At 61.2% G+C, this 54,799-nt stretch carries 61 protein-coding genes, 1 tRNA gene and 5 pseudogenes (2 of these 67 only partly in view); 20 read left to right on the plus strand and 47 right to left on the minus strand.

The features are described from left to right. The 6 genes and pseudogenes from ccoO to BMY38_RS18425 all read left to right on the plus strand — a co-directional run. Positions 1–429 carry the 3' portion of a cytochrome-c oxidase, cbb3-type subunit II gene (ccoO, locus tag BMY38_RS11985; protein ID WP_092763084.1) on the plus strand. 351 nt of this gene lie to the left of the window's left edge, so the window shows 429 of its 780 coding nt (coding positions 352–780); its start codon lies beyond the left edge, outside the window; its stop codon occupies positions 427–429. Next, positions 429–599 (plus strand): cbb3-type cytochrome c oxidase subunit 3, encoded by a 171-nt coding sequence (locus BMY38_RS11990; protein WP_092763086.1) that lies wholly within the window; start codon positions 429–431, stop codon positions 597–599. The genes ccoO and BMY38_RS11990 overlap by 1 nt, the downstream gene beginning before the upstream one ends. After that, entirely contained in the window at positions 590–1,468 is an 879-nt protein-coding gene (gene ccoP / locus BMY38_RS11995) for a cytochrome-c oxidase, cbb3-type subunit III (RefSeq protein WP_092763088.1), read from the plus strand. Before BMY38_RS11990 ends, ccoP begins: the two co-directional genes overlap by 10 nt. Next, on the plus strand, positions 1,465–1,635 hold the full coding sequence (locus tag BMY38_RS18135; protein WP_175495857.1) for a hypothetical protein: 171 nt from the start codon (positions 1,465–1,467) through the stop codon (positions 1,633–1,635). The genes ccoP and BMY38_RS18135 overlap by 4 nt, the downstream gene beginning before the upstream one ends. Next, on the plus strand, positions 1,629–2,513 hold the full coding sequence (locus tag BMY38_RS12000) for a DUF2189 domain-containing protein (protein ID WP_092763090.1): 885 nt from the start codon (positions 1,629–1,631) through the stop codon (positions 2,511–2,513). The genes BMY38_RS18135 and BMY38_RS12000 overlap by 7 nt, the downstream gene beginning before the upstream one ends. Positions 2,514–2,593: 80 nt before the next feature. Next, positions 2,594–2,800: pseudogene (locus BMY38_RS18425) on the plus strand (transposase); the annotation flags it as partial. A 240-nt stretch (positions 2,801–3,040) separates the two neighbouring features. Here the strand turns inward: BMY38_RS18425 and BMY38_RS12010 are convergent. From BMY38_RS12010 to BMY38_RS18140, 11 genes are all read right to left on the minus strand, one after another. Further along, positions 3,041–4,150 carry an alpha-hydroxy acid oxidase gene (locus BMY38_RS12010; protein ID WP_092763092.1) on the minus strand — a complete coding sequence of 370 codons (1,110 nt, stop codon included), beginning with the start codon at positions 4,148–4,150 and terminating at the stop codon, positions 3,041–3,043. 4 nt (positions 4,151–4,154) lie between these two features. Next, complete coding sequence (gene comE / locus BMY38_RS12015) at positions 4,155–4,709, minus strand: sulfopyruvate decarboxylase subunit beta (protein ID WP_092763094.1); 555 nt, start codon at positions 4,707–4,709, stop codon at positions 4,155–4,157. Beyond that, a complete protein-coding gene (locus BMY38_RS12020) occupies positions 4,706–5,212 on the minus strand; it encodes a decarboxylase (protein WP_092763096.1) in 507 nt (168 codons plus the stop codon). Before BMY38_RS12020 ends, comE begins: the two co-directional genes overlap by 4 nt. Before the next feature lie 31 nt (positions 5,213–5,243). Further along, positions 5,244–5,657, minus strand: coding sequence for a universal stress protein (locus BMY38_RS12025; RefSeq protein ID WP_092763098.1), 414 nt, complete (start codon positions 5,655–5,657; stop codon positions 5,244–5,246). After that, the gene (locus tag BMY38_RS12030) at positions 5,650–6,639 is read right to left on the minus strand and encodes an alcohol dehydrogenase catalytic domain-containing protein (RefSeq protein ID WP_092763100.1); all 990 of its coding nucleotides are present in this window, start codon (positions 6,637–6,639) and stop codon (positions 5,650–5,652) included. Before BMY38_RS12030 ends, BMY38_RS12025 begins: the two co-directional genes overlap by 8 nt. Next, the gene (locus BMY38_RS12035) at positions 6,636–7,397 is read right to left on the minus strand and encodes an SDR family NAD(P)-dependent oxidoreductase (protein WP_092763102.1); all 762 of its coding nucleotides are present in this window, start codon (positions 7,395–7,397) and stop codon (positions 6,636–6,638) included. The genes BMY38_RS12030 and BMY38_RS12035 overlap by 4 nt, the downstream gene beginning before the upstream one ends. Continuing rightward, entirely contained in the window at positions 7,390–8,697 is a 1,308-nt protein-coding gene (gene hisD / locus BMY38_RS12040; protein ID WP_092763104.1) for a histidinol dehydrogenase, read from the minus strand. Before hisD ends, BMY38_RS12035 begins: the two co-directional genes overlap by 8 nt. 12 nt (positions 8,698–8,709) lie before the next feature. Continuing rightward, entirely contained in the window at positions 8,710–10,038 is a 1,329-nt protein-coding gene (locus tag BMY38_RS12045) for a TRAP transporter large permease (RefSeq protein WP_092763106.1), read from the minus strand. Between the two features lie 11 nt (positions 10,039–10,049). Next, entirely contained in the window at positions 10,050–10,562 is a 513-nt protein-coding gene (locus BMY38_RS12050) for a TRAP transporter small permease (RefSeq protein ID WP_092763108.1), read from the minus strand. A 114-nt stretch (positions 10,563–10,676) separates the two neighbouring features. After that, positions 10,677–11,825 carry a TRAP transporter substrate-binding protein gene (locus tag BMY38_RS12055; RefSeq protein WP_092763110.1) on the minus strand — a complete coding sequence of 383 codons (1,149 nt, stop codon included), beginning with the start codon at positions 11,823–11,825 and terminating at the stop codon, positions 10,677–10,679. A gap of 33 nt (positions 11,826–11,858) precedes the next feature. Then, the gene (locus BMY38_RS18140; RefSeq protein ID WP_175495858.1) at positions 11,859–12,032 is read right to left on the minus strand and encodes a hypothetical protein; all 174 of its coding nucleotides are present in this window, start codon (positions 12,030–12,032) and stop codon (positions 11,859–11,861) included. Between the two features lie 155 nt (positions 12,033–12,187). On the opposite strand from BMY38_RS18140, the gene BMY38_RS12060 reads away from it, so the two are divergent. The 6 genes and pseudogenes from BMY38_RS12060 to BMY38_RS12080 all read left to right on the plus strand — a co-directional run bounded on the left by BMY38_RS12060 (position 12,188) and on the right by BMY38_RS12080 (position 15,981). Further along, positions 12,188–13,213: a LacI family DNA-binding transcriptional regulator gene (locus BMY38_RS12060; RefSeq protein ID WP_092763112.1), complete on the plus strand. Its 1,026-nt coding sequence runs from the start codon at positions 12,188–12,190 to the stop codon at positions 13,211–13,213. A gap of 106 nt (positions 13,214–13,319) precedes the next feature. Further along, the gene (locus tag BMY38_RS18710) at positions 13,320–13,739 is read left to right on the plus strand and encodes a transposase (protein ID WP_424338003.1); all 420 of its coding nucleotides are present in this window, start codon (positions 13,320–13,322) and stop codon (positions 13,737–13,739) included. Between the two features lie 132 nt (positions 13,740–13,871). Then, positions 13,872–14,186: a hypothetical protein gene (locus BMY38_RS12070; protein WP_139204711.1), complete on the plus strand. Its 315-nt coding sequence runs from the start codon at positions 13,872–13,874 to the stop codon at positions 14,184–14,186. A 62-nt stretch (positions 14,187–14,248) separates the two neighbouring features. After that, positions 14,249–14,920 (plus strand): annotated as a pseudogene (locus tag BMY38_RS18715) (tripartite tricarboxylate transporter permease); the annotation flags it as partial. A gap of 166 nt (positions 14,921–15,086) precedes the next feature. Next, positions 15,087–15,440, plus strand: coding sequence for a hypothetical protein (locus BMY38_RS18720; RefSeq protein ID WP_425431633.1), 354 nt, complete (start codon positions 15,087–15,089; stop codon positions 15,438–15,440). Positions 15,441–15,453: 13 nt separating this feature from the next. After that, positions 15,454–15,981, plus strand: a complete 528-nt coding sequence (locus BMY38_RS12080; protein WP_175495859.1) for an OsmC family protein — start codon at positions 15,454–15,456, stop codon at positions 15,979–15,981. Positions 15,982–16,099: 118 nt separating this feature from the next. Here the strand turns inward: BMY38_RS12080 and BMY38_RS12085 are convergent, their stop codons facing one another. The 9 genes and pseudogenes from BMY38_RS12085 to BMY38_RS18430 all read right to left on the minus strand — a co-directional run. Continuing rightward, on the minus strand, positions 16,100–17,881 hold the full coding sequence (locus BMY38_RS12085) for an ABC transporter ATP-binding protein (RefSeq protein ID WP_092763114.1): 1,782 nt from the start codon (positions 17,879–17,881) through the stop codon (positions 16,100–16,102). Beyond that, positions 17,878–18,825 (minus strand): acetamidase/formamidase family protein, encoded by a 948-nt coding sequence (locus BMY38_RS12090; RefSeq protein ID WP_092763116.1) that lies wholly within the window; start codon positions 18,823–18,825, stop codon positions 17,878–17,880. The genes BMY38_RS12085 and BMY38_RS12090 overlap by 4 nt, the downstream gene beginning before the upstream one ends. Further along, positions 18,815–20,455 (minus strand): ABC transporter substrate-binding protein, encoded by a 1,641-nt coding sequence (locus BMY38_RS12095; protein WP_092763118.1) that lies wholly within the window; start codon positions 20,453–20,455, stop codon positions 18,815–18,817. Before BMY38_RS12095 ends, BMY38_RS12090 begins: the two co-directional genes overlap by 11 nt. Positions 20,456–20,491: 36 nt before the next feature. Next, the gene (locus tag BMY38_RS12100; protein WP_092763120.1) at positions 20,492–21,412 is read right to left on the minus strand and encodes an ABC transporter permease; all 921 of its coding nucleotides are present in this window, start codon (positions 21,410–21,412) and stop codon (positions 20,492–20,494) included. After that, positions 21,412–22,305: an ABC transporter permease gene (locus BMY38_RS12105; protein WP_092763122.1), complete on the minus strand. Its 894-nt coding sequence runs from the start codon at positions 22,303–22,305 to the stop codon at positions 21,412–21,414. The genes BMY38_RS12100 and BMY38_RS12105 overlap by 1 nt, the downstream gene beginning before the upstream one ends. After that, complete coding sequence (locus BMY38_RS12110; protein WP_092763124.1) at positions 22,292–22,891, minus strand: ANTAR domain-containing response regulator; 600 nt, start codon at positions 22,889–22,891, stop codon at positions 22,292–22,294. The genes BMY38_RS12105 and BMY38_RS12110 overlap by 14 nt, the downstream gene beginning before the upstream one ends. After that, positions 22,888–23,979, minus strand: a complete 1,092-nt coding sequence (locus tag BMY38_RS12115; RefSeq protein WP_092763126.1) for a transporter substrate-binding protein — start codon at positions 23,977–23,979, stop codon at positions 22,888–22,890. The genes BMY38_RS12110 and BMY38_RS12115 overlap by 4 nt, the downstream gene beginning before the upstream one ends. A 218-nt stretch (positions 23,980–24,197) precedes the next feature. Then, positions 24,198–24,403: pseudogene (locus BMY38_RS12120) on the minus strand (MYG1 family protein); the annotation flags it as partial. Next, positions 24,398–24,591: pseudogene (locus BMY38_RS18430) on the minus strand (transposase); the annotation flags it as partial. The pseudogenes BMY38_RS18430 and BMY38_RS12120, both read right to left, overlap by 6 nt. 218 nt (positions 24,592–24,809) lie before the next feature. On the opposite strand from BMY38_RS18430, the gene ku reads away from it, so the two are divergent. Both ku and ligD read left to right on the plus strand, forming a co-directional pair. Next, positions 24,810–25,667: a non-homologous end joining protein Ku gene (gene ku, locus BMY38_RS12125; protein ID WP_092763364.1), complete on the plus strand. Its 858-nt coding sequence runs from the start codon at positions 24,810–24,812 to the stop codon at positions 25,665–25,667. Continuing rightward, positions 25,668–28,118: a DNA ligase D gene (gene ligD / locus BMY38_RS12130; RefSeq protein ID WP_092763129.1), complete on the plus strand. Its 2,451-nt coding sequence runs from the start codon at positions 25,668–25,670 to the stop codon at positions 28,116–28,118. A gap of 239 nt (positions 28,119–28,357) precedes the next feature. Here the strand turns inward: ligD and BMY38_RS18150 are convergent, their stop codons facing one another. The 10 genes from BMY38_RS18150 to BMY38_RS12165 all read right to left on the minus strand — a co-directional run bounded on the left by BMY38_RS18150 (position 28,358) and on the right by BMY38_RS12165 (position 35,257). Continuing rightward, on the minus strand, positions 28,358–28,498 hold the full coding sequence (locus tag BMY38_RS18150) for a YetF domain-containing protein (RefSeq protein ID WP_175495860.1): 141 nt from the start codon (positions 28,496–28,498) through the stop codon (positions 28,358–28,360). Continuing rightward, positions 28,495–28,662, minus strand: coding sequence for a DUF421 domain-containing protein (locus BMY38_RS18155; protein WP_175495861.1), 168 nt, complete (start codon positions 28,660–28,662; stop codon positions 28,495–28,497). Before BMY38_RS18155 ends, BMY38_RS18150 begins: the two co-directional genes overlap by 4 nt. A gap of 113 nt (positions 28,663–28,775) precedes the next feature. Beyond that, entirely contained in the window at positions 28,776–29,648 is an 873-nt protein-coding gene (locus BMY38_RS12135; protein WP_092763131.1) for a c-type cytochrome, read from the minus strand. Between the two features lie 15 nt (positions 29,649–29,663). After that, the gene (locus BMY38_RS18160; RefSeq protein WP_175495862.1) at positions 29,664–29,801 is read right to left on the minus strand and encodes a hypothetical protein; all 138 of its coding nucleotides are present in this window, start codon (positions 29,799–29,801) and stop codon (positions 29,664–29,666) included. Between the two features lie 158 nt (positions 29,802–29,959). Continuing rightward, positions 29,960–30,619, minus strand: a complete 660-nt coding sequence (locus BMY38_RS12140) for a cytochrome c oxidase assembly protein (RefSeq protein WP_342707770.1) — start codon at positions 30,617–30,619, stop codon at positions 29,960–29,962. Between the two features lie 266 nt (positions 30,620–30,885). After that, a complete protein-coding gene (locus BMY38_RS12145; protein WP_092763366.1) occupies positions 30,886–32,763 on the minus strand; it encodes a pyrroloquinoline quinone-dependent dehydrogenase in 1,878 nt (625 codons plus the stop codon). A 5-nt stretch (positions 32,764–32,768) separates the two neighbouring features. Beyond that, the gene (locus tag BMY38_RS12150; RefSeq protein WP_092763135.1) at positions 32,769–33,137 is read right to left on the minus strand and encodes a hypothetical protein; all 369 of its coding nucleotides are present in this window, start codon (positions 33,135–33,137) and stop codon (positions 32,769–32,771) included. Positions 33,138–33,801: 664 nt separating this feature from the next. Beyond that, a complete protein-coding gene (locus BMY38_RS18725) occupies positions 33,802–33,945 on the minus strand; it encodes a hypothetical protein (RefSeq protein WP_424338072.1) in 144 nt (47 codons plus the stop codon). Positions 33,946–34,228: 283 nt separating this feature from the next. Beyond that, on the minus strand, positions 34,229–34,459 hold the full coding sequence (locus BMY38_RS12160) for a hypothetical protein (protein WP_092763137.1): 231 nt from the start codon (positions 34,457–34,459) through the stop codon (positions 34,229–34,231). A gap of 69 nt (positions 34,460–34,528) precedes the next feature. After that, positions 34,529–35,257, minus strand: a complete 729-nt coding sequence (locus BMY38_RS12165) for a PRC-barrel domain-containing protein (RefSeq protein WP_245737586.1) — start codon at positions 35,255–35,257, stop codon at positions 34,529–34,531. A gap of 341 nt (positions 35,258–35,598) precedes the next feature. On the opposite strand from BMY38_RS12165, the gene BMY38_RS12170 reads away from it, so the two are divergent. Together BMY38_RS12170 and BMY38_RS18165 are read left to right on the plus strand one after the other, a co-directional pair. Beyond that, complete coding sequence (locus tag BMY38_RS12170) at positions 35,599–36,300, plus strand: sensor histidine kinase (protein ID WP_175495863.1); 702 nt, start codon at positions 35,599–35,601, stop codon at positions 36,298–36,300. Further along, positions 36,297–36,434, plus strand: a complete 138-nt coding sequence (locus tag BMY38_RS18165; protein WP_175495864.1) for a hypothetical protein — start codon at positions 36,297–36,299, stop codon at positions 36,432–36,434. Before BMY38_RS12170 ends, BMY38_RS18165 begins: the two co-directional genes overlap by 4 nt. A 260-nt stretch (positions 36,435–36,694) precedes the next feature. Here BMY38_RS18165 and BMY38_RS12175 read toward each other — a convergent pair whose 3' ends face one another. Then, positions 36,695–37,366: a Crp/Fnr family transcriptional regulator gene (locus tag BMY38_RS12175; RefSeq protein WP_092763141.1), complete on the minus strand. Its 672-nt coding sequence runs from the start codon at positions 37,364–37,366 to the stop codon at positions 36,695–36,697. A gap of 179 nt (positions 37,367–37,545) precedes the next feature. Between BMY38_RS12175 and BMY38_RS12180 the strand changes: the two are divergent. Continuing rightward, positions 37,546–38,436 (plus strand): annotated as a pseudogene (locus tag BMY38_RS12180) (IS481 family transposase); the annotation flags it as partial. A 243-nt stretch (positions 38,437–38,679) separates the two neighbouring features. Here BMY38_RS12180 and BMY38_RS12185 read toward each other — a convergent pair. The 3 genes from BMY38_RS12185 to BMY38_RS12195 form a co-directional block, all read right to left on the minus strand. Further along, a tRNA-Gln gene (locus tag BMY38_RS12185) sits at positions 38,680–38,754 on the minus strand. A 71-nt stretch (positions 38,755–38,825) separates the two neighbouring features. After that, positions 38,826–40,973 carry a methylmalonyl-CoA mutase gene (gene scpA, locus BMY38_RS12190; RefSeq protein ID WP_092763143.1) on the minus strand — a complete coding sequence of 716 codons (2,148 nt, stop codon included), beginning with the start codon at positions 40,971–40,973 and terminating at the stop codon, positions 38,826–38,828. Continuing rightward, positions 40,918–41,895: a hypothetical protein gene (locus BMY38_RS12195; RefSeq protein ID WP_139204712.1), complete on the minus strand. Its 978-nt coding sequence runs from the start codon at positions 41,893–41,895 to the stop codon at positions 40,918–40,920. The genes scpA and BMY38_RS12195 overlap by 56 nt, the downstream gene beginning before the upstream one ends. Positions 41,896–42,033: 138 nt before the next feature. Between BMY38_RS12195 and BMY38_RS12200 the strand changes: the two genes are divergently transcribed. Then, complete coding sequence (locus BMY38_RS12200; protein ID WP_092763147.1) at positions 42,034–42,510, plus strand: DUF4174 domain-containing protein; 477 nt, start codon at positions 42,034–42,036, stop codon at positions 42,508–42,510. Positions 42,511–42,607: 97 nt separating this feature from the next. Here the strand turns inward: BMY38_RS12200 and BMY38_RS12205 are convergent, their stop codons facing one another. From BMY38_RS12205 to BMY38_RS12245, 11 genes are all read right to left on the minus strand, one after another. Beyond that, the gene (locus BMY38_RS12205) at positions 42,608–43,408 is read right to left on the minus strand and encodes a hypothetical protein (protein WP_175495865.1); all 801 of its coding nucleotides are present in this window, start codon (positions 43,406–43,408) and stop codon (positions 42,608–42,610) included. A gap of 4 nt (positions 43,409–43,412) precedes the next feature. Next, positions 43,413–45,410, minus strand: a complete 1,998-nt coding sequence (locus BMY38_RS12210) for an acetyl-CoA carboxylase biotin carboxylase subunit (protein WP_092763149.1) — start codon at positions 45,408–45,410, stop codon at positions 43,413–43,415. A 108-nt stretch (positions 45,411–45,518) separates the two neighbouring features. After that, positions 45,519–45,713 (minus strand): hypothetical protein, encoded by a 195-nt coding sequence (locus tag BMY38_RS12215; RefSeq protein ID WP_092763151.1) that lies wholly within the window; start codon positions 45,711–45,713, stop codon positions 45,519–45,521. 499 nt (positions 45,714–46,212) lie between these two features. Beyond that, on the minus strand, positions 46,213–46,614 hold the full coding sequence (locus BMY38_RS12220) for a hypothetical protein (RefSeq protein WP_092763153.1): 402 nt from the start codon (positions 46,612–46,614) through the stop codon (positions 46,213–46,215). 81 nt (positions 46,615–46,695) lie between these two features. Next, entirely contained in the window at positions 46,696–46,833 is a 138-nt protein-coding gene (locus BMY38_RS18170; RefSeq protein ID WP_175495866.1) for a hypothetical protein, read from the minus strand. 363 nt (positions 46,834–47,196) lie between these two features. Beyond that, complete coding sequence (locus BMY38_RS18575) at positions 47,197–47,328, minus strand: hypothetical protein (RefSeq protein WP_281243220.1); 132 nt, start codon at positions 47,326–47,328, stop codon at positions 47,197–47,199. A 118-nt stretch (positions 47,329–47,446) separates the two neighbouring features. Further along, positions 47,447–47,833: a DUF6497 family protein gene (locus BMY38_RS12225; protein WP_092763155.1), complete on the minus strand. Its 387-nt coding sequence runs from the start codon at positions 47,831–47,833 to the stop codon at positions 47,447–47,449. 22 nt (positions 47,834–47,855) lie between these two features. Further along, on the minus strand, positions 47,856–48,119 hold the full coding sequence (locus BMY38_RS12230) for a DUF7218 family protein (protein WP_092763157.1): 264 nt from the start codon (positions 48,117–48,119) through the stop codon (positions 47,856–47,858). Between the two features lie 57 nt (positions 48,120–48,176). After that, positions 48,177–48,947, minus strand: coding sequence for a hypothetical protein (locus tag BMY38_RS12235; RefSeq protein WP_092763159.1), 771 nt, complete (start codon positions 48,945–48,947; stop codon positions 48,177–48,179). Between the two features lie 13 nt (positions 48,948–48,960). Continuing rightward, complete coding sequence (locus BMY38_RS12240; RefSeq protein WP_245737587.1) at positions 48,961–49,320, minus strand: hypothetical protein; 360 nt, start codon at positions 49,318–49,320, stop codon at positions 48,961–48,963. After that, positions 49,317–50,849 carry an acyl-CoA carboxylase subunit beta gene (locus BMY38_RS12245; protein ID WP_092763372.1) on the minus strand — a complete coding sequence of 511 codons (1,533 nt, stop codon included), beginning with the start codon at positions 50,847–50,849 and terminating at the stop codon, positions 49,317–49,319. The genes BMY38_RS12240 and BMY38_RS12245 overlap by 4 nt, the downstream gene beginning before the upstream one ends. A 232-nt stretch (positions 50,850–51,081) precedes the next feature. Between BMY38_RS12245 and BMY38_RS12250 the strand changes: the two genes are divergently transcribed. Then, positions 51,082–52,296 carry a multidrug effflux MFS transporter gene (locus tag BMY38_RS12250; RefSeq protein WP_092763161.1) on the plus strand — a complete coding sequence of 405 codons (1,215 nt, stop codon included), beginning with the start codon at positions 51,082–51,084 and terminating at the stop codon, positions 52,294–52,296. A gap of 403 nt (positions 52,297–52,699) precedes the next feature. Further along, positions 52,700–53,158, plus strand: a complete 459-nt coding sequence (locus BMY38_RS12255; RefSeq protein WP_092763163.1) for an SRPBCC family protein — start codon at positions 52,700–52,702, stop codon at positions 53,156–53,158. Positions 53,159–53,209: 51 nt separating this feature from the next. Here BMY38_RS12255 and BMY38_RS12260 read toward each other — a convergent pair whose 3' ends face one another. Next, on the minus strand, positions 53,210–53,866 hold the full coding sequence (locus tag BMY38_RS12260) for a thermonuclease family protein (RefSeq protein WP_092763165.1): 657 nt from the start codon (positions 53,864–53,866) through the stop codon (positions 53,210–53,212). Positions 53,867–53,935: 69 nt separating this feature from the next. Then, positions 53,936–54,799, minus strand: the 3' portion of a protein-coding gene (locus tag BMY38_RS12265) for a DMT family transporter (protein ID WP_092763167.1). The gene runs 33 nt beyond the window's last position; the window shows 864 of its 897 coding nt (coding positions 34–897); its start codon lies off the right edge, out of view — the gene reads right to left on this strand; its stop codon occupies positions 53,936–53,938.

A 54,799-nucleotide genomic window follows, 5' to 3' on the forward strand; every position in this document is an offset into this window, starting at 1 on the left:
TCGAAGCGCACCGGTCCCGATCTTGCGCGCGTGGGCGAGAAGTATTCGGACGACTGGCAGGTGCGCCATCTGGTCGACCCTCGTGCTTTGGTGCCGGAATCAGTGATGCCGCAGTATGCCTTCCTACTGGATACCGCGCTTGAAACCGACAGCCTGCCGGGTCGTCTTGCCGCCCTGCGGGCTGTGGGTGTGCCCTATACCGATGATCAGATTGGAAGCGCGGCCTCCGATGCGCTTGGTCAGGCCCTGCCCGACACCGAGCGCGCGGACGGTGTCCTCGACCGCTACGGAGACGAGACGAACGTGCGGATATTCGACGGTCGCAGCGACCGTCTGACGGAGATGGATGCGCTGGTCGCCTACCTTCAAATTCTGGGCGGCCTGACCGATCTGCCGACCAAAACGCAACCGGCAAGAGGAGAGGAATGATGGAACTGACCTATGAATGGACATCGGCGTTCGCCCAATCCTTTGGCCTGATCTACCTGATGGTCCTGTCGGTTGGAATCACCGTCTATGCGTTCTGGCCGAGTCTGGGGAAACGCTTCGACAAGGCCGCCAAGAGCATTCTCGACGATGAGGACGGCCCATGTCAGTAAAGGAACGCGATCCGCTGAGCGGACACGAAACGACCGGCCACGAATGGAACGGTATCACCGAATTGAACACGCGCGTGCCACGGGCGGTCTGGTTCTTTATTGCCGTGACCCATATCTGGGCTCTGGTCTATTGGGTGCTGATGCCAGCGTGGCCACTTGTCACGACATATACCAAGGGCCTTCTGGGCTACGACGATCGGGAGCGGATCAAACAGCAAGTGCTCACGGCCGATGCCGAACAAGCAGAGTGGACGCGGGCGCTCGCCACACTTCCGGCAGAGGAAATCCGCCAGGATGCCGTCCTGATGGCTCGGGTCGAACAGACCGCGCCAGCCCTGTACGGCGACAGCTGTGCCGCATGTCACGGATCAGATGCTGCTGGCGGGCCGGGCTTCCCGAGCCTTGTGGACGGTGCATGGCTTTGGGGAGGAGACGCAGGGACGATCATGGAAACCCTGCGCGTCGGGATCAACGCACCTCATCCCGAAAGCCGCTGGGCGCAGATGCTGGCCTTCGGTGAGACCGGCATCCTGACCCGACCGCAAATTCGGACCGTCGTGGACTACGTCCAGTCCCTTTCGGGGCTCGATACGGAAGCTGCCCCGGACCGGTTGGCCGAGGGCGAGACGATCTTCGCCGAAAACTGCGCAAGTTGTCACGGCGAGAACGCCAAGGGCATACAGGAACTTGGCGCACCCAATCTCACCGATGATTTCTGGATTTACGGTGGGGACGATGCGTCGATGTTCACGACGATCAACCTCGGCCGCCAAGGTTGGATGCCTGCGTGGGAAGACCGACTGACGGTCGCCGAGCGCATGGCACTTACGCTCTACATCCAGGATCTTGGCGCGGAGCAAGGCGAATGACCCGCCCGCGCCTTTTCGCCGTCAGCTCGGCCGGTCTGCTGGTCGCGGGATTTGTCGCGGCCAATGCCCACCTTGTCATCGTTGCCATCGGGTCCCAGCCCGATTGCCTCCTCGAAGTCTCACAAGAAAAAGGCGCCGCTCCTCGTGCGGCGAAACCGTCATGCTGAGCGACCGCACTGATCCGCCCCCGCCCGACAATTCCCATGCTGGGGGCATCATCCCCAAGGTGGTTCCGCCCTTGCCGCGCGAAAACCTGCGCGCACGCAACCTGCCGTGGCGTACGGCCTTTACATGGCTTCGGGCAGGATGGTCAGATTTGTGGACAAATCCGGTGTCCAGCTTGCTCTACGGTGCGGGCGTTTTTGCCGGCTCGCTTCTTGTGGTTCTGGTGCTGTTCCAGTTTCGCTATGAATACGCGCTCTTTCCCGCGCTTGCGGGTTTCATGGTCCTCGGCCCGCTGATTGCGAACGGTCTTTATGAAAAAAGCCGTCGTCTGGAGACGGGCGAGAGAACCGACCTGGCCGGGATGATCTTTGTAAAACCGCGCTCCGGCTATCAGGCGTTGTTCATGGGCGTCATGCTGCTGGGGCTTTTCCTGCTTTGGCTCAGGGCCGCCGTGCTGATCTACGCACTCTTCTTCGGCATGGTTCCCTTTCCAGGCACGGATGAGCTGATCCCGATGCTGTTCCTGACCCCGACCGGCTGGGCGCTGCTTCTGACGGGGAGTGCGGTCGGGGCGCTTTTCGCGGCCTTCGCCTTCGCGATCAGCGTCTTCGCCGTGCCCATGCTGCTGAACGAGCGGACGGACGCTCTGTCGGCCATGGGCATTTCCATGGCGATGGTATGGGCCAACCTTCCGGTCATGCTGGTTTGGGGTGCGATCGTGATGGTCCTTTTCGCCCTTTCGGTCGCGACGGCCTTTATCGGACTGGTCATCGTCTTTCCGATGCTGGGACACGCCACATGGCACGCCTACCGCGTCATCCGTCCCGATGATCGGCAAGAGGGTGACACCGAGCGCATGTTCATCCGTCCGGCGGAATGACCGCGAAGATCGCGCCCTTTCCCGGTATTTGGTCCCCGGTTTGATGGTGCGATCCATTTGACGGAATGGAAAGAAGCCCTATGGGACACGTTCGTCATGGCAGCGCCACGACCTCGCAGGCCGTCAGCGCTGCAATACAGCGATCGCAAGCTTCGATCGCGGCGCTGAGCCGGGATCTGGGCATCAACCCCAAGACGGTCGCGAATTGGCGGAAACGGACGACTGTCGAGGATATGAAGACGGGACCGAGCGACCCACGCTCGACGGTTTTGAGTGAGGCGGAGGAGCAATGGGTGTCGCCTTCGGCGTCCTACGCTGGGTGAAGAAGGGAGGCGTTCGGCCAATCCGCGCAACCCGTCAAAGCATCTCTGACATCGACTTCTTCAACAGTATCCGGACAAAGTTGTGGTCTGAGAAGATGTTTGCAAGGTCTGCGCTCGGCCCAAAACGGGCGTTGTCAGTCAACGCGATTGACGCATTGAGCGTCAGCAATCCTGCCACGGACCGGAAAGCTCATATGGTCCGCATCAGAGATCATTCATTCGACCGGGATCCAACAAAGACGTCTTCCCGATCTGCGCGAGGGTTATACTCGCCTCGCTTTTCAGAATGTCCCACAGAGTAGCCAAACCTTCTTCGCCCGCAGCCGCGATGGCGAATTGCAGTATCCGGCCGAGGAACGTGAATTCTGCGCCTTGATGATAAGCCTTCACGACATCTTCGCCACTGCGCAGACCCGTATCATAGAACAGCGGGACGTCATCGCCGACAGCGGATCTGATCTCGGCGAGAGCCGTGATCGGCGGCGGGGCGCTGTCGAGTTGCCGCGACCCGTGGCTGGACACCTGAATAGCATCGACACCCGCCGCACGCAGAGCAACCGCGTCGTCCACATCCATCACGCCTTTGACGACCAGCTTGCCCGGCCACATCTCTCGCAGACGACGCAGCGTGGCCCAATCGGCCTTGGCGCGGCTTTCGGCGCGATCGAATTCATAGCCGGGCCGATCGAAGTTCGCCATTTCCGGGCGCCCATTGAAAAGCGTCGACAAGGACCAGCGCGGGTGAAGTGCGAAATCGACGAATTGCCTCGGCCCGATGCGGAACGGCATGGTGAAGCCATGGCGAAGCTCACGCGGGCGGCGCCCGACTTCGGGCACGTCGACGGTCAGGACGATGGTTTCGTATCCGGCGGCCCTGGCGCGTTCGACCAGTTTGAACGTCCCTGACCCATCGCCGCTGAAATACAGCTGAAACCATGCATTGCCTTCGGATGCCTCGATCAACGGCTCCATCGCGGTCGATGCGACGGTCGAGACGACAAGTGGCACATTTTCCCGCGCGGCAAGACGTGCCAGCATCATGTCTGCGCCCGGTGCGGACAAGTTGCACATGCCCATGGGGCTGATGCCGAACGGCGCCTTGGCGGTCTTCCCGAACAGCGGAACGGCCAGTGACCGATTGCTTACGTCGCGCAGGATGCGGGGCCGCAGGTCCAGCGCGTCGAAGGCCGCACGGTTGCGCGCGGCCCCCGTTTCCCGACCCGCAGATCCATCGATGTAGTCGAACACCATCCATGGCAAACGGCGGCGCGCGAGGCGCCGCGCGTCCGCGCTGGAGTGGATGCCAGTTGCCAAGACGTCAGCCCGCCACGGCCTTCATGAACCGGTCGCGGATGACGACCGGGTCCATCGTTATCACCGGCAGCTTGATGTTGCCGCTGTCGCATTTGCAGACGATGACGGTCTGCTTTTTCCCGTCGATGGCCGCCTGCAACACGGGACCGAGATCCTTGTCCTGCACTTCAACCACATTGTCGCAACCACAGGCTTTGGCCACCGCCGTCAACGAGGTCTTCTTGCCCGCATAGGTCGGCTGGTCGCCGGTCGAGCCATAGGAACCGTTGTCGATGATCAAGAGAATGAAGTTGTCGGCGACGTTGTTGGCGATCGTCGGCAGCGTGCCCAGATTTGTCAGGACCGAACCGTCGCCGTCGATCGAAATGACGGTCTTGTCCTGGGCCAAGGCCAGCCCCAGACCGATCGAGGACGACAGTCCCATCGTGCCGAGCATGTAAAAATTGGTGGGCTGGTCGTCGATCATATGCAGCTCTTGGCTGGGCAGACCGATGTTGCAGACGACAAGCTCGTCGCGAAGAATTGGCGCGATTTCGCGCAGGATTTCAGAACGGATCATTGGTCTCCGTAGCCTCCCCAGAAGTTGGCGTCGGTCAGGATCGCCACCGGTTTGTTGCACATGAATGTGTATTTCAGGATCATATCCAGCTCGGACGCGTCAGACTGCTTATGGAAGTGGTAGGTCGGGATATTCATCTGGGCCAGCAGCGCCTTGGTATGCACTGCCATCTCCACCTGACAGGCGACCGGTTCGCGCAGTTCTCCACGGTAGGAGATCAGCATCGGAAGCGGCATCCGGTAGTACTGGATCAGCGTTGCCAGCGTGTTGATCGTCACGCCGATGGCGGTGTTCTGCATGATTATGGCGGGACGTTTGCCCCCCATCCATGCGCCTGCACACAGGCCCATGCCCTCGTCCTCCTTGTTGGACGGGATGTGGAAGATTTCGGCGCGCGCTTCGACTTCCTCGATTACGCCGGCAAGCTGCTTGCATGGAACGGTGGTGATGAACGAAACGTCATTCGCCACCAGATCGTCCACGATTTTCTTATCAATACTCAAGGGGCGCTCCTTTACGTGGGTTTGGAAAATATCAGGGTCGGCTACGCAGAACGTGGACGGCGCAGGGTGCATGACGCACCACGCGCGCCGCCGTCGATCCGAGCAGGTAATTAATGAGGCCGGGCTTATGCGACCCGATCACGACGCAATCCACGTCCTGCTGGACCGCGACGTCGATGATGCCGCGCCCGCTGTGGCCCTTGACGACCATCGCGGTGACATCCGGCAGACCTTTGACTCGGGCGTCCAGCTTGGCCTTGGCGTGGTCGAAGGCTTCTTGCACGACCGCCTCGTCCAGATAGGCTTTGACCGAGTCTTGCGGCGCTTCGAGCACGTGCAGGGCAGTAATCTTGCCGCCTTCGAACAAAAGCGTTCGAGCCACATCGAGGACGGCTTCGCCGATGCCATGATCCAGAGCCATGGGTACCAGAATATTCTTATACATCAGACGGCTCCAATATGATTTTTGGGGCGGCCACACGGCCCGCACGAATATCGGAAAAGGCTTGTTGCCCTTGGCCCAGCGGCCGCTGTTCGGTCCAGTCCAGCGGACCCAGACATCCATCGAAGATCGCCGCAGCGGTGTCGCGGAAATCTTGCGCGGTATAGGTGTAGGTCCCGACGAAGGTGATCTCCTGCAAGGTTATCCGACGGATATCAAGGCCGCCTTCCCCTTCGCCCAGCCCGATGTGCATGATGACGCCGCCGGGCAAAACCATCGCGCTGGCGTCCGCACGCGTCGTAGCATAGCCGACACCGTCGATCACCAGATCGGCCTGCATCACGCTGCCCGGGGCCACGGCGTCAAAGCCGTCGATCTGATCCAGCGTCGCGCGGCGGACGGCGTTAGGCTCGGCAACCGTAATCTGCGTCGCGCCAAAGGCTCGCAGGGCCAGCGCCGCGCCAACGCCGATGGCACCGCCGCCGATGACATGACATCGGGCGTCGGCCAGTGGCATGTCTAATGCAGCCGCGCCCAGCCGCACCGCATGCCAGCCACAAGCGAGCGGTTCAGCGAGGGCCGCTTTCCGTAAGGGTACGTCGTCTGGCACCGTCACGAGGTTTTCGTCGCGCATCACCACCAGTTCGGCGAAGGCGCCTTCGCGCGGTGGCATCGAGATGATCATCCGTTCGGGACACAGGTTATCGCGACCGGCCAGACAGGCCCGGCAGGTGCCGCAGGTCACAAGCGGGTTAATCGTCACCCGCGCACCCTTGTGGGCTCCGTCGATGACCGTGCCCGCAGCCTCGTGCCCCAGGATCAGTGGCGCGGGACGTCGCTCGTCGTGGCCCAGAAATGCGTGCATGTCCGAGCCGCAGATACCCGATGCTTCGACGCGGATCAGGCTTTGCCCCGGACCCGGTTTCGGATCGGGTATATCGCGGTAAACCAGCGTTTCGACCGCGTCGTAAATCAGCGCTTTCATTTCGCAGTGAACCCCCCATCGACCATCAGGATCTGTCCAGTGACGTAGACGGAGGCATCTGAGCACAGGAACAGAAGCGGCCCGTCCAGATCTTCCAATGCGCCATTACGGCCAATACAGGTCTGCGACGCATTTCGCGCTGCGCGCTCCGGGTCGGCAAAGACTGGTCCGGTCAGTTCCGTCGGAAAGAACCCCGGTCCGATGGCGTTTGCGGTGATGCCATCGCGGGACCAAGCCTCGGCCATGGCGCGGGTCAGTTGGGCGACACCGGCCTTGCTGGCACCATAGCTGACGCCGCCGGAAAAAGCGCGGGTCGTCTGCAACGATGCGAAATTCACGATGCGACCCCAGCCCTTGGCCTTCATCGCGGGAGCGAAGGCTTTGCTGAGGAAGAACGGCGCCGCCAGATTAAGGTTCATCGTCACGTCCCAGCCGTCCGGCGTGACGTCGTCGGCTGCTTGACGGGTGTTGATCCCCGCCGCGTGGACCACGATATCGGGCGCACCGAAGGGTGTCGCGATTTGCTTCGCGATATCTTCGATCTGGTCCCGGTGTGACAGGTCGGCCGCAACCGTTGCGGCGGCGTCGCCGGTTTGCGCCGCCCAGTCCGACAGCGCCTCCGCCCGCCGAGCGACCCCCACGACCTTGGCACCCGCCGCCGCCAAGGCGACAGCGGCGCGCTGCCCCAGACCGGCGCTGGCACCGGTCACACATGCAACGCGTCCCGTCAGGTCGAAGAGATTGCGAGGATCAATCATCGGCGCTGAGGTCGAAATTCTCGTCGGGAAAGTACTTGGCAAGACGGACGTCTGCCGCGCGGGCGTGGCCTTCCATCCCTTCGAGACGCGAAATACGGGCAGTCGCCTGTGCCACCCGCTTGGAGCCTTCGCGCGTGGATTGCTGCCACGTGACGATTTTCATGTACTTATGGACGGAGAGGCCGCCGGTATAGGACGCGGCCCCCGAGGTCGGCAGGACGTGGTTCGTACCCGACGCCTTGTCGCCATATGATACAGTGGTTTCCTCGCCCAGAAACAGCGAGCCATAGCAGCTGAGCCGGTCGCGCCACCAATCGAGGTCCTTCGCCTGTACAGTCAGATGCTCGGGCGCGTATTCATCGGAGCATGCGGCCATGTCTTCGCGGTCGGAACAGACGATGACTTCGGCATAATCGCGCCATGCCTTGAAGGCGTTGTCGCGGTTCACGTTCGGCAGATCGTCAATCAGCACTGGGACGCGGTTGATGACATCCACGGCCAAATCGCGGTCGTCGGTTACCAGCCAGACGGGCGAATTATATCCGTGTTCGGCCTGCGATACCAAATCAGTCGCGACGATGTGCGGATCGGCGGTCTTATCGGCGATGATCAGGCTGTCTGTCGGACCCGCAATCATGTCGATGCCAACACGTCCGAACAGGATGCGCTTTGCCTCGGCCACAAACTGGTTGCCCGGACCCACAAGGATATTCGCCTTGGGTAGGCCGAACAGACCGAACGTCATGGCGGCCACACCCTGCACGCCACCGAGCGCCATGATCTTGTCCGCGCCGCAGATGTGCGCGGCATAGATAATCGCCGGTGCCACACCGGTGCCCGGACGGGGCGGAGAGGTTGCTGTGATATGATTGCAGCCTGCCACCTTGGCAGTAGTCACCGTCATGATCGCCGAAGCGATGTGACTGTAGCGCCCACCGGGCACATAGCAGCCTGCCGCGTCCACCGGGATCGCCTTTTGCCCGGCGATCAGCCCCGGCACGATCTCGTATTCTATGTCGCGGACGGTGGCCTTCTGGGCTTCGGCGAAGCGGCGCACGTTATCATGGGCAAACTGGATGTCGTCCTTGAGCTTTTGCGGAACCTGGTCGCAGGCGGCTGCAATCTCGACCTCGGTCAGGATGATGTCGCCGTCGTACTTGTCGAACTTCACCGCGTATTCGCGGGCTTTCTCGTCGCCGCCCTCTTCGATGTCGGACAGGATGCCTTGAACGATTTCATGCACATCCGATGCGCCGGATTGCGCCGTCAGGGTTGCTTTCTTGAGATAGTTTCTAGCCATGGTTTGACCGCCCTATTTGTAAATGTCTGGAAGCATCGTTGTCGAAATCGCCGGTATGAAGGCAATCATCAGCACAACGATCAGCATGAAGAAAACGAAAGGTACCGCGCGCCATGCGATCTTGAGGATGGACTCGCCCGTGATACCGGACACCACGAACAGGTTCAGTCCCAGTGGCGGCGTGATGAAGCCCACGCCGAGGGCCGTGATCATCATGATGCTGAACTGGATTTCGTTCATGCCGATGTTATCGGCCAACGGCTTAAGTATTGGCGCCAGGATCACGATGTTCGGTGTCGTTTCCATGACACAGCCTGCGGCGATCAGGATGCCGATCATCATGAGGATCAGCAGCGTCGGGTCATCCGTCAAAGCGGTAACCGAATAAACAAAGCCCTGCGGCACGCCCATGATCGCCAGAGCCTGCGCCAGCGGCAGAGAAAAGGCGATGATCGGCAGGATGATCCCGTTGACCTTGGCGGACGAAATCAGCATCGCGGGGAAATCGGCCAGTTTCAGGGTGCCGAGGATGAAGCCGATGATGATCGTGACGATAACTGCGGTCGCACCCGCTTCGGTCGGTGTGAGACGACCCGAAAAGATGCCGTAGAAGATGATACCTGGCACGATGAATGCATACCATCCCGAGGCAAGTGAACGACCGAGATTTCCGAAGTACACCGACGCTGACAGGTTGCCCCCCCCTTCGTAGCCGTAAATACGGTTGACCACGATATTCGTCACGAGGATGGCGGTCAGGATCAGGAACCCCGGGATGATCGCCGCAAGGAAAAGCGTCGATGCCGATATGCCAAGCACCAGACCGATTATGATATAAGCGATCGAAGGCGGAATCAGGATGCCGGTACAGGCTCCTGCAGCGACCAGAGCACAGGCATAGGGACGCGGGTAGCCGCTTTCGACCAGCCGGTTGATCGTCATCCGGCCCACCGCGGCGGCCCCAGCCGCGTCAGAGCCGGAAATCGCGGCGAACATGCCGCAGACAAGCACCGTGGCCGAACCGAAGCCACCTTTGGCGAACTGAGTCAGGGCCTCGGCCACATCCAGGAACTTGCGCGACAGCCCGGTGCGCACCAGCACGTCACCCGTCAGGATGAACAGTGGCACGGCAGTCAGGGCAAAGGCATCGATTCCGTCGAACAGGCTCTCGCCGACCAGTGCAAGCGGCAGGTCGCCCGACATCAGCAGCATGGTGATCGCCGCGACCCCGATCGAGGCCCAGACTGGCACGGCCATGGCGCTAAGCGCTACGAACATGATTACGGGCAGATAGAAATCCCAGCCCAGTTCAACGGCTTGGTTGAGGGTATCAAAAAGCATCTCTTATCCCCTCAATCGAACAATTTATCGCCTTCGTAGACGTCAGTACCGTCCCGAAGGCTGCGCAGATCGCGCAGGAAGGATTGGGTCAGGCGCAAAAGCATCAGCGCGAAACCAATGGGCACCGCCATCAGGAACCAGACCATCGAGATCCGCAGACCATGGCTGACCGAGCCGAATTTCCAGGAGACGAGCACGGTTTCCATCGACCAGTAGAGGGCGATGACCGCGACCCCGAACATCACCAGATCGCCGAACATATAAAGCAGCGCCTTGGGCCGTGGCCCGAGGTAGTGCATGACCACGTCGATGCGGATGTGCGCCCGTTCCTTGACCGCCGCAGCCGCGCCGATCCAGGCGAGGTAGATGAACGAATAGCGCACGACCTCTTCGCCCCAGATCGACGAGTAGGAGAAGATCTCTCGGCGCAGGACTTCGACTGCCATCGTCATGACAAGCATCACGTAAAATACCAAAAGCGCCCATCGTTCGGCGTCTCGGTTGAGCAGGCGCAGAATTCTCATGACGGACCTCTCTTGTTGCCATGCTGACCAAATCCGCACGGCTCTCTTGGAGTGTGATCGGTAAACTGAACTGGTCGGTGGACAGACGCCCGTTTGGGCGCCTGCCGCGTGTCTTCAGGCGTCGTTGACGTAGTAACGGCCCATCGTGCCGGCCGCTTCTTCCAGCTTGGCGAAGGTCTCCATCGATCCGGCCAGTTCGGTCTTGAAGCTGTCCCAATCGGGCAGCTGGTATCCTCCGGTCGCCTGCCATTCGGCCAATTGATCGTCCGATAGCGTGTGGAATTCCACACCGGCCTTGCGAAGCTCGGCCATGGCGTAGTTCCGCGACGACGGCACCTTGGCGAGGTTCTGGTGCCGCGTGATCTCAGAGGCTTCCATAATGCCGTCCTGAATTTCTGGCGACATAGAATTGAACCATTCGAGGTTGCAGGAATAGACTTGGCTGTCAGGCACGGCCTGCGTGAAGGTCACGTGCGACAATATATCCTTGAAACCAAAGACGTAAAGCGCGCCCACGGACGGGTCCAAAGCGTCAGCCACGCCCTGTTTGATCGCCGAAGGCGTTTCGCCCCAGGCCACCGGTGTCGGATTGGCACCGACCATGCGATAATACTGTTGCAACATGGCGGAGCCAGGCACGCGGAACTTGATGCCGGCCAGATCGCCCGGCGTCAGAACAGGGCCAGCGCCGCCAGCGCGGATAGCCACGACACGGGGGTCGATGTTGACGTAGAACAGCGTCTTGAAACCCGCAGCTTCGACCTTGGGATTCACTTCCTGCGCCCAGACATCGGAATGGACGAGGTTGGTGAACCGCTGGTTCGAACCGCAGAGGTACGGCATGTTGATAAGGTCAACTGCACTGGCGAACGGGGCGAAGTTCGACAGCGAGTGCTGCGCGGCCTGAATTGTGCCGGTCTGCACCTTTTGGACCAACGCGCCCCCTGCCCCAAGCTGACCACCGGGTGCGAGCTTGACGTAGACTTTTCCGCCCGTGGCGTTCTGGATGTTTTCCTTCAGGTCGAGTTGCATGATCGGATAGCTGCGGGTAGCGCCAAGTACATAGGCCGTCGCGATGGTCATGACTTGCTCAGCTGCGGCTTCGCGGTCCCGCTCTTCGTTTGCGGTCTGGGCGGTGGCTTCCGTCGACCAGAGCGCTCCTGCGGCGCCGGCGACGAGAGCAGCTGTAAAGCTGCCTGCGCCCGCCAGTTTCAGGAAATTGCGGCGCTCGGCCGAATAGAGATGCGCGTTGTCGTTTTCCAATGTGTTGTCCTCCCTGGACGGTTCCCGCCACGCCTATTTTTTGGCGTCGGCTTCCTTCTTCAGAATGGCTATGACGAACAAAACCGCGACGCCGCCCAGCACCAGCATCTCACCCACGTCATTCAGGAAGGCGGAATTCGATGCTGCGCCAAGCCCCACGTTCACAGTAAAAACCGCAAATAATATGATCGCTAAGATAAGCGGCATGTCGCGTCTCCTCCCAGTCGCAAAGCCGATTCTGCCCTTATGTAAGCCATTACATTTGGAAAATGCAAGCCTTTACATTTTGCGATCGGCAGTCTGTTGTACGTCCTGCACAGATAACTTGGTAAATTGCCCTCTACCCTGCCCCAAGGACCTGCATGAATTCCAAGCGAACCACACCAACACTTCAGGACGTAGCCAACGCGACGAGCGTGTCGACCGCGACCGTTTCACGCTACCTGAACTTCCCCGATCAGGTCGCGGAACGCACGCGCAAGAAGGTCGCAAAGGCGATCCGCGATTTGGGCTATTCGCCCAATTTCGGTGCGAAAGCGATGGCGGCCCGCAGGACCAACACCATAGGTGCGATCATTCCGACCATGGAAAACGCGGTCTTCGCACGTGGTCTGCAGGCATTTCAGGATGAATTGCGTCTTCACGGATTTACGATGCTCGTCGCCAGCACGTCTTACAGGCCGGATATCGAAGAGGAACAGATCAGGACGCTCGTCGCACGCGGTGCCGACGCATTGCTTTTGATTGGTCATGCACGGAACCCGGAGGTTTACCGGTTTCTGAAGGCGCAAAATGTGCCGACGCTTGTGACATGGGCATTCGATGCAGGTTCGAAGCGGCCGTCCGTCGGCTTCGACAACAGGGCGGCCATGCGCGAGATGGCGACCAAGGTGATCGGGCTTGGTCACCGGCGACTGGCGCTCATCTCGGCGGAAACAGCCATGAACGATCGGGCCGAAGCACGACGCGTTGGAATACAGGACGCGATGGCGACCGCCGGTCTCGACGTGAAAGACCTGAAGGTTGTCGAAACAACCTACGGCATCGAGGAAGGTGCCGCTGCTTTCGAACAGGTCATGACGTCCACGTCAGACACAACAGCCGTTTTCTGTGGAAACGACGTCTTAGCCGTCGGGGCCTTGCATCGAGCGAGGGATTTGGGGATCTCCGTGCCTCGTGACGTCTCCGTCGTCGGCTTTGACGACATTGAGTTGGCGCAAGTCACCTACCCCCCCCTTACAACGGTGCATGTGCCGCATCGAGAAATGGGACGGCAGGCGGGGCTCGCCCTTACAAAACTGGTGAAGGACGGGATGGCCCCAGAAGCCACTGAATTGAAGACGAGAATAGTGTTTCGCGGAACACTGGCACCGGTCAACACAAGTTAGTGCCGCCTTTGGCGAAGGTCGGGCTGAATTTAATGAACCTGACCTGCCCCCAAAACCTCCCGCGTTCTGATGTAGAGTTTGCTCAACCTTTTGAAGGAGCAAACGAATGCGAAAGAGCCGTTTTACGGAAGCCCGGATCATTGGGATGATCAAAGAACAAGAAGCCGGGGTGCCGACTGCGGAGGTGTGCCGCAAGCACGACTTCAGCCCGGGGCCGTTCTACAAGTTCAAATCGAAGTATGGCGGCATGGAAGTGTCCGATGCCGCCAAGGCCGCGTCGGCGCTCGCGGAGGTCGGTGACAAGGCCGAACCTGATACGCTCTTTGGTCTGATCACCCGCATCGACGTAGCACCCGGCAGGCTGGACCTGCAGCTGAATGCAGACGCAGTGGCCGAAGCCATTGGCGCAGACAGGTGCAAGGCCGCAGAAGATGCGCTCTTCGCGACTTTCCCGTTCCGGCTGCGAAAGCGTGGCGTCGAGACGAAGATCATCCTTGCGGATGCACCGGCAATCGCGACTCTCTGAACACAACTCCACGGACACTCGTATCACGCAAAGCCCGACCTCAGACTTCGGGGGAGACTGGGACAACGGCCTACTCTCGGCACGTGATCCGATCGCGCCCGAATTACCTTCTGTCTACGAAGTTTATGAAAGATGAACGGCGAAGCCCCGTCCGGTATCGAATGGGACGCCTTCCAAGGGATCGCATCGGTGACCTATGCCTATGGCCTGACGGCCTATATGCACCCCGACACGCCGCAGGATGTACTCGATGCCTTTGCTGCGGCTGCCGAGGCCATCAATGCGGATCCCGAATTTCAGGCCGAGAGCCAGGAAGTCACCAACGGCGCGCGTCTCAATGCCGGGCCGGACACGGAAGCCGCGATCAAGGCAGCGCTTGCGCCAAGCGAAGAGGTCAAGACGTATCTCCGCGATCTCCTGTCCAAAAAGTACGGCGTGAACTTCTAAGAGTTTTCCCATCCCGGGCTCGCTTGTGCGGGCCCGGGTTTCTCAAGACGCCGGATGCTTGAATGTTCGAACACGCCCTCACGGCGCTTGAAGCGCTTTTCGACCCCACCAGACTGACCGCGCTTTTCGCCGGCATGCTTGTGGGCATGGTGTTCGGAATGCTGCCCGGTCTCGGTGGCGTGGCCGCCGTCTCGATTCTTCTCCCGTTCGTTTTCTACCTCGATGACTATTCCGGCCTTGCGATGCTCCTCGGAGCGATTTCGATTGTCTACACATCAGACACGATCACGTCCGTCCTTCTGGGTGCACCCGGCTCTCCGGCGTCGGCACCTACTGCGATCGAGGGGCACGCCCTGGCCAAGCAGGGGCACGCGGCACGCGCACTTGGCGTCGGCTTTCTCGCCTCGATGGTGGGGGGTCTCATGGGGGCGGCAATCCTCTTGGTAGCGATCCCAATCGCCGGGCCCATCGTCCTCATGCTCTCGACGCCAGAACTGTTCATGTTCGCGCTGGTTGGCCTCTTTTTCGCCTCTTCGATGGTCGGGAAGGATTTGGCCAAAGGGCTGGCAGCTGCCAGTCTCGGCGTCCTTCTCGGGGTCGTCGGCCCCGCGCAAGCCGCCGCCGATTTCCGCTTCACCTTCGGACAAGTCTACCTCCTCGACGGCTTTTCCCTGACCATTGTCGCGCTCGGTCTCTTCGGCGTTGCCGAGGCCATTTCGATGCTGGCCGCCGGCGGTGGCATCAGTCACGAGCCCATGAAAGTCAGCAAATGGGGTGCCGGGTTCCCCCGCTGTAGAAAAGCACGAAGAGGAAACATCTGCGATCCCGGAGGACAGCCGTGGCATCGCCCTCATTCTTGCCGCCGTTGCGACGGTGATGTTCGTCTACGCGACATGGGAGATGTTCACCTTCAATCCGGCGTCCCGTCTCATGCCGGCACTTGCCATCGTGCCTGGACTTCCGCTCGTCCTCTGGCTGCTATTCAGAGGATTCCGCGAATACCGGAACGACTTCGCTCGGGACGGCGGAGAACTCTGGGTGCTGGGCGTCTTTCTCGCATACACCGTCGCCGTCTGGGCGGTCGGCATCAGCGTTCCGACCTTGATCCTCATCGTCTGGATGCTTCTGGCGCAAGCCAGGATGCGGTGGTGGACCTCCCTCATTTATGGTGCCGCGGTATTCGCTATCGTCAGGCTCCTTTTCGACCTCCTGCGCGGTGACGCGCCCGTGGGTGCCCTTCTGGCCTTCAGCTAAAAGTGAGACTTCCATGTCAGACATGATCGACGCAGATATCATCGAGCCCAGCATCGACCCTAAGACAAAAAAGATCGGCGTTCGCCACGTCAAGGCGACGAACGCGGCAGGTACGCGCACGAAGATACAGGTGCGCGACTTCGACCCCGTCTACACCGACGAACCCGCATCCCTCGGGGGTACGAACACGTCGCCCAGTCCTCTCGAGACCGTCCTCGTCTCGCTTGTCGGATGTGACGGTGTGATCATCAACGGCGTGGCGACGGCGATGAAGTTCGAGTATTCCGGCGTCGATTTTGCCTGTGAAAGCCAGATCGACGTCCGCGGCCCCAAGGGCGTGCCCGGCATACGCCCCTACTTCGAAAGCGGATCGCTGGATATCATAGTCTATTCCGACGAAAACGACGAACGCTTCGCTCAGCTTTGCAAGAACGTAGAGTTTCGTTGCCCTGTCATGAACCTGCTGTCGGCGGCTAAGGTGGATATGACCGTCAATTGGAAGAAAAGGCCCGCAGCGGATTACTCAGGTAACGTAGACTAGGTGTTTGATCCCACGGTTTGACGGTGTGATCCATTCGAGAGAATGGAAGGAAGCACTATGGGACAGGTGAGAAACGGCCACTACCTGCTGGTGGTCAGACGACACTCTGGCCGCAGCGTTAGGCCTCGCTTGCCACCAGATGTCCAGATCCAACTGACCGGAGAGCCAACCGCTTGGGCGGGTCGCCCACGCGGCGAACCGGGCTTGGCGGATCGCTGGCATGGACGGCGCGGACGGGAAGAACCCTTGACGGATCGGGGTGCGGCACCGCGTCGATCAGGCGGCGGGTATAGCTGTGCTGTGGATTGCCGAAGACCTGGGCGCTGCTGCCCGTCTCGACGATCTGGCCCAGAAACATGACGGCCACGCGATCGGCGATATTCTCGACAATCGCCATGTCGTGGGAAATGAAGAGGTAGGACATGTCCATCTCCGCCTTGAGCTCTGCCAGAAGATCCAGAACGCTCGCTTGGACCGACACGTCCAAAGCGGACACGCTTTCATCTGCGAGGATTAGCTTGGGATTAAGCGCCAGCGCACGGGCGATGCAGATGCGTTGCCTTTGCCCGCCTGAAAATTCGTGCGGATAACGGTCGAGCGCGTCGCGCGTCAGGCCGACCCGGTCGAACAGCGCCTCGGCCCGGGCGCGCCGGGACGCCACGTCGCCGATCCCGTGGATGACCAACGGCTCCATCACTAGGTCCCCCACCCGCATCCGACCGTTCAGCGCCGCCATCGGGTCCTGAAAGATCATCTGCATTTGCCGACTGGCGGCAAAGCGGGCGGCCGGCGTGCTGCCCAGCGTTTCGCCGTCGAACTCCACGATACCCTGGTGTGGGACCAACCCGGTCAGGGCCCGTGCGATCGTGGATTTGCCACAGCCGCTTTCGCCCACCAAGGCGAAGGTCTCTCCGGGGTGGATGTCGAAGGTCACGCCTTCGACGGCGTGCACGCGGGATTGCGTCCGCCCGAGAATGCCGCCCTTCAGGTCATAAGTGACAACCATGTCACGGATCGAAACCAGCGGTCGCCACAGCGGCTTTACCGATGCCTCCCGCCCCTGGCCCATGCGGGGCACGGCGGCCAGAAGCGCCTGCGTGTAAGCCTGCTTCGGGGCCGAAAACAACTGGCCTACCGCGGCCGTCTCTACCATCACGCCGGATTGCATCACCAACACGCGGTCGGCCATTTCGGCCACCACACCCATGTCGTGGGTAATCAGGATCAGGGCCGTCCCCATATCGCGGCTCAGGTCGCGGAGGAGGTCCAGCACCTCTCTCTGGACGGTCACGTCCAGCGCGGTCGTCGGTTCGTCCGCGATCAGGATGTCGGGGCGCAACGCGATGGCCATGGCGATCACGACCCTCTGACGCATCCCGCCCGACAACTCGTGCGGATACTGGCTCAACCGCCGCTCCGGTTCGGTCAGGCGCACCGCGCGCAGCGCCTCCAGCGCACGAGTTCGGGCCGCCTGACGCGACAACGGTTCGTGCGCGCGCAGGGCTTCAACCAGCTGATCGCCTATCCGCATGACGGGGTTCAGTGCCGTCATCGGTTCCTGAAAGATCATGGCGATGCGACTGCCGCGAATGGCTTGCAGTTTTGTCTCGGCCAGTTTCGTCAGATCGACGTCACCAAAGATGATCGACCCGGCCGCAACATGAACGGCGGGGGGCGGTAAAAGGCCCATGATGGCAAGCGACGTCAGCGATTTTCCCGACCCGCTTTCGCCCGCGATCGCCAGCGTCTCGCCGCGCCGCAGATCGAATGTGAGGCCGATCACGAGGGGTTTGACGCCTCCCTGCTGGCGCACGGAAATATCGAGGTCGCGCACGGAAAGGACGACCGGGGCTTCCCCGGCGACCTGCGCCGCCGGGGAAAGGATTTCCTGCGTGGTCATTCGAACACGATTCGTGGGAAGTAGAACGAGACGACCCAGTTCGGGTTGTCCACGATTTCCGAGATTCGCAGATCGCCGCAGGTGGAGACCAGCATATAGGCATCTTCGGGCGCGAGTTTCTGTGTCGCACACAGGTGGTCGACCATCTGCGAAACCGCGTTTCGCGCCCCGCTCATCAGGTCGGGTCCGATGCCCGTCGTCACCTCGTAGCCCTTGGCATCCAGATGCCGCGTCACCGGCCCGGACGTAGTGAAGCGCGGCATCTTGAGGTTTGCGCCTTTCACCAGGTCCAGCGTCACGGTGGCATCCATCGGGCTTTCGATGGCCGTGCCGCAGACTTCACCGTCGCCCTGCGCCGCGTGGGTGTCCCCGATCGAAAAGAGTGCCCCCGCGACTTCAACCGGCAAGTAGAGCGTGGTGCCCGCCGCCAGATCCCGGATATCCAGGTTGCCGCCGACCCGCCGGGGCGGGACGATGGAGTGCAGACCCGGCTCCGCCAGGGCGCAGCCGATGGTGCCCGCGAAGGGCTTCAAGGGCACGCGTCCCTGCTTGCCGAAGAGCGCCGGCTCTAGTGTGTCGGCGTCATACTTCCAGAGCGTCAGCGCGGGATCCTCGAACTGGTCGGCGAGCAGGCCGAAGCCTGGAATGTTCGCCGTCCAGCCAAATCCCGATGGAGTGAAGCCCTCGATCTGGATCTTGAGCGCGTCGCCCGGTTCGGCCCCATCGACATAAATGGGGCCGGACACGGGATTGATCTTGCCGAAGTCGAGCGTGCGCACGTCCTCGACGGTACTTGTCGCCGTCAATTGCCCGGCGGAACTGTCGTGGCACTTGAACTCGATGGTCGATCCGGGGGCGACCGTCTCGACCGGGACAAACGAATTGTCCCAGCCGAAATGATGGCTCGCGCCGTGGATCGTGTAGTCAGGACATTTATTGCACATCGGTGACGAACACATAGTCGTAGTTGACGGGGATCGAGACCGGATCAACGTAGAGCGCATCCGCCCCGCCCATGCGCGGCGACTTCATGGTGTAGCGCTGCTCGTTAAAGACCGGCACCCAGGGCGCGTCTTCCATGACGGCCATGTAGACGTCGGACCACATCTTCAAGCGATCATCGACCATGGCCGGGTCAGTCATGCTGTCGGCTTCGATCGCCATCGCGTCGATCTCCTCGTTGCAATACCAGGACCAGTTCCAGCCGCCTTGCACGGCTCCGTCACAACCCAGGATCGGGCCGTAGAAGTTCGACGCATCGGGGAAGTCTGCAATCCAGGCCATGCCGCCGGACCAGATCATCGGGGCCTGATCGGCCTCGCCACCGGCCGCAATCACGCTGGCCTGCGCAAGGCTCTGGATCGACGCGGTGATACCGATCTGGCTCAGGTCCTGCTGGATGGCCTGCGCGATGCGCGGGTTGGGGTCGGTGTTCATGACGAACAGTTCCGTCTCGAACCCGTCGGGGAAGCCTGCTTCGCCCAGCAGGGCCTTGGCCCCCTCCACGTCATAGGAATAGCCCGCGTACCCGTCGGTGTAACCCGGCATCGATGGCGGCAGCGGCTGTGTCGCGGGCACGGCACGACCGTTGATGACCTGTGTGATCCGCTCCTTGTTGATCGCCATGTTGACGGCCTTGCGCACGTCGACGTTGTCGAAGGGCGGGATATTGACGTTCAGGGTGATATAGCCGGTATGCAGCTGCCCGCCCTCGATCACGCGCGATGCCTGCTCGGGATCGGCCATGACTTCCATGAACTTCGCGGGGGGGATGCCGTCACCGGGCACGTCGACTTCACCGTTTTGCAAGCGCAGCAAGGCGACGATAGGCTCCTGCCCCACTTCAAAGGTCACGGAGTCGAGGTACGGCAGACCTTCTCGCCAGTAATCTGCATTCTTTTCGAACACGAGGCGCTGACCGATCGTCCACTCGCTCAGCTTGAACGCGCCGGTGCCCATTGCGGTCTTGCCGAAATCGGCACCCGCGGCCTCGACCGCCTCCCTGGCTACGACCGAAGCGAAGTTCAGACCCATGACATGAAGAAAGGTCGCATCGGGCCGCGAAAGCTGGATCTGCACGGTGTAGGGGTCGACGACCGTGACACCGGACAGGCCTTCGCCGCCGCCCGCCGAGGCTGCATCAAACCCGGCGATTGACCCGAAGAACCCCGCTCCCGGCGATTGCGTAACCGGGTCGGTCACACGGTCGAGGGAGTATTTCACATCCTCGGCAGTCATCTCGCGCCCGTTGTGGAACTTCACCCCTTCGCGCAACTTGAAGGTGAAGGTCATGCCGTCGTCCGAGATTTCATAACTTTCGGCAAGGCCCGGGCGCAAGTCGGTCGTGCCCGGCTCATAATCCATCAGACCATCGTACAGCGATTTGATCATCGACCAGTTCTGCCAATCGTAGCCGATGGCCGGGTCCAGTGTGGCCACGTCGTCCTTGTAGGTGATAGTGATGTTGCCGCCGTACTGGGCGTCGGGATCCATGGCGGAATGACCATCGGCGGTCGCCAGGGTCGGCAGCGCCAAGGCCGCGATAAGCGCGGTCGTCGTAAGCATGTTTTTCATCTGTCTCTCTCCTGTTTGAACTCGGTTGGTTTGCAGTTACCGGACCTTGATCCGGGGATCGGCCAGCAGCGACGCGATGTCGGCGACCAGATTTCCAAGGACGATGGCGCAGGCGGACACCAGCGTGACGCCCATGATGATGGGAATGTCGACGCGTTGGATCGCCTGCCAGGCCAGCTGACCGATACCGGGCCAGCCGAACACGCTTTCGACCACCACGATGCCGCCCATGAAGATGCCGACGTCGATGCCAATCATCGCGATGATTGGCAGGATCGCATTGGGCAGGGCATGGCGGAACAATACACGTGCCCGGCCCAGGCCCTTGGCGCGGGCCGTGCGGATATAATCCTGCCGCAGTACGTCGATCATCGAGGATCGCATCATGCGCGAATACCAACCGGACCCAAGGATGCCGAGCGTCACGGCAGGCAAGACCAGATGCGAGAAGGTGCCGTAGCCGCCGATGGGGAACCACCGAAGCTGCACCGCGAATACGTAAAGTAGCAGCAGGCCCACCACGAACTGCGGGGCGGACACGCCGATGAACGAAACGATCATCAACGAATTATCCGTCCCCGTGCCCCGGCGGATCGCGGCGATGATCCCCATGGTCAGGCCGAGCATCAGCTCGCAAACGATCGCCCCCGCCATCAGCAGAAGCGAGGCGGGCAGACGCGACACGATGAGCGTTCCGACCTCGGTCTTTTGCAGGTAGGATCGGCCAAGATCGCCCTGAAGCAAGTTGCCGAGGTAGCGCAGGTATTGCACCACGAACGGCTGATCCAGACCCAGTTGCGCGCGAATGTTGGCCACGGTTTCGGGCGTGGCCGAGCGGCCCGCGATCTGGCGTACCGGGTCGGCGGGAAAAAGATAGAGCAGTGCGAAGGTGATAAAACTGACCCCCAGAAGGATCAGCGCCGACTGGATCAAGCGACGGGCGATGAAAGCCAGCATCAGGTCCGCCCCCGCTGCGTCGGGTCAAGAACCTCGCGAAACGCGTCGCCCACAAGGTTGAAGGCCAACGCCAGTGTCACGATGGCAAGGCCCGGAAAAAACACAAGCCAGGGGGCCGCCTGAAAATACGTCTGGTTTTCGAAGATGATGTTGCCCCAGCTGGGTGTCGGCGGCTGCACCCCCACGCCCAAGTAGGACAGCGTCGCCTCCAAAAGGACGGTCGTCGAGATGCCCAACGTGCCCCAGACGATGATCGTCGGCACCAGATGCGGCAGGATGTGGCGAAACAGGATGCGCATGTGCCCGGCACCCAGCGTACGTTCCGCCGCGATGAACTCCCGCTGCGACAGGCTGGCGGTTTCGGCATAGAGGACGCGGGCCGTCTGCACCCAGTTCACGGTCGCGATGACCATCACCACGATCCAGAGCGAGGGTTGAAAGATGGCCGCAAGACAGATCGCCAGAAGCAATGCGGGAAACGCCATCATCAGGTCGGTCAGCCGCATCAGGATTCCGCCCAGGATGCCGCCAAAGTATCCCGCGGTCACCCCCACGAACGTCCCGATCAACAGGGCCACGCCATTGGCCAGCAGCCCGATGATCAGCGACGTGCGCGCGCCGTACAGGATTCGCGTCAGCAGATCGCGGCCCAGAAGATCCGTGCCCAAAGGGAACATCCCCCCGGGTGCCATGGGCGCGCCGGTGATCGACAAGCCCTCGAACAACTGCTCGTCCGGGTCGAACTGCGTCAGATACGGCGCAAAGATCGCACCAAGCAGAGTCGCGGCAATCAGCAACAGGCCAAGCAGCGCCAATTTCCGACGGCGCAGGCGGGTCCAGATCCCCTCCTCGACCGGGGGGGGTGCCGCGGGAGCGGTATCAACTGCAGTCACGCAGACCTCCGGGCTTTTGCGCGCGCTCGATCACCTGAACGGCGGCGGCTTCGATGGTTATCTGCCAGGCCATCGCCATCTGGCGCAGCTGGTCGTATGCGGCATCCTGGCTCACGGCCTTGCGGGCCAAAATGCTGACCGCTTTCACCACGGTCTGCCGCGCCGAGAGCCGCTGGCGCAGCGAGGCGATTTCGGCGGCGAGACTGCGGCGCAGCTCGAACGCCTGCCGCGCCACAAGAAGTGCTGCGAACACGCCTTCCGCGCCCAATGGCTTCATCAACAGCGCATCCGCCCCTATCCGCGAGGCCCATTCCAGGCGACCCGGTGCCTCCGAGCCGACCAGCGCAATCATCGGCATCGGCGCCTCGCCAGGGGCCCAGGGGAACTGCTCGTCGTGGCCAAGGTCCACATCATAGAGAACCACATTCGCCTGAATGGCGGCAGACGGCAGGTCGGGCCAGGCCGTCTCAACACTCAGGCCGATGGCCCGCAACTGCCGCAATAGAAGCTGCAACCGCTCATGATCGGGATGCAGAACAATGGCCTGCGCACCGTCCAGACCAGTGATATCAATCCCGGGCATCATGCGCGCACCACCGACAGGCGCGGCCCGTCCAGTTGCGGATGCCGCATGGGCCGAGTCATGTAGGGATCGGGCCGAATATCGCGCCAATCGGCCAGTACGTCGAAGGTGCCGTTGCGCACCTGCGCGATTTTCACATCCAGCGTGCAATGGTGCGTTGCCGGATCGATCCCGTAGTTCGCGCCGTGCTCGGCGATGAAGTCATCGAAGGGGCCGGCCTGCTCCTCGACCGACATGTCGGACAGGACCGCCGCAAGCGTCAGGACGGATCGATAGGCTGTCAGTTCCAGCGACGATCCGCGACCCGCCAGCTGCACTTGGTCGCTGAACGAGGGGCCAACGGCAATCAGCCCTTCTGCCGCCGCGCCCAGAAGGGGCAGTTCCGCTTCCGTCAGGTTGCACGACAGCACCGGGCAGGTCTCGGGCAGGAAGTAGGCGTCGCGTGCGCCCAGCGCCCGGTACGCCCTAAGAAACGCGTAAGACGATGCTCCGACTAGCGAATTCAGGATGAACCGTGGCCGCGTCACCTCGATCTCCTTGATCAGGCCCGCCACGTCCTCGTCCCCCAGTGGCAGGAACCGCTCGCCAAAGACTTTGCCCCCGGCCGCCTCGACCTGGTGTCGGGCAAAGCGGCACGTTTCCCAACCCCAGATGTAGTTTGACCCGATCAGAAACGCGGCCGTGCCATATTCCCGCATGGCCCAGCTGAGGATAGGCAGGATGTTTTGATTGGTGCAGGCGTGGGAATAGACGACGCGGGCAGAGGTTTCGAACCCCTCGTAAGGGACGTTGTACCACAGCGTCGCGCCCGCCTTGTCCAATGCCGGGATCACCTCCTTGCGCGACGAGGAGGTCACGCAGCCGATGATGTGACGCGCCCTGGTCGACGCTAGGATGTCCGCGCACAGGGGGGCGTAGCGTTGGACATCTCCGCCGGGGTCACGCTCGACTGGGCGAAAGGCGAAGCCGATCTCGGGTGCCATATTGACCACCTCGATGGCTTCCATAGCGCCCAACCACAGTGCTTCCGACAGGGCGGAATAGGTGCCGCTGCGGGAATAGAGGATGCCAAGATCGATATCGGTTTTCATAGGTCCCCAAAAACGAAAAAGCCCCGCACGACCCTCCGGCAGGAAAAGTCGAAACGGGGCCTGATTGCCCAGCGGTCTTGCCGCTTGTGTCTCAAGCTAAGGCGAAGCCGCGCGTGACTGTCCACGATTCTGCTCAACTTAATCTCTTCGGAGTCGCCAAATTGGGGTTTTCGCCCAATTTTTAGGCAAATTTCGCGAAGTAAGTGGAAAAGCCCTGATCAGGCGACCTTTGCAATCGCCAGATCGGCCATCTGAATGATTGCGTCGCGCTTGCTGGCCACGGCAATGAATCGGCTGTTGTGACAGAATTTCGCACCGGGAACGCCCGATGCCGCCTCCAGCGCCGCGTCCGTCAGACCCGCCCAGGCTTCCGGCAGTCGGCCCGCGTGTCGAAGGTGTCGTCGCCGGTTCGGATCGTGGTCAGAACCTTTGACCGCGGTTCCTTCGGGCCGGTTTTCAGATCCTCGACCGTCGCCCGCTTCCGCCACTTCGCAACCGTCTTGGGATTGATCCCCAACTCCCGGCTCAGTTCCGAGAGCGAAGCTTGCGATCGCTGTATTCAGCTCTGACGGCGTGCGTGGTCGTAGCGCTGCCGTGACGAACCTGTCCAATAGTGCTTCCTTCCATTCCTGAGAATGGATCACACCATCAAACCGTGTGATCAAAAACCTAAGGTTTAACGACACATAATTGTTCTACCGACAATGAATCGAAAAGCCGTATAGGGCGCGTCCCGAAGGGTTCATGGGAAAATGCCGCTCCTCAGAAGATGGATCGAATGATGCCCTTTAAGCGTTGTGTTCCGAGCATTCTCGATGATTGGAGATACAATGGCACAGCGCGCACTCTGGAAAGGTCAGCTTCGGCTGTCGCTCGTCTCAATCCCGGTCGAACTCTACGCCGCCCACGATTCCTCTGCGCGGGTGTCGTTCCGCCAGATTCACAAACCCAGCGGAAAGCGAGTGCATTATGACAAGACCGTTGCCGGAGTAGGGCCGGTGAAGGCGGACGATATCGTCAAGGGCTACGAGGTGAATGGCGATTACATCCTACTCGATCCGGACGAAATCGATGCCATCAAGCTGGAGACGAAGAAGACCCTCGAACTGGTCCAGTTCGTAGGTGCCTGTGAGATCCCGCCACTTTATTTCGACAAGCCTTATTATCTTGTACCAACCGACGACTTGGCCGAGGACGCCTACCGGGTGGTTCGCGATGCTCTGCGTGCGACCGAGAAGGTGGGGCTGGGTCAGATGACCATGCGGGGTAAGGAATACCTGGTCGCGATCAAGCCCTGCGGCGACGGCCTGTTGCTCGAAACGCTGTATTATGCAGATGAGTTGCGCGACAGCGAGCCAATGTTTTCAGACATCAAGGATACGAAGGCCGATGATGAGCTGCTCGATCTCGCGACAGCGTTGATCAAGAAGAAGACTGCACCTTTCGATGCAGAGAATTTCACCGATCACTATGCCGAGGCGTTAAAGGATCTGATCGAGGCCAAGAAGAAAAACCGCAAGACACAGCGCGTCAGCGCCGACGAGGAAGAGCGACCCGCCGGAGACAACGTCGTGGATCTGATGGCGGCCCTGAAGCAAAGCCTCGGACGCGGCGACAAGAAAGCGGCAGTTAAGAAGAAGCCGGCAGCGAAATCACCCTCGAAAAGCAAAGAGAGGAAGGCGTCATAAATGGCTGGTCCGGGTGACAAGCTGGCAGACTACTCTACACGGCGCGATTTTTCCCGCACGGCTGAGCCCGAAGGCAAGATGCATCAGGTGCGTCGCGCCGGACTGCAGTTCTTAGTGCAAAAGCACGCCGCCACACGTCTCCACTATGATTTTCGGCTGGAATGGAACGGTGTTCTCCTGAGTTGGGCCGTGACCAAGGGGCCGACCGCCGATCCACGTCAGAAGCGGCTTGCGGTGCGGACCGAGGATCATCCGCTGGATTATGGCGATTTCGAAGGCACGATCCCGAAAGGTGAATATGGCGGCGGCACCGTCATGCTTTGGGATGAGGGAACGTGGCTGCCGAAAGGCGACCCCGACGCGGGCCTCACGGTGGGCAATCTCAAGGTCGTGCTGCAAGGGCACCGGATGCGGGGGGCCTGGGCGCTTGTGCGGATGAAGCCGCGCAAAGGCGAGAAGCGCGAGAACTGGTTGCTGATCAAGGAGCGGGATGCCCTCGCCTCGGATGAGCCTGACGGCCTGACGGCGACACAGAAGGTGTCGGTGCGCACTGGACGCACGATGAACGAAATCGCACGCGGAGAGAAGTTTAAGCCCGCGGCAACGAAAAAACGAGACGGAAAGCGCCCACCATTTCGCAAGGTCCAGCTGGCCACGCTCGCCGAGACTGCGCCCGAAGGCGACGACTGGATCCATGAAACAAAGTTCGACGGATATCGCTGCCTTGCCTCCCTTGGCAAGGGTGGGACGCGCCTGTTCACGCGCAGTGGAAACGACTGGACCAATAAGTTCGCGGCGCTGGACGGGGCCTTCGACACGCTGCCCTGCGCGTCGGCATTGATCGACGGCGAGGTGATGGCCGCCCGGATCAGTGGCACGGCATTCTCATCCCTACAGGACGCCCTGAACATCGGCGATCCGTTGGTATTTTACGCATTCGACCTCCTGTCCCTCGACGGCGCCGATCTGGCGAAACTTCCTCAGACCGCTCGGCGTGAAGCACTTACGAAACTGATGGCTGGAATGCCGGAGGGTGGCACCTTGCGGATGAGCCAGCATGTGCAGGGCCATGGACCCGAAGTCTTTGCCGCAGCCTGCGAGGCGGGGGCCGAGGGCATTATCAGTAAACGTTGCGACGCGCCTTATCGTGGTGCGCGCACCAAGGCGTGGCGCAAGCAGAAATGCACCAAACGGCAGGAGTTTGTGGTGGGGGGCCTGTCGCCGTCAGAGAAGCGGGGACGGCCGTTCGCGTCGCTTTTGCTGGGCGAGTTTGGTCCTGACGGGCTGCGTTATCGAGGTCGGGTCGGCACCGGGTTCACCGATGCCGATTTCGACCGGCTGGAGAAGACGCTGAAAGCCCGCAAGACGAGTCCATTCATCGACGTGCCTGCCAATATTGCCCGTGCGGCGACATGGGTAACGCCCAAAGCCGTTGTCGAGATAGACTTTGCCGAATTCACCGCCGACGGCCACATTCGCCACGGCACCTATCTGGGGCTGCGTGAGGATAAGGAGGCCGCCACCGTGACAATTGAGCAACCGGAAACGGATTCACCCGTCGTGGCTGGCGTGAAGATCAGCAACCCTGACCGACGGGTGTTCGGCGATGCCGGTTTCACCAAACTGGATGTCGCGCGGTATTATGAGCGGGCAGGCGAACGTTTGACTGAAATAGCAGGCCACCGACCTCTTTCTCTTTTACGCTGTCCCGGTGGCCTGGAAGAAGCGTGTTTCTTTCAAAAGCACGGCCACGGTGCGATGCCTGCCGCACTCCAACGCATCGCCATCGAGGAAAGTAACGGCGAGACTGCCGATTATCTTTACGCAACGCGCGCCGAATCCTTCGTCGCCGCGGCGCAGATGGGCACAGTCGAGTTTCACATTCAGGGGGCGCGCACCGATCGGCTCGACCGGCCAGACCGGCTCGTCTTCGATCTCGACCCAGACGAAGGACTCGGGTGGGACGATGTGCGGCAAACTGCATTGGACCTGCGCGGCTGGCTGTCCGATCTCGCGCTGGAAAGCGGGGCGATGGTGACCGGCGGGAAGGGCGTCCACGTCTGGGTGCCGCTGCGCCGCACCCAAGGTTGGGACGCGGTGCGCGGGTTCGCCAAGACACTGGCACATGTTTTGGAGGAGAAGGAGCCGAAGCGCTTTACCGCCTCGATGTCGAAAGCGCGGCGCAAGGGCCGGATTTTCATCGACTGGCTGCGCAACGAGCGCGGTGCGACGGCCGTAGCACCCTGGTCCCTGCGCGCCCGTGCTGGGGCGCCGGTGGCGGTGCCGGTCGGATGGGACGAGCTGGCGAATTTGAAGGGCGCGGCCACGTTTACTTTGACCAACATCGACACTCGGCTCGCTGCGCCCTGTCCCTATCTCAAGCAGGCAAACAGTCTCCACACTCTCGATGCCGACACGGCGACGCGGCTTCAGGACTGGATCGACAGTTAATCCGCCTCGCTTTCCGGCAATACCGCGACTGTCCAGGCTGTGCCGTCACAATGTCGGCAGGCGACAGGTGTTTTGACAGCGACCTCGATGAGTGTCTGCATCCGCAGCAGGCCATCGATGTATCTTCCCTACCTCTGAGCCAGGTCCGCACATCGCGGGGGCAAATACATCCCATGCAGTTTCGATCGCAATCCGGGTCGGGGTGGTCTGGCCCAAAAGAAGCTGAAACGCCCGGATGACTAGAGATAGGCATGCCTCACTTCATCCAGGTTGACATAGCCTTGCTCCCGCAAGCTTTCGAACAACTCACTCTTGCCGATTTTACTATCACGCAAGGCCTGCATGTTAATCACGCCTTCGCGGACGATCTCGGCCGTCACCCCGGCACCTCGGGGTAGAACATTGCATCGCCGACGGCAGAACCCAGGGCGATAACGAGCAGGAACTCGACGGTCGACATCTGCGCGATGCCCCGCCCGCCGACCCACCGGATCAGCAGCAATGAATACGCATAAATCACATAAGGCTCTCGGCGAGATACCATGTCGGCTGCCCGGCAAACGCCGGAAAGTCGGGGCTTTGCGGTTGCGATCCCTGGCCATGGCAACTTTGGCAGGACGGGATCCCGGCCTCTGCGATGCCGTCGAGGGCAATGCGTTAGCCAAGGGCCAGCAGCGCCTCGGGCGTGGAGGGCGTCCCGCCGGGAGCGGCCATCGGTACCGTGGCATAGCCAAGATCGGTGTCGCCCTCGAGAATCTCGGCCGCGTCCTGTGGAGTGTCGAGCGGAGGACCAGCGGGCAGGTGGCGATGCCTCTGCGTCCCTGTCGGCACCCGCGTCGGGGCCGGGTTCCGGCACGGGGCCGGGCTGTCGGGCAAAGTATCCGGCAAGTTCAGCGAGGGTCTGCGCATCATAACGGCTTGCGGGAGGCTGCATGAAGCCGCTTTCACGCCTGCCTTGCGCGAAGGCTGTAAGGTCGCGGAGAGATAGGGCGCGGGCTGACCCGCGATGATTGGAAAGGCACCGCTGGCCGCGCCCTGCCCCTGGCCCAGCCCATCCCGGCCATGGCAGCGGGCACAATTTTCCAATGCGTTCTCGAAAATGCCGTCCAGCGCCACCAGCGCCTGCCCGCCCGCCTCCACGTCGTAGTCCACAGTGCCGCCACCGAGGGCAAGATCGGCATAGGTCGCGGCGGTAATGTCTGGAAAGGCGCGCAGAAAGGCCACCTGCGCCCAGACCTCGTCATCTCGGCCCTGCGCCGGCCAGGCGGGCATCCCGGTATATTTGAACCCGTTCTTTACTATCCAGAACAGTTCCTCGTCGCTCCAGTCCACGACGCTGTCCTCCAGCCGCGGCGGGGAAGGAACCATGTTGGCCACGACCGGAGACTGGCGTATGCCGGAGGCACCATAACAGGCGGCGCAGCTTGTCGCGTAATTACCGGCCGACCGCTGGATCAGGGCCGGATCGGACAGGTCCAGCCCCTCGGGCTTTTCGACCGGCGTTGACTGGGTGGCGACCGCGTTCTCCAGCGTCCAGCCAAGGAATCAGCGCGTTACAGGCCAGTGACCCGACGAGGCCGCGATCGAAACCAGACCCGACCAGCCGACCAGCAATACCCCGGCAATGCCCAGAACCAGCAGGCCTGCCAACCGCTTCCAGGTCAGAACGATCCCCAGCCTCATCTGCAATCCCCGATCATCGCGATAGGAAGGGTCTCGAACACCACCGCCACGAAGGACAATAACGCCAGCAGCAGCGTCGAGAACTCAAGGAACCGCTCGCGCGCCTCGGGCGTATCCTGATCGTTGTGGAAATCGCCTTCACCGGCTCGCCATTCGCGTCATGAGCGCCGCAGAATCAGACCGATCAGGGCGAGGCAGACCAAAGTCATGCTGCCGATCAGCGTCCGCGTGCCACCGATTCCGCGGAAAGGATCGCCGTTGGGCGCGCATTGCCAGGCCACCAGCAGATAGCTGAACAGGAAGTGAAATCCCCAGAAGCCCCTGTTCCCGCTTCGGGCAATAATGGTCCAGAACGTCAAGGCCGCGGCGAAGGTCGAACCGTGCATGACGGCATGAACAAGATCGTCCTCAAGTGCCACGGCAAGCGCGCGCGGCGCCTGCCAGAACAGGAAAACGCCCAGCATCAGGGCGGTGGCGACACCGGGCGCGTTCAGAAGACCGTTTGCCCGACGCCAGGCTGCGGCTTGGGGAAGCGCGCCGAACCACCTTTGCCAACGTCGCGGCAAGGCGCGGGTCATCGTCGCAAGCGGTTGTCCCATCCCCAGAAGCGGCGCCGCCAAACCCATCAATGTGATATGCTGCGCCATATGTGCGGAAAACAGACTCTCAGCGCCGCGATTCCGCCCGCAAAACACGCCGCCTGCCAGATTCGTACGCCGCGACCCTGACCGGCCCGTGCCCAGGCAAGATGCAAACCGCGAGTGTAAAGAGCGGTCGCCAACCCCAGCTGCAGAAGGACTGAGGGCGTAAAAGACCACATTGTCCAGAAGTCGACCGGTGACGGCGGCCCGCCATCGCTGTGCGCCGGCGTGGCGACGATCAACAAGATGGCGGCAGAAAGCGATGCGCAAGAGGCTGCGTCAAGTCTGTGGCGGCAGCACCGGGCAATGCGCCGAGCGTGCAGCACGATTTTCCGGAGTCCGCACGGTTACCTGTTCTCCACCTCCGGAGGTCCGATGCTCACCCTGCTCGAATTCCGCGCAGGTTTCAATCTTCTGGCCCGGCAAAGCGGCCCGGTCGCATGTCAGTTGCCGAGGGCATAAGCCACGACTTGGTCGCCAATTTGCGGTTTCAGAATTGGGTTGCCGCCGGCGACGAAGACGACGTAATCGCGCCCCTCGTGGGTATAGACCGCAGGAATGGCGACCGAGGGCGCCTCGACCAGATCCGACCAGACCTCGGTACCGGTCCGGGCGTCGAGCGCGCGCACTCTCGCATCCATCGACGCGCCGATGAAGATGACCCCGCCCGCCGTCACCACCGGGCCGCCGAGCGTCGGCGAGCCCCAGCTTTCGGGACCATAGAAACCCCATTGCTGCGTCATTCCGAACGGCACTTCATAGAGCCTGTCGCCGGTGCGCAGATCATAGGCCGAAAAGGTACCGTAGGGCGGCGCCCAGCAAGGCAGATTGGCCCAGTTGGTCCAGTTGTAAAGCTGGATTCCATAGGGCGCACCCTCTTGCGCGTAATAGCCCTGCTCTGCACCGCTTTCACCGGCGACCTGAGCGTAGGTGTCGCGCGGAATGAGCTTGATCACCTGCACGATTCGCGAGGAGTTGAGGTAGAGGATGCCTGTTCTGGGATCGACGGCACCGCCGCCCCAGTTATTGGCACCGGCCGTTCCGGGCCATAGAAATGTCCCCTGTTCGGAAGGCGGCGTGAATAGCCCTTCGTAGCGGAAACGTTCGACATCGTCGCTGCACTGGCCCCAACCCGTCACATCGGCCAGCCGAGAGACATCGGGCAGCTTTCCGGGATCGTTGGTGGGTGCCAGCGCGGATGAAAAGGGCTGGGTCGGGGCGGCCTTTTCACCTTTCGCATCGCTGGCGGGCACGGGGCGATACTCGATCGGATAGACCGGCTCGCCGGTCTCGCGGTTGAGCACGAAGATCTGACCCTGCTTGGTGGTCTGAACCAGCGCGGGGATCGTCTCGCCATTCTTCTCCAGATCGACAAGGGTCGGGGCGGAAGGTGTGTCATAATCCCAGATATCATGACGGATGAGCTGTTGGCTCCACCGGACCTCGCCGGTCTCGATATCGACCGCCGTCACCGAGGTTGCCAGCGGAATCGGATCCGTCCGGTTGCCACCCCAGTAGTTGGGGCTGGGCGAGGATACCGGTACATAGACCAGCCCGAGCCGGGGATCGGCGGCCATGGAGGTCCAGATATTGGCGGTGCCGGTTTGCGGTATCAGGTCTTCCGGGATGAAGGACAGATCCCACTTCAACCCACCGGTGCGGGCGTCGATCGCCATCAGATTGCCCGGCGGCGCGACGGCATAGGCCCAGTCCTTCCCGGCCCAACCCAGCAGCAAGGTGTCGCCGACGACGGTAGGTGGCTGAAGCAGAGAGAACGGAAAATTGTCGTTGACCGTATTCCACTGGTTTACGTCGAGAACGCCGCCTTCGCCAAAATCGGCGCAGGGCTGTCCGGTATCGGCGTCAACCGCGTGCAATGTCGCGTTCATCGTTCCGATGTAGACGCGCTTTTCGCAAACCCCTTGCGACCCGCTCTGCCAATAGGCCACACCGCGATTCTTCAGCGCGGGCTGGGTCAGCGCCTCGAGCACCGTCTCGGGCTCATAGGACCAGCGTTCCTCGCCGGTCGCGGGATCGAGCGCGAGTATGCGGTAGAACGGAGTCCCGAGATACAGTGTCTCGTTGGCGTAGATCGGTGTCGCCGACCACACGGTTTGCGGCAGCTCGTCGCTGCCGTCGGCCGCGTCCCCGGTTTCAACCGACCACACCCTTTCAAGTCTTTGGACCGTCTCGGGTGTGAAGGAACTGACGGGAGAATACTTTTGCGCCGCAAGATTGCCGTTGAACGTCGTCCAGTCGGTGGGCTGAGCACCGGCACCCGAAGCGGCGAGGAGAAGAAAGGCTGCAAGAGTCCGGGCCATGTAGGTCACGTTGTCATCCTTCCCTGTCTGCTGCCTGCAAAGGCCGCAGCTAAACCGGCAAGCAGCGCCAGCAGCATTGTGGCCACAAGTACATTGGCCATCAGGAAATAGGCCGCGACCGCCGTCGCCGCCGCGTCGATGACGCTCAATGTGAGCAACAACCCGAACAGCCACCGTTTCAAATGAACGAAAGCCAGCAATGCCGCAGTGGCGGCAAGCAGCGCCGTGGAAACCAACACGAGGGTCGCGCCTGCCGACCCGGCAGTCCCGCTTGTCGGAGAAAGAAGCTCGAACAGCGCAAGTCCCAGACCAGTCAAACCCAGAATGGTAACAAGAAGCAAAGCTGTCTGGCGGAAATTTCTCGTGATCATCATGAGTATATAACGTTGTTTGTCTTCCGAGGTTCCAATCGGGACTGGCTGGGGAATGCCCTAAACCTGGAGGATAGGCGCGCCGGGCTTGCTGCGTAGCCTTCGTGCCGTCGAGGACGTCGGATCATGGTGGAGTTGCGAACTTCAAATACGAACCGATGGGCACCCGGTGACCGAGATCGATATGCCCCTTGATCGAGCTTTTCGAAAAGCACGACGAGAGCGACTTCTTGTTCTGTGACCGAGGCGGTGCTTGAGAACCTTATCGAGCATGACGCCGAAACCTCGACACTCAACGCGATGGCTTGCAGCAGGCCCGTCATGCCCCCGCCACGAAGGCGATGCTTGGCACCAGCTTTCAGATGAGAATGTCCAGACAGACGGGCGTCAGGATGCCAGCCTGTCCCACGATGACACCCTTTCCACCTGGCGGATCGCGGGCATCACGCCAATCCCGGCACAGTCTCCGATGGCGACCCCAAGAATTTCAAACGCGCGAATGTCAGCACACAGACCCTAGCGGCTGTCATTCATCATCCCCATGCACAGCCTTGTGGTGCTCGCGATTGGCGTCGCGGAGAATCTTGACCCCACCCCAGATGAATATACCGGCAACGGCGACGCCGACGGCCAGGTCCGGTTAGTTGGAGCCCAGCCACCAAACGAGTCATCCGGTAACGAGGATGCCGCCATTCGCGGCGAAATCGTTCCAGCTGAACGTATTCGCGGCGCGGACCTTGACGTCGGGATCGTCTATCCTGTTCAGAAGCCAGACGCAGATCACGTTCACGTTGGCCGCAATCACTGACATCACGATCATCGAACCTGTTACATAGTGCTTCCTGCCTTTCCTGAGAAAGGTTCGCACCATCAAACCGTGGGATCAAACACCTAGATGCTCGTCGATGACTGCCTTCAATCCTTTTGTCGGTCGCGGTTTCCTTCATTTTGGGAAATGCTTCGCAAAGCTACGCCTCGACCGATCGAGCCTCAATTAATTCTTTCAGGTACATCTGTTGAAACCTTTCAATGTTCATTTCGGGTCTCCTTTTCGTGTAGTCGTGGCAGTATACCGACGGCGGGGCATCGCCATATCAATTCACAGGCACCGGTTCCGCCATCCATGGCCAAGTAATTGCCAAAAGGCCGATCCAGAAGAGAAAGAAGATCAGCAGTGCTGCCATTGCAGCCGCGGTCGCGGGCGCGTAACGCCATCCCCCGCCCCGGCGGTAAATTCCGCGGTTGCGGGTGTAGGGCCAAGCCGGATACGCGAACGTCGCGATCACCAGCAAGATTACCAATGTCCAAAACCAGAAAGCCTCCATGGCTAGTTTTCCTTATTAATGAGTGGTTGTTGCGCAGGCCAACCCGACCCGCGCGAAAGGTAGATAGCGTCACTCGAAGCGGTCGTAATCGAACGGTTCTGCGTCTCGGATGTCATCTTCTGTATAGGGCATGTCGTAATAAGGGCTGCCGGCATTCCAACCGTAAGGGTAGCCATAATAGGGATATGCCCGGTATCCCGGCCCATATCCTGCACGTGGCTGCACAACTACGGCCGCGACCTTGTTGTCGCGCAGAATCAGATCACTGACATATCCGTAATCTCCATAAGCATTGCCGTCGCGCAGTCGGGCATAGTCCCCGATCAATTCGGAGGCCCGCCACGCGCGTGGGATGGCCCTATCATCCACGCCTTCGACGATCTCGGATTCGACTGCGCCCGTCTGGACAGGCTCGTTGTTCCAGAAGCCGTAGTCGCCAACGCTATCTTCTGTGACCGGAACGGTGATCCGGCCATCTGACGTATCAACCTGATCGATCGGAATGCTGACATGAGTATCGCCGATGTCCCAGAAGCCCCCCACTTCGGCAACGATCGATTTGACCTGACCGTCCGGGCCGATGAGAATGTCCTCCACATCGCCGATCTCGTCACCGGTCCGGCCATAGACGTCTCTGTCGAACAGGTTTCTGGCGCTTACACCATTGGAATAGAGGTCATCGTAGCGCCAGTCAGGTAGCGAAACGACTTTGGCATCATCGAGAACGCCTTCCTGAGCGAAAAGGGGTGCTGCCAAGACCGACGCCATGATCGTGAAAATCATTGAATTCTTAGTCATTTTTTCCTCCTTCGGCTGCATTGCAGGTACCGCAGGCAGAGAGTCCGGTTCGGACGCTCTTGCCGGTGGAAGCGCAATGCCCAGCCACCACCGGTCACCTGGATGGCTATTGCCATAAGAACGAAAATAGTCGGCATCAGGTTCCGCTTCCTGCTGCGATCACGGATTGTGACCGAATCCGCCGGGCCTGCCGATTGCTTTAATGATATAAGATAGTTAGCCGTCTGCGGTTTCTCGCCATGTGGATTTGTACGGCTTCGCACGGGGCGCAGCGGGACAAGAAATGCTCCGCTAAAGTTGCCGCATGGGAACCTGCCATTTTTACGAGGGAAGACAACATCATGGCAAAAGCACCGAATAAGAATTCCAACAGAGCCAGGGAAACCGTTCAAGGTACCCATATGCGCGCCGGTGAAGCGCGCCAGAAAGAAGCTGATCACCGGATCGCCAACGGCATCCAGTTCGCCGCTGCGCTACTGCGCCACGAGAGCCGTCAGATAACCAGCATAGCGGCGGCGCGCGGCGCTTTGATCAAGGCGGCGAACCGGCTCAGCGCCATCGCACATATGCACCGACAATTCAGCACGATTCAGCCGGACCGTAAGGTAAACCTGGAGGAGTTCATTGCCCCCTTTTGCGAGGACTTGTGCCGGAGCATCGGAGCGATAGTGAACGTCGAAACGGATACCGTGACGCTGCGCGCCGATGTGGCGGGTCAGATCTGCATCATCCTGAACGAGCTGGCGACGAATGCGGTGAAACACAATGGCCATGATGGGGGGCCGATTACCCTGATGCTGAAAGTCGTGCGCAACGGTTCCGACAGATTGCGGCTTACGGTGCGGGATAACGGCAGCGGTCTGCCCGACGGATTTTCACTGCAGGACGCGAACGGGCTGGGAATGACAATCGTCACTTCGACAGTGGAAAAACTGGGCGGCAGCATCCGTATCATGCCCGGCAAAGGTGCCGGGTTTGACATCGACCTGCCACAGGATGGCGGAACCAAGCGCATTACAAGCCAACGGGAGAAGGCGTCATGAAACAGATCAGAGTTTTATTGGCGGAGGATGATGTTCTGATCGCCACTGACCTGGCTTGCGATCTTTGTCTTGTTGAATGTCGGACTGCAGGATGGTTCCAGTTATCCGGCCGCGAGACGGCTCAAGGCGCTTGATATTCCGTTTGTTTTCTTCACCAGTTTCGAGAAGTCCGAAATCGACCCGGAGTTTCAGGACGTTCCACGCCTGGCGTAGCCGCAGGATTCCAGAGGCGTTGCAGAGTTTCTTGCAGGGCTGCTGAAGGCCCTGGTTTAGGTGCCCGCCCACCCCGCGAAGCAAAAAGGAAACGAGGACTCATGTCTGAACTCCTGTTTCTGGCCTCTTCGGAATTATGTCAGGTCCCGATCAGACGTGCGTATTCGGCTTCCGGTTTGCCTTAGGAATCCTGCGCTTCGGCTTCCAGGCCTTCACGATCAAGAATGACGATCCGCCCGCGAGTGGCCCGGATCAGCCCCTTCCCCTCAAGCAAATGAGTACCCACGGTCACGCCCGCGCGGCGCACGCCCAGCATGATCGACAGAAACTCGTGGGTCAGGTACATCTCGTTGCCGCTGATCCGATCGTGACACATCAGCAGCCACCGCGCGAGCCGCTCTTCCAGTTTGGCCTGTCCGTTCGACAATGCGGTTTGCGAAGTCTGCGTCATCATCGCCTGCACGTATCGCAGCAGATGGCGTTGCAATGGCGGGCTTTGTTCCATCGCATCCTGCAGCCTGCCGGATTCGATCGCCAATCCTTCCCCGGCGACCTGCATGAATGTCTCATGGGAGGCATGTCCAGTTTGCAGTACCGCTGCGGTTCCCGACATGCCTTCACAGCCGAAGAGCCCCGTTTCGATGCGGCGCCCATTGTTGCTGAAGGCCACCGTCGATCCGACACCGGATTTCAGAAAATAGACACGTTCGATAGGCTTGCCGGGTTCCTCCAGTGTCATACGGGCGTCCATTTTCACCGGCGTCAGGTGCGGTTTGAGCAGCGCGCGATCCCCCTCGGACAAGGTGGGAATGAGATTGGATTCACCGATTGGACAGGAAAAGGCCTTGGGCATGGGTGCTCTCGCGCTTGGGGGCAAGAGCACTGCTTGTGATGTCTCTCAACCGGGGCCGCCCTGACGGAATGGCACCGGCACCTTACATTACGACCTATCATTCAGTTTGTAACGCGCGACTTTACAATGTGTGCGGTTCCGCACTAGGTTTTTGATCCAACGGTTTGATGGTGTGATCCATTCTCAGGAATGGAAGGAAGCACTATGGGACAGTTCGTCACGGCAGCGCCACGACAACGTACGCCGTCAGAGCTGCAATACAGCGATCGCAAGCGTCGCTCTCGGAACTGAGCCGGGAGTTGGGGATCAATCCCAAGACGGTTGCGAAGTGGCGGAAGCGGGCGACGGTCGAGGATCTTAAGACCGGCCCGAAGGAGCCGCGGTCAACGGTTCTGACCGAGGAAGAGGAGGCAGCGGTCGTCGCTTTCCTAGGGCACACACTGCTGCCGCTGGATGACTGTCTTTATGCACTTCAGCCCTCGATCCCGAACCTGACACGATCAGCCCTTCACCGCTGTCTGCAACGCCATGGGATCTCTCGCTTGCCGGATTTCGGCGGCGACAAGGCGAAGCGGCAAAAGTTCTAGCGCAATCCGATCGGATTCTTTCACATCGATATCGCCGAGGTGCAGACCGCCGAGGGCAAGCTCTATCTCTTCGTCGGCATTGATCGCACGAGCAAGTTCGCGGTCGCGAAGCTTGTTGAAAAAGCTGACAGACGCACAGCCTGGGAGTTCCTGCAGTACATGCTCGAGACCGTGCCCTACCACGTCCACACCATCCTGACCGACAACGGCATCCAGTTCGCAGAGCAGCCGAGGAACCGAAAACGACCATCTCCCGGCCGATGCGCTTCGACATGATCTGCGAGGCGAACGGGATCGAGCACCGCTGGACCAAGCCCAACCATCCGTGGACCAGTGGCCAGGTCGAGAGGATGAACCACACGATCAAGAACGCCACTGTGAAACGCTTCCACTACGACAACCACGATCAGTTGCACGCACCTTGCCGACTTCATGGCAGCCTACAAGTTCGCCCGACGGCTCAAGACGCTCGGCGGCCTGACCTCCGACTATGTCATCAAATCAGATGTGCCCTCGGTCTGATCAGAACAGCGCAAACAGTTCGCGAAACTGTAAGCCAGAGTTTCCCTCTGTTCTCCAAATTCGTACCGCCGGAATGGCAAACAGAGATTGCGGCCTGAAATAGGCTGTATCTGCTCTCACATACGTGTCTCTGTCGGAAACCCCACAACGCAAGCGTTGGAAAACACGCGACAATCTCTCAGCTTCGAAAATCATAGGAGTATTTGGCTGGGGCGGTAGGATTCGAACCTACGATCTTCAGTACCAAAAACTGTTGCCTTACCGCTTGGCCACGCCCCAACGTGCGGCGTGAAATAGTTGAGTGACCCTTGGGCCGCAAGCGGAAAATCCGGCTGTGCGTCCTCTTTCCGTCAGGTCCGCATCGTACGGATCAGCGACAGGATATCCGCCGCTGCTGCGGGGATGTTGGTGCCCGGTCCGAAGATCGCAGCCACGCCCGCAGCCTTGAGGAAATCATAGTCCTGCTGCGGGATCACACCGCCGCAGATGACGATAATTTCCCCTGCCCCGGCTTCGCGCAAAGCGGCGATCAGTTTGGGGGCAAGGGTCTTGTGCCCTGCAGCTTGCGAACTGATACCCACGACATGCACATCGTTATCGATGGCATCCTGCGCGGCCTCCTCGGGGGTCTGGAACAGGGGGCCGACGTCGACGTCAAATCCGATGTCGGCAAAGGCGGTGGCAATGACCTTGGCCCCGCGGTCGTGCCCGTCCTGCCCCATCTTGACGACCAGCATCCGGGGGCGGCGGCCTTCTTCTTCGGCGAAATCCTCGACATCCTTCTGGATCGCGGCAAAACCGGCGTCGCCCTCATAGGCCGCGCCATAAACCCCGGCCAGCGTCTTTACCTCGGCGCGGTGTCGGCCGAACGTGTTTTCCATCGCCATGCTTATCTCTCCTACGCTGGCACGATGGCGCGCGGCCTCGACCGCCGCTTCCAACAGGTTACCGCCTTCGCGCGCGCGCCGCTCGACTTCGGCCAGCGCTGCATCGCATGCGGGTTGGTCGCGACTGCCGCGGATGCGATCCAGTCGGGCGACCTGGCTTGCCCGCACGGCATCGTTATCGATATCCATGATGTCGATCGGATCTTCCGTGTCGCGCCGGTACTTGTTGACGCCGACGATCACCTCGTCGCCCTTGTCGATCAGGGCCTGCCGGGTAGCAGCCGACTCCTCGATCCGCAACTTCGGCATACCGCTGGCGACCGCCTTGGTCATGCCACCCATTGCCTCGACTTCCTCGATCAGCTTCCATGCTGCCTCGGCCATGTCGTGCGTCAGCTTTTCGACATAGTAGCTTCCGCCCAACGGATCGACCACATGGGTCACGCCAGTTTCTTCTTGCAGAATCAACTGCGTATTCCGCGCGATCCGGCTGGAATTCTCGGTTGGCAGGGCAATCGCCTCGTCAAAGGAATTGGTGTGCAGCGACTGGGTGCCACCCAGTACGGCGGCCAGCGCTTCGTAGGCGGTGCGTACGACGTTGTTATAGGGGTCCTGCTCCTGCAGGCTGACACCGCTGGTCTGGCAATGCGTCCGAAGCATCGATGACTTGGGATTCTTCGGTTCGAATTCCGACATGATACGGTGCCACAGAAGACGTGCGGCGCGCAGCTTTGCCGCCTCCATGAAAATGTTCATGCCGATCGCGAAAAAGAACGATAACCGCCCGGCGAAGCGGTCCACGTCCATGCCGCGCGCGATGGCGGCACGGACGTATTCGCGCCCGTCGGCCAAGGTGAACGCCAGCTCCTGCACGAGGTTCGCGCCCGCTTCCTGCATGTGATAACCGGAGATGCTGATCGAGTTGAACCTCGGCATCTCGTCTGACGTATATTCGATGATATCCGCGATGATCCGCATCGAAGGCTCCGGGGGATACACATAGGTGTTCCGCACCATGAATTCCTTGAGGATATCGTTCTGGATCGTGCCCGACAGGGCCGACCGGGGCACGCCCTGTTCTTCGCCTGCGACAATGAAACTGGCCAAAACCGGGATCACCGCGCCGTTCATCGTCATGCTGACCGATACCTGTTCCAGCGGGATGCCGTCGAACAGGATCTTCATGTCCTCGACGCTGTCGATAGCCACCCCAGCCTTGCCGACATCGCCCAGGACGCGGGGGTGATCGCTGTCGTATCCGCGGTGTGTCGCCAGATCGAAGGCGACCGACACGCCCTGCTGCCCGGCGGCCAGCGCCCGGCGATAGAAGGCGTTGGATTCCTCGGCCGTCGAAAAGCCCGCGTATTGCCGTATGGTCCAGGGACGACCTGCATACATCGTGGCCTTGACGCCGCGGGTGTAGGGTGCCTCGCCAGGAACGCTGCCCAGATGATCGACTTCCGCCAGATCGTCGGCGGTATAGACCGGCGACACGTCCAGACCTTCGAGGGTTTTCCACGTCAGGTCGTCGAGCGACCTGTTCCGCAGTTCGTTCTCAGCCTGCTGCGCCCATCTGGTCCTGTCGTCGGTCTGTTTTTCGGAAGGGGCCATGTCTCGATCTCCTGTCACGGAAAAGCACTTCTGCGAGGGCTTGGGAAGGCGTGACGATCCGCCCGCCCGCACCATCGCGCAGCCAGATCAGATCATCATCGTACCGACCGCGCAATTCGGCACGTTCGTCGGCGGTGAAGGGTGCATAGTGCCCAGCGACATGCGGCAGGACGGTCAGGCAGCCCTCGTCGCGCAGGCGCACCTGCAGATCGGCGCAGGGGGGCGCGGCGTTCAGAACCGGTGCAGTGCGCGTTTCCGGCATCGTTCCCGTCAGTTGCGCAAAGGCATCGGCGGGACGGGCAGCCATATCTTCATGCGTCCAGACCGTCAGACGCGCATCGGGCAACGCGTCGGCAACGTCGCAGACGACCTGTCGCCAGCCGCGCCGCGCCTTCAGCACGGCATCGATGGTGGCACGATCCGGGGGGGCGAACCCGCGCGTCATCAGGTGCGCGAACAGGCTGGTCCACCAGGCATCGGGGCTGCGGATCGACAGCGAGACGTGATCGACGCCCGGCAATACCGCGCCCAGACGCTCCATCCGCGCCGAGACTGTCGGGTACAGTCGGCCCAGAAGAAGATTTTCGCGCAAACTGCCCAGCATGTTGCAGTCTGACACGACAAGCCGGGAAATGCCGTCACCGGCCATCGTCGTCCGATGCATTGCGACCCGCCCGGCTGCGCGATGGGCCTGCAGGTCGCGATAGGCGCTGGCGCGTCCCGGATCGCCCATCACACCCGACAACAGGCCGCCATCGCGCGTTCGCCGTGGCCCCCAGACCGCGACACCGCGAGAGGCAAGTTGTTCCGCGTTACGCGACAGCAGGCGCTGCAGGGTCGACGTGCCCGTTCGATGCGCGCCGGGATGCAGCGTAATCGGGGGGGTGCGCGTCATTCGGGGCATGACAGTTCCTTTCATCATGGCCCCTCTTCTGCCGCAGGGTGTCCTGCTATCCGGTTAAGCGTTGCATTTGCAGCTAATTGGAATGATCTATCACGCAAATCCTTCGCCATGCGCCCTGTCATGCCTATATCTATGAAATCATAACGGACGAGACGCATGCGCCCCAGACTTCCCCGCCCGATCCTGACCGCAATGACGGCATTTTCCCTGCTGATGGCGGGCATTCCGGCGACTGCAGCCGAGGCGCAGTCCCTGCTGGAACGATGGGCCGAAGATCCGGGCCAGGTCTTCGACGCTGCCGACGTCGATCTTGCCGAATTGCAATGGATCGCGCGACCCGTCGTCGTCTTTGCCAATTCCCCCCGCGACCCGTCATTCGAGGACCAGATGGACGAACTGCTCGCCGAATTGCCCCGGTTGATCGAGCGGGACGTCATTCTGATCACCGACACCGACCCGTCCGCCGCGTCCGAGATTCGGACCAAACTGCGCCCGCGCGGCTTCATGCTTGTGCTGATTGGCAAGGACGGACAGATCAAATTGCGCAAACCCCTGCCCTGGACGGTGCGCGAGTTGTCTCGCTCCATCGACAAGATGCCGATCCGCCTACAAGAAATCGGCCGCAGTCGATAAAGGCGACCGGAGTTGCGGATTCGACGGATCGGCCCCATATTAAGGTCAATCGCAACCGGAGGGCGTGTCATGGAACGCGACGACAACGACATCCCGTTCAATCCCTACCCCGGCCTGCCGGGCCGGTCCGGTCCACGACCGGGTTATTGATCTGTTTCGAAAGCGCTTCGGCCTTGGCCGCGCCACCCTCGGCGTAGGCATTTATCGTCAACAGCAGGTTTCGCCCCATAACGAACGTGCGGTGACGTAATTCCAGATAATCCTCGACCATCGCAATCCGGCGCGGCTGATCCAGTTGCTGGAACCTTTCGCCTCGCATGTCCTCGACCAGGGCGGCGATCGCCGCGACCTGACTGTAGAAAGCGACCACGACGTCGATCGTCTGCCGGGGCAGAACGTCGATATGCTCCAACTGCGCGGTAAAGACACGATCATGCTGTTCGCGCGGGATGAACGGCGTGAAGGTCGGGTCATGCTCCATCCGCTCCAGCAGGGCCTGGCCCTGATCTTCGGCCTGCCCCTTGCCCCAGAGTGCCTCCCGCGTGTTCAGCACTTCCGCATAGAGCGCCTTGTGAAAATCGCGCGTGCGTTCCGCCTTGCGCGCCGCGCGCTCTATCTCGGCAAAGATGGCCGTGGCCAGCCAACCGGTTGCGATCACCAGTCCCGCGATCAGCGCCTGCCAAAGCCGTTCTTCCAGGACGACGACCTGCCCCAGCAGAACCAGCGGCAGACCAAGAAGGATCGCGATGGGCAGAAAGACGCGGATCAGGAACGACAGGATCACCCGGCGCGACGGGCCCGCGCCGCGACCCAGATACAAAGCCGCGTAAAGCACGCCTGCCAGAACCGCGATCAGGACCAGAAGCGGACCGAAACCTATGCGCAGCAGACCATCCAAGGCGTCACTCGAACTCCAGGATCACATCGTCCACGGCAAGGCTGTCGCCAGCCGACGCGTTGACCTTGGACACCCGGCCCTTCTTCTCGGCGCGCAGGATGTTCTCCATCTTCATCGCCTCGACCACGGCCAGCGCCTGACCCTCCTGCACCTCGTCGCCCTCGGAGACATCGACGCGCACGATCAGCCCCGGCATCGGGCACAGCAGCAGCTTCGAGGTATCGGGCGATGACTTTTCGGGCATCAGCGCGGCCAGTTCGGCCTGCTGCGGCGTGCGAACATGGACCTTCAGGTCTGCCCCCCGTGTGCGGATACGGAAGCCCTGGGTGATCTTCCCCACCTTCAGCACGATCACCTCGCCCCCGACCGACACGCGCGCCAGCGGGTCGCCCGGCGTCCACAGGCTCTCGCAGCGCAGGGTGGTGTCGCCGATGGTGACGTCCGCTCCGTTCCTGTCAGCCTGAATATGCGTATGGAACGTCTGACCGCCCAAGGATACGACCCAGTCAGCCCCAACCTTGCGTTCATGGTTGTCCATCCGCCCCGAGACCCGCGTCCGTCGGATTTCGGCCACGCGGTGCATCGCGGCACAGGCGGCGGCGATACGTTTCAGGTGATCCCCGGGCAGGGCGACACCGTCGAACCCATCGGGAAATTCCTCGGCGATGAAAGCGGTGGTCATTTCGCCCGCGATGAACTTCGGATGATCCATGACAGCGCTCAGGAACGGCAGGTTGTGGCCAATCCCCTCGACCTCGAAGCCGTCCAGCGCGTCGCGCATCGCCTGAATGGCCGCGGCCCGGTCCGGCCCCCATGTGCACAGCTTGGCAATCATCGGGTCGTAATACATGCTGATTTCGCCGCCCTCATAGACGCCGGTATCGTTGCGGACGACGTGCATATCGGTCACGAGCTCTTCGGGCGGGCGATACCGCGTCAGTCGTCCGATGGACGGCAGGAACCCGCGATACGGATCTTCGGCATACAGACGGCTCTCCATTGCCCAGCCGGTCAGCTTGATGTCGTTCTGCGTCAGGCTCAGCTTTTCGCCATAGGCCACGCGGATCATCTGCTCGACCAGATCGACGCCGGTAATCAGCTCCGTCACGGGGTGTTCTACCTGCAAGCGCGTGTTCATCTCCAGGAAGTAGAAGTTGCGGTCGCCGTCCACGATGAACTCGACCGTGCCGGCACTGGCATAGCCCACCGCCTGCGCCAGCTTCAGCGACTGCTCACCCATGGCCTTGCGGGTGTCGGGGTCAAGGAAGGGTGACGGCGCCTCCTCGATGACCTTCTGGTTGCGGCGCTGGATCGAACATTCCCGCTCGCCCAGATAGACACCGTTTCCATGAGTGTCGCAGAGCACCTGAATTTCGATGTGCCGCGGCTGCGTCACGAACTTCTCGATGAACATCCGGTCGTCGCCGAACGACGCCGCCGCCTCGTTCTTCGATGCCTGAAAGCCTTCGCGGACCTCGGATTCGTCCCATGCGATCCGCATGCCCTTGCCACCGCCCCCTGCGCTGGCCTTGAGCATCACCGGATAGCCGATCTCGCCGGAAATCCGGATTGCCTCGTCCGCATCCTCGATCAGACCCATATGGCCCGGCACTGTGCTGACGCCCGCCTCCTGGGCGATCTTCTTCGACGTTATCTTGTCGCCCATCGCTTCGATGGCACCGACCGGCGGGCCGATGAAAGCAACGCCCTCGGCTTCCAATGCCTGCGCGAACTTGGGGTTCTCTGACAGGAAGCCATAGCCCGGATGGACCGCTTCGGCCCCGGTCTGCCGGATCGCATCCATGATCTTGTCGATCACAATGTAGGACTGGTTGGCCTGCGGCGGTCCGATATGCACCGCTTCGTCCGCCATTCGCACATGCAGGGCGTTGCGGTCGGCATCGGAATAGACGGCCACCGTCTTGATGCCCATCCTCTGTGCCGTCTTGATGACGCGACAGGCGATCTCGCCCCGGTTCGCGATCAGGATTTTCTTGAACATGGTCCCTCCCCCTCCGGTCTGATGCCGGATTGAAAACACAAAGGGCTGCCCGGTCGAATGACCGGACAGCCCAATGTCATGTGATAGTGCCCCGCGAGGGGCCGCAGATCAGAAGTCGTTGGCCAACGCGCCGCCAGCGGCACCGATGGCACCGCCCGCGATGCAGTTGCCGTCCTTGATGATCTCGCCGACGGCACAGCCGACGACACCGCCGATGGCGGCACGCTCGAAATCGCTGCCTTGCTGGCAGGCAGACAGTCCGACGACGAGCGCCAGGGCGGGAAGGATGATGACACGTTGCATAGATTAACTCCGGTTAGGTTACGGTATGCGAAAGGAACGATATTCCATTTGGAATAGCGATAACATTCGAAAATTTGAAAAATTTGGTGTGGGATTTCCGTCATGCCGGGCTCTGGGAACCCCGCAAACCACAGGAATCGGTCCGGCACGATGGCCGGTGACCCGATGGATGGAAAATGACGGCTGAAAACTCCTGCGCAGTCTGTTTTTACCTGTATGGCTGCACGCCGCCTCTGGTCTCCGAAACCCGTCCTCGCCGATCGTAAGGGGGGAAAAGAAGGTCCGGACGATGCCCCGCCACAATGGCGAACGCACCGTCCGGGAGGGGAAGGGGTACGGTTCCACTCGCGTTCCGGCAAATCTTCGGTATGTCGAAGTGGTAAGCCTGAACACACAGACACGCTGCCCGTTGAACGACCATCCGCATAGTGCCAATTCAATGACGACTGCCGCTCGGCACGAGATCGCCCAACGGCAACGGGTTTCGGCGGGAAGATGCTCACCCGTGATCCTCGGGCCAGTCCTCGTCCTCGGCATCCCAGTCAATCGGGGCCTCGGTCGTGAAGATATCGGGAAATGCAGCTTCGGCGCGCGCCAGGTCGACGCGCAGCAAGGCATCGTAATCCGCCGGGTCGAACGGGTCTTCAGCGGCCAACACCTCGCGCCCGAACAGCCAGGACAAGCGCCCGGCATCCAGATTGCCCCGTTCGAACGGTGCATCCCCGAAGTGGTCGATAAGGGCCTTAAGGAACGCACGATCGGCAGCGCGGTCGACGGATTTGCGATCGCGAAACCGTTCCCTCCGGGTGATCGGCGTGACGCCGCGCGGATTGGCGCGTCTTATCGTGAACTGGAAATCGGTGCCGGTCAGACGACCGGGAAAGCCGCGATGCTTCAGCATGCCCGCTCTCCTGAAAAGTTGAGGAACGGACGGACGGTTCGGAACGCCGGGGCGGAAGCCTGCTTCCGCCCCGTGCCGATATCAGAATTTGCCGCTGACCGGCTCAACCACGACGGGCGCGGGTTCGATGATAACGATCTCTTCGGACTGGGGGGCGCTGCAGGCCCACAGGGTCGACAGCGCTGTGAAAGAAACGACAACTTTGACAATTCTCGACATTCAGGTCTCCTGACGTTGACGGGCGGTGCAAGGAGTACGATCCCTGCGCCGCCCGTGATGCTGGCCGCGTTGGTGCAGCCTGTGGAAAACCTATCAGATTGATGCACAGCTAGATACGGGTGCCCCAGAAATGCCCCAGTTGCGCCAAAGGCTTGTGGCGTAGTGGCATCAATAAGGCGGCAGGACGGGTTTAAGGTCGGATCGGAAACAGAAGTCCGTGTCGGCGGCGCCACCCGGACTATCGCCGCCCAGTCTATCGACCCAAACAAAAAAACGGCCAGACCTGCGACATGGCGCGGGTCCGACCGTTTTAACACCAGCTCGATCAGGCCGGACGATGTCCGGGCTGCGGCAGGCGTTGAATCAGAATTTGCCGGTGACAGGCTCGGGCTGAACCGGAACGAAGACCACTTCTTCTTCCTGTGCAGGCGAGGCGCAGGCGCCCAGGGTTGCGGTGATGCCCATGACGGCGACGAGTTTAATGATCTTCTGCATTGGTCTCTCCTGTCGAAACGAGGGAACTTGTGACACAATTGTTGCGCGGTCCCTATCGCTAAACCCATGGCAACGGAAATCGGTTCCCGCAAGATGCCAATAACAAAAAATACCCGCATCAGTAGTCTTCCGGCGAACATTCGCCGTTTTCGATGGTATAAAGGCCAAAATATTGCGTTGCGTCGGGGTCAGTCACCCCGCGCGGCACCGGTCGGTCCATCATCGTGATCACGACCGAATCTGCCCGCGCAGCCGGAAGCCGGGACAGAGGTACTGCGTGCGTCGCACACAGCCAGTCCAGATCGGTCAGCGCTGCCTCGGGACCCACGGTGCCGCCCTCGCGGGCCACACCGGGCGCGATGAAGCGCAGAACGGCCTGCGTGCCGCCGCCCTCGATCCGTTCCCACATCACCTCCCACAACACCAGCGCCTGACCCGAAGGGATCGTCTCCTGCGCCACGACGGGCGTTGCAACAGCCAACAACAGGGCCGCAACGCGGATCATGACCCGGCCCCTGTCGCTCGGGTCAGTGATTGCGCAACGCGTCGATCAGTTCGTCCTTGGACATGCTCGACCGACCGTCGATCTCCAGTTCCTGCGCGCGGGCATACAGGTCGTCCTTCGTCCATGTCTCGTAAGGCGGCGCCTGTCCGCCCTTCTTCGACGGCTGCATGTCCGAATTGGCCTGCGCATTCGCGATGCGCGCGGCTTTTTCCTTCGACGCGCCATCCTCGCGCAGCGCCTCGTAGGTGGCATCGTCCTTGATGCTGGGTCCGTGATTTTTTGCCATGACGCCCTCCTTTCCAAGGAAACACAGCCACAGATGCACGGGTTCCGATGCGTTCGATCATGCGGCATCCTTCCTGGCGAGAAGTCGCAGATGCGCCGCCCCGCGTCCAATTTCCTCGACCGGGCCGACGGCTTCCAGCACCGCACGCTCCTGGGCCGCCTTCCGGGTGCGGACGTCCAGCACGACAGCCCCGCCCGGTGCCACACCATCCGCATAGAACGCGGAATACGTTGCCGCCGGGTAGTGAAAGCCGCAGGACAGCATCGACATGGCCAGATCGACCGATGCGGTCTTCGACAGGTCCTGCGACTGTGGATTGACCGTTTCGATCGCCTGCGCGGGCACACCGTTCGCCTCAAGAAACGCCCGGGCCCGGTCAAGCGACGTATAGGCCGCGCCGGTCTCGGCAAATCCGAAATGGCGCTCCTCCGCCTCCTCGATGTCGATCAGAACAAGCCGTGCGCCCAGATCACGGTGCGCGAACAGGTCGGCCATCGCGTAACCGCAACCGATATCGGCAATCGAACCCGGTTTCCGGCGCACCAGCGCATACAGCATGTCGCGCCACTCCAGCCAGGCCACCGCCGCCGTGCGCCGGGCAATGTCGTCGCCCCGCCGTTCTGCGATGGCGATCAGGGGGGCGGCATCGCCGTTTACCCAGGCGCGCACCGCCCGGCCCGGTCGCGTCTCGTCCCACAGGACTTCGGAGCGTTGCAGGATCAGGTTCACATGGTCGCGCGTGTCGAACATCGACACGTCGAGACCGGAAATCTCGGCCGAGTCGCAGGCGGCTTCGATCCGCGCGGGGCTTGCTGCGTCGGAGGTCATGCGCCAGTTTCCATCAGCGGTGACCCGCCGCGCGCTGCCAGGCTGCGCGCATGGCCGGGTCCACCAGCATCGCGGCAATCTCCGCTTGCACACCCGGCGGCACCGACCCAGCGACCGACCCGCCCGCCCGCAGATGCACCCCCTGCCCGGCCCGCGTTACCGATACGATGGGCGCATAGCCACGCAGACGCTGCAACATGCGCCACAGATCCTGCCGCACCGCATGGGCCAGCCTGCGCCGCCCCATGTCGGGCAGACGCGTCTCGGCGAAAATATCCCATTTTGCCGGCAAACACCGTGTCACGACATAGGTCGCCCCGTCGTCCGATATGTGCCAGCCGCGCTTGTCCCATTGCCACGTCCCGTTATTCAAAGGGGAATCGTATCATGCTTGCGCCAGGGCCTCTCCTGCCGCTTGGTCCGCAGCGATGCAAAGGCCCGTGCGATCCGCTTGCGGGAATTGCGCGGCACGATAACCTCGTCGATGAACCCCTTTTCGGCGGCCACGAACGGATTGGCGAACCGGTCTTCGTAATCCTTGGTCCGTGCCGCGATCTTGTCGGCATCGCCCAACTCGCTCCGATACAGGATCTCGACCGCGCCTTTCGCCCCCATCACGGCGATTTCCGCTGTCGGCCAGGCATAGTTGAAATCACCCTTCAGATGTTTCGACGCCATCACGTCATAGGCCCCGCCATAGGCCTTGCGCGTGATCAGCGTGACTTTCGGCACCGTCGCCTCGCCATAGGCGAACAACAGTTTCGCGCCGTGCTTGATGACGCCGCCGTATTCCTGCGCCGTGCCGGGCAGGAAGCCGGGCACGTCCACCAGCGTCAGGATCGGAATTTCGAAGGCATCGCAAAACCGCACGAACTTGGCCGCCTTGCGAGAGCTGTCGATATCCAGACATCCGGCCAGCACCATCGGCTGGTTCGCCACGACGCCGACAGTGCGGCCTTCGATACGGATGAACCCGGTCAGGATATTCCTGGCGAAATCGGGCTGGATCTCGAAGAAATCGCCTTCGTCCGCCAGTTTGGTAATCAGTTCGGCCATGTCATAGGGCGCGTTCGGATTGTCGGGGATCAGCGTGTCGAGGCTGGTTTCCACCCGGTCCGGATCGTCGAAGAACGGACGCACAGGGGGTTTTTCGCGGTTCGACAGGGGCAGGAAGTCGATCAGACGCCGCGTCTCGGCCAGCGCCTCCACGTCATTTTCAAAGGCGCAATCGGCCACGCCGGACTTGCGGGTATGGGTGGTTGCGCCGCCCAGCTCCTCGGCCGTCACCACCTCGTTGGTGACGGTTTTCACCACGTCCGGCCCGGTCACGAACATATAGCTGCTGTCGCGGACCATGAAGATGAAGTCCGTCATCGCCGGTGAATAAACCGCCCCGCCCGCACAGGGCCCCATGATAACGCTGATCTGCGGTATCACGCCGCTGGCATCGATGTTGCGCTGAAACACTTCGGCGTATCCGGCCAGCGATGCGACACCTTCCTGAATGCGCGCGCCACCGGAATCGTTCAGCCCGATCACCGGCGCGCCGTTCTGGACCGCCATGTCCTGGATCTTGCAGATCTTTTGTGCGTGGGTTTCCGAAAGGCTGCCGCCGAAGACGGTGAAATCCTGACTGAACACATATACCAGCCGCCCGTTGACAGTGCCCCAGCCGGTGACGACGCCGTCGCCCGCAGGCCGGTCGTCCTGCATTCCGAAGTCGGTGGCGCGGTGTGCGACGAAAGTATCGAACTCCTCGAACGACCCGTCATCCAGCAGCAACTCCACCCGCTCGCGCGCGGTCAGCTTGCCCTTGCCGTGCTGTGCCGCGATCCGCCGTTCGCCGCCGCCCATCCGCGCCTGTTCGCGGCGGTTCTCCAGCTCTTCGAGAATGTCCTTCATTGGGTCGCCCTCCCTGTCGCTCCCGGCATAGACGCTGCCAAGCGGCTCGGAAAGGCCGATCTGGCACATTTGCATAGCCCGAAAAGGCTCGATTGCACGATCTGCAAATATTATGCGACACGACGGGTCTCTGCCATCAACTGCCCCATATCCTGCATCACGGCGGCCCTGCACACCCGCCTGTGCATTTGCAGGTGCAGACAAGATCGGCATGAAGGCGTAGCGACACCCAATGGCCATACTGACCGAAACATCCCGCGGTGCGACGCGCACGCCGCCGCATATCCTGACGCTCGTGGCGCTGGTCGGCGTGTCGACTCTGGCGATGAACGTCTTCCTGCCGTCCCTGCCCGCGATGTCCGAATATTTCGCCACCGACTATGGCGTCATGCAGTTGTCGGTCGGCCTTTACCTCGGCATCAACGCAGTTCTGCAATTGTTCGTCGGGCCGCTGTCGGACCGCTATGGTCGCCGCCCCGTGATCCTGTCGGGCATCGTGCTGTTCATGCTGGCCACACTCGGGGCGCTGATGGCCACCACGGTCGAGGTCTTTCTGGCCTTCCGCATGGCGCAGGCCGCCATCGTCGTCGCCATGGTTCTGTCACGCGCCATCGTTCGCGATCTATATCCGCAGGACAAGGCCGCCTCGATGCTGGGCTATGTGACCATGGGCATGTCCATCGTCCCGATGATCGGTCCCGCCGTCGGTGGTGTGCTGGAGGCGTCGTTCGGATGGCAATCGAACTTCTGGCTGCTGCTGATCGTGGGCGTTGCGCTCTGGTTGCTGACCTATTTCGATCTGGGCGAGACCGCCCCCCCGTCCAGCGGCACTTTCGCCGATCAGGTCCGCCAATACCCCGATCTTCTGACATCGCGCCGGTTCTGGGGCTATTGCGCCGCATCCGCCTTCGCCAGCGGTGCATTCTTCGCCTATCTGGGCGGCGCACCTTTCGTCGGAACCAGCGTGTTCGGCATGTCGCCCGAAACGCTGGGCCTGTACTTCGGAGCGCCCGCACTAGGTTATCTTGTCGGCAACGGCATTTCCGGACGGTTTTCGCAACGAATAGGCATTGATCGCATGATCCTGTGGGGAGCGATCGGACAAGTCAGCGGCCTGACCATGCTGGCTATCATCACGCTGTCGGGGTTCACGTCGCATTATGTCTTCTTCGGCTTCATGACCTTTGTCGGCCTCGGCAACGGTCTGGTCATTCCCAACGCGACCGCCGGCATGCTGTCGGTCAAACCGCATCTTGCCGGAACTGCATCAGGCCTTGGCGGGGCCATCATGATCGGTGGCGGTGCCGCCCTTTCAGCGGTGGCAGGCTGGGTTCTGGGCTTCGGTGGCGGCGCGCTGCCGCTGATTGCGCTGATGGTCGCGTCCGGATCGGGCAGCGTTGTCGCCATCTTGCTGACGATCCGCCGAACCCGCATGTTGTCCGCCTGACATCCGGTTGCAACGCCTGCTGAAGCGCTTGGCATAGAAGCCTGCCGTCAGGAAATTCTACGCTGGACAAATCTGCGCGAGATGCGCGTACGGATCGGCCTGGACCAGATAGGCCGGATGCAAGGCTTGCATTATTGCGATAATATTACCTTGTTAATAGGAAAAATTTCCTATTTTATTTCATTATAACGATAATTTGTCGACAAGCGATGCGTCAGGCCAAACACTTCGCTGCATCGCTGGAACAGGTGCCCGATCTGCAAATGTATAACGTATCACCAGCGCGCCGTTGCATCGCTGGAACTGTCACTGGAAATCGACCCGGACGATCGCGGAATCCTGCCTTACGACTTGTGAGCACGACGCCTTTACGGCAACGCTGAATTCTAAATCGGAGGATATCATGGAACTGACCGGAACCCGCCTGATCGCCGCCCCGCGCGAGGTCGTCTGGACCAGACTGAACGACGCCGCGACCCTGAAAGCCTGCATTCCCGGCTGCGAGGAATTGACCGGATCACCCGAAGAGGGATTCGAAGCCGTGGTGAAACAGAAGGTCGGCCCCGTGAAGGCGACCTTCAAAGGCTTTGTCACACTGTCGGACGTGAAACCGCCCGAAAGTTACCGCATCGCGGGCGAAGGCAAGGGCGGCGTCGCGGGGTTCGCCAAGGGCGGGGCGGACGTGCGGCTGACCGAAGTGCCGGAAGGAACCGAACTGTCTTACGCAGTCGATGCCAAGGTTGGCGGCAAGATCGCGCAACTCGGCTCGCGCCTGATCGACAGTTTTTCGGCCAAGATGGCAGACGCGTTCTTCGAGAATTTCAAGAATGAGGTCGAAGGCGGATCTGCCGATAAAGCCTGACCGCGATATGCACACCTTACATGAGGTTTATCCCTCAACTCTCTGAAAAGGCTAAAATCTGGCTGGGCGCCAGCCCGCGGCACGCGCCTCGTCTTCGGTGCAGAACCAACGCTCGCCCCGACGTTCGTCGATGCGCGTGGAACCGTATGCCGGGCTTATCGGCAGGTGATAGATGCGCCCGTTGCCGCTGATGTTGCCCTTGATCGTGCAAGCGCCATCCGGCGCGTTCGCCCTGGCCCGCATGGCACGTTGTTCCGCCCGGTATGCCGCTGGATCGATCATGTCATAGGCCCAGAGGCCGCGTGATAGCAGCACTGCCTCTTTCTGTTCCTCGAAATAGGTCCGATCCTGCCGGTAAACGCGCGCGATCCCAAGACGCACCAACTCGGCGTTGGCGTCCGTTCCACCAACCTTGCAGACGGCCAAAGGGCGACCGTAACGATCGGTCTGATCCCATCGGCATGTTGCCTGCCGTCCCTGATAGAGCGCCCTTGCCGCTTCGCTCGCCAATTGACCGCAGGCCAGGACCGCGCCATCGGCGTTGGTGCAGGTCTGCGCGTCCTCGGCGGCGTCGATCCCGATCAGGCGGATGTTTTCGCGCCAACCGATATCGAAGGTATCCGCATCGACGACACGGATCGGTCCGGTGAACTCAGCGGACAGGGCGGGTGCGGCGAGCAGGACGAGAAATGAACAAAGTCTGAACATAGGCGCTCAGATGCCGCCAAAATGGCACCGTGCCAAGCGGAAAAGTTAATATATGGTTAATATCGCGGACTAGTGTTTCGTCGCCACGTGCGGCGGCGTCACCCCTCGCTTCAGCCGCGCTTCGCGCCATGCGATGAAGCTGACCGACGCGATGATGATCAGCGCGCCCAAAATGACGAACCCGTCCGGGGGCTCCGCGAAGAATGCCCAGCCCAGCAGGACGGCCCAGACCATCTGCAGGAACGTCACCGGCTGGGTCACCGAAATCGGGGCCGCCGCGAAAGCCCGGGTCATGGTATAATGTCCCGCCGTCGCGAAGGCCGCGACCAGGAACATCCAGCCCAGGTCGGCGACCGTGGGCGTCCTCCAGACGGCGAATGCGAAAGGGGCCAGTCCGACCGTAACCGTCACCGACAACATCGCCACCACCATCGTCGCCGAATACCGCCCCGACAGCGGCTTGGCGAACAGGTAGGATGCGCCGAACAACGCTGCGGTGGCCAGCATCGCCAGATGCCCCGTCTCGATCTCGCGGAAGCCGGGGCGCAAGATGACCACCACCCCCAAAAGCGCCGCGACCACCGCCAGAATGCGACGCAACGCAAGCGTTTCACCCAGAAAGATCGCTGCACCCAGAGTGACATAGACCGGGTTCAGATAGTTCATCGCGGTGACTTCGGCGATCGGGATCTGTGTCATTGCATAGAACCACAGGATCACGGCGAGCGTATGCACAAGACCGCGCGCCGCGAAGAATTTCAGATCGCGCGAAGATATGCGCGTTGCCAGCAAAGTGCGCGCGATCGGCAGAAGAAAGACCAGCCCCAGAAGATAGCGCAGGAATGCCGCCTCGGCCGCAGGCAAATCCTGCGCGGCGTATTTGACGATGGCGGTCACTGCGATGAAGCACAGGCCCGTGGAAATCATCCACAG

Source organism: Jannaschia helgolandensis, from assembly GCF_900109285.1.
GTDB classification, from domain to species: Bacteria; Pseudomonadota; Alphaproteobacteria; order Rhodobacterales; family Rhodobacteraceae; genus Jannaschia; species Jannaschia helgolandensis.

Bases quoted from the DNA above. Each gene is read 5' to 3' on its own strand.
- hisD (WP_092763104.1), bottom strand. From the start codon at position 8,697: ATGGCTAGAAACTATCTCAAGAAAGCAACCCTGACGGCGCAATCCGGC.
- BMY38_RS18155 (WP_175495861.1), bottom strand. From the start codon at position 28,662: ATGGTATCTCGCCGAGAGCCTTATGTGATTTATGCGTATTCATTGCTG.
- ku (WP_092763364.1), top strand. From the start codon at position 24,810: ATGGCACAGCGCGCACTCTGGAAAGGTCAGCTTCGGCTGTCGCTCGTC.
- BMY38_RS12215 (WP_092763151.1), bottom strand. From the start codon at position 45,713: ATGCAACGTGTCATCATCCTTCCCGCCCTGGCGCTCGTCGTCGGACTG.
- BMY38_RS18160 (WP_175495862.1), bottom strand. From the start codon at position 29,801: ATGAGGCTGGGGATCGTTCTGACCTGGAAGCGGTTGGCAGGCCTGCTG.
- BMY38_RS12250 (WP_092763161.1), top strand. From the start codon at position 51,082: ATGGCCATACTGACCGAAACATCCCGCGGTGCGACGCGCACGCCGCCG.
- BMY38_RS12170 (WP_175495863.1), top strand. From the start codon at position 35,599: ATGGCAAAAGCACCGAATAAGAATTCCAACAGAGCCAGGGAAACCGTT.
- BMY38_RS12260 (WP_092763165.1), bottom strand. From the start codon at position 53,866: ATGTTCAGACTTTGTTCATTTCTCGTCCTGCTCGCCGCACCCGCCCTG.
- BMY38_RS12000 (WP_092763090.1), top strand. From the start codon at position 1,629: ATGCTGAGCGACCGCACTGATCCGCCCCCGCCCGACAATTCCCATGCT.
- BMY38_RS12050 (WP_092763108.1), bottom strand. From the start codon at position 10,562: ATGAGAATTCTGCGCCTGCTCAACCGAGACGCCGAACGATGGGCGCTT.
- BMY38_RS12175 (WP_092763141.1), bottom strand. From the start codon at position 37,366: ATGCCCAAGGCCTTTTCCTGTCCAATCGGTGAATCCAATCTCATTCCC.
- BMY38_RS12230 (WP_092763157.1), bottom strand. From the start codon at position 48,119: ATGGCAAAAAATCACGGACCCAGCATCAAGGACGATGCCACCTACGAG.
- BMY38_RS12160 (WP_092763137.1), bottom strand. From the start codon at position 34,459: ATGGAGGCTTTCTGGTTTTGGACATTGGTAATCTTGCTGGTGATCGCG.
- BMY38_RS12025 (WP_092763098.1), bottom strand. From the start codon at position 5,657: ATGTATAAGAATATTCTGGTACCCATGGCTCTGGATCATGGCATCGGC.
- BMY38_RS12060 (WP_092763112.1), top strand. From the start codon at position 12,188: ATGAATTCCAAGCGAACCACACCAACACTTCAGGACGTAGCCAACGCG.
- BMY38_RS12090 (WP_092763116.1), bottom strand. From the start codon at position 18,825: ATGTGCAATAAATGTCCTGACTACACGATCCACGGCGCGAGCCATCAT.
- BMY38_RS12030 (WP_092763100.1), bottom strand. From the start codon at position 6,639: ATGAAAGCGCTGATTTACGACGCGGTCGAAACGCTGGTTTACCGCGAT.
- BMY38_RS12045 (WP_092763106.1), bottom strand. From the start codon at position 10,038: ATGCTTTTTGATACCCTCAACCAAGCCGTTGAACTGGGCTGGGATTTC.
- BMY38_RS12095 (WP_092763118.1), bottom strand. From the start codon at position 20,455: ATGAAAAACATGCTTACGACGACCGCGCTTATCGCGGCCTTGGCGCTG.
- BMY38_RS12200 (WP_092763147.1), top strand. From the start codon at position 42,034: ATGCGCCCCAGACTTCCCCGCCCGATCCTGACCGCAATGACGGCATTT.
- BMY38_RS18710 (WP_424338003.1), top strand. From the start codon at position 13,320: ATGCGAAAGAGCCGTTTTACGGAAGCCCGGATCATTGGGATGATCAAA.
- BMY38_RS12235 (WP_092763159.1), bottom strand. From the start codon at position 48,947: ATGACCTCCGACGCAGCAAGCCCCGCGCGGATCGAAGCCGCCTGCGAC.
- BMY38_RS12150 (WP_092763135.1), bottom strand. From the start codon at position 33,137: ATGATGATCACGAGAAATTTCCGCCAGACAGCTTTGCTTCTTGTTACC.
- BMY38_RS12110 (WP_092763124.1), bottom strand. From the start codon at position 22,891: ATGATGCCCGGGATTGATATCACTGGTCTGGACGGTGCGCAGGCCATT.
- ccoP (WP_092763088.1), top strand. From the start codon at position 590: ATGTCAGTAAAGGAACGCGATCCGCTGAGCGGACACGAAACGACCGGC.
- BMY38_RS12210 (WP_092763149.1), bottom strand. From the start codon at position 45,410: ATGTTCAAGAAAATCCTGATCGCGAACCGGGGCGAGATCGCCTGTCGC.
- BMY38_RS18575 (WP_281243220.1), bottom strand. From the start codon at position 47,328: ATGCAGAAGATCATTAAACTCGTCGCCGTCATGGGCATCACCGCAACC.
- BMY38_RS12145 (WP_092763366.1), bottom strand. From the start codon at position 32,763: ATGGCCCGGACTCTTGCAGCCTTTCTTCTCCTCGCCGCTTCGGGTGCC.
- BMY38_RS12070 (WP_139204711.1), top strand. From the start codon at position 13,872: ATGAACGGCGAAGCCCCGTCCGGTATCGAATGGGACGCCTTCCAAGGG.
- BMY38_RS12165 (WP_245737586.1), bottom strand. From the start codon at position 35,257: ATGACTAAGAATTCAATGATTTTCACGATCATGGCGTCGGTCTTGGCA.
- BMY38_RS12080 (WP_175495859.1), top strand. From the start codon at position 15,454: ATGTCAGACATGATCGACGCAGATATCATCGAGCCCAGCATCGACCCT.
- BMY38_RS18170 (WP_175495866.1), bottom strand. From the start codon at position 46,833: ATGTCGAGAATTGTCAAAGTTGTCGTTTCTTTCACAGCGCTGTCGACC.
- BMY38_RS11990 (WP_092763086.1), top strand. From the start codon at position 429: ATGGAACTGACCTATGAATGGACATCGGCGTTCGCCCAATCCTTTGGC.
- BMY38_RS12220 (WP_092763153.1), bottom strand. From the start codon at position 46,614: ATGCTGAAGCATCGCGGCTTTCCCGGTCGTCTGACCGGCACCGATTTC.
- BMY38_RS12035 (WP_092763102.1), bottom strand. From the start codon at position 7,397: ATGATTGATCCTCGCAATCTCTTCGACCTGACGGGACGCGTTGCATGT.
- BMY38_RS18720 (WP_425431633.1), top strand. From the start codon at position 15,087: ATGTTCACCTTCAATCCGGCGTCCCGTCTCATGCCGGCACTTGCCATC.
- BMY38_RS12245 (WP_092763372.1), bottom strand. From the start codon at position 50,849: ATGAAGGACATTCTCGAAGAGCTGGAGAACCGCCGCGAACAGGCGCGG.
- BMY38_RS18725 (WP_424338072.1), bottom strand. From the start codon at position 33,945: ATGTCAGTGATTGCGGCCAACGTGAACGTGATCTGCGTCTGGCTTCTG.
- BMY38_RS12225 (WP_092763155.1), bottom strand. From the start codon at position 47,833: ATGATCCGCGTTGCGGCCCTGTTGTTGGCTGTTGCAACGCCCGTCGTG.
- BMY38_RS12195 (WP_139204712.1), bottom strand. From the start codon at position 41,895: ATGATGAAAGGAACTGTCATGCCCCGAATGACGCGCACCCCCCCGATT.
- BMY38_RS18140 (WP_175495858.1), bottom strand. From the start codon at position 12,032: ATGCCGCTTATCTTAGCGATCATATTATTTGCGGTTTTTACTGTGAAC.
- BMY38_RS12085 (WP_092763114.1), bottom strand. From the start codon at position 17,881: ATGACCACGCAGGAAATCCTTTCCCCGGCGGCGCAGGTCGCCGGGGAA.
- BMY38_RS12255 (WP_092763163.1), top strand. From the start codon at position 52,700: ATGGAACTGACCGGAACCCGCCTGATCGCCGCCCCGCGCGAGGTCGTC.
- BMY38_RS12115 (WP_092763126.1), bottom strand. From the start codon at position 23,979: ATGAAAACCGATATCGATCTTGGCATCCTCTATTCCCGCAGCGGCACC.
- ligD (WP_092763129.1), top strand. From the start codon at position 25,668: ATGGCTGGTCCGGGTGACAAGCTGGCAGACTACTCTACACGGCGCGAT.
- scpA (WP_092763143.1), bottom strand. From the start codon at position 40,973: ATGGCCCCTTCCGAAAAACAGACCGACGACAGGACCAGATGGGCGCAG.
- BMY38_RS18135 (WP_175495857.1), top strand. From the start codon at position 1,465: ATGACCCGCCCGCGCCTTTTCGCCGTCAGCTCGGCCGGTCTGCTGGTC.
- BMY38_RS12100 (WP_092763120.1), bottom strand. From the start codon at position 21,412: ATGCTGGCTTTCATCGCCCGTCGCTTGATCCAGTCGGCGCTGATCCTT.
- BMY38_RS18165 (WP_175495864.1), top strand. From the start codon at position 36,297: ATGAAACAGATCAGAGTTTTATTGGCGGAGGATGATGTTCTGATCGCC.
- comE (WP_092763094.1), bottom strand. From the start codon at position 4,709: ATGATCCGTTCTGAAATCCTGCGCGAAATCGCGCCAATTCTTCGCGAC.